Origin of the sequence: Streptomyces sp. SID13666, from assembly GCF_010548325.1 — a bacterium.
Lineage (GTDB): Bacteria > Actinomycetota > Actinomycetes > Streptomycetales > Streptomycetaceae > Actinacidiphila > Actinacidiphila fildesensis.
In genome coordinates this window covers 1-57,671 of sequence record NZ_JAAGLX010000047.1, presented here as the reverse complement: position 1 = coordinate 57,671, position 57,671 = coordinate 1, and the positions used below count along the sequence as shown (strand labels likewise).

Sequence of the window (57,671 nt, the reverse complement as noted above, 5' to 3'; positions counted from 1 at the left end):
GTGGAAGGCGGCGGCGAAGGCGGTCGCCGAAGGGGTCGGCGCCACCGGCGAGGTCGGGACCGTACAGGCGGCGCTGCCGTCCCAGGACGGCCGTTCCGCGCTGATCCGCTTCGAGATGAAGGGCAAGCAGGAGGACGCGGGCGACCGCGTGCAGCCGGTGCTCGACGCCGTGCAGAAGGTCCGCGACGGCCATCAGGACGTCCTGATCGACGAGTTCGGGGACGCCAGCGCCGGCAAGTGGCTCGGCGACGTCATCACCAAGGACTTCGCGAAGGCCGAGTGGACGGCCGTCCCGCTCGCGCTCGGCATCCTGCTGGTCGCCTTCGGCGCCCTGGTCGCCGCGCTGCTGCCGGTCGGGCTCGCGGTCACCGCGTTCATCGGGGCCGGCGGGCTGCTGGCGCTCGGCAGCCACAAGCTGCACATCTTCGAGTCCACCAGCTCCGTGATGCTGCTGATGGGCCTGGCCGTCGGCGTCGACTACTGCCTGTTCTACCTGCGCCGCGAGCGGGACGAGCGGGCCGCGGGACACGACGCCGAGACCGCGCTGCGGATCGCCGCGGCCACCAGCGGCCGGGCGGTACTGGTCTCCGGGCTGACGGTCATGGTCGCGATGGCGGGCATGTTCCTGTCCGGCCTGCTGCTCTTCAAGGGCTTCGCGATGGCGACGATCCTCGTCGTGTTCACCGCGATGCTCGGCTCGGTGACGGTACTGCCCGCCCTGCTGTCACTGCTCGGCGACCGGGTCGAGCGGGGCCGGCTGCCGCGCTTCGGCCGCGCGTCCCGGGCCCGCCGTGCCCACAGGAGCCGGCATCCCGCGGGCCGTATCTCCGGCGCCGTGCTGCGGCCCGTCATCGCCCGGCCCAAGATCTTCGCGGTGCTGGGCGCCGGAGTGCTGCTGGCGCTGGCCGTCCCCGCGCTGGGGATGCACACCGAGTCGCTGGGCATGGACAAGCAACTGCCGGCCGACGCCCCGCTGCGCACCGCCTTCGAGCAGATCACCACGGCCTTCCCCGGCGGTCCCGCACCGGCCAGGATCGTCGTGCAGGCCCAGGACATCGAGGCGCCCGGCGTCAAGGCCGCGATCGCCGGCTTCACGGCGAAGGCCGCCGCGTCGGACGAGTTCGGCAAGGGCGTCACCACCGCGGTCCACGCGGAGCAGGACATCGCGGTGATCGAGGTGCCGCTCGCGGGGAACGGCAGCGACGCCGTCTCCGAGCACGCCCTGGCCACCCTCCGCGACGACCTGGTGCCGCACACCCTGGGCCCGGTCGCCGAGCACGCCTACGTCACGGGTGATCTGGCCGGTTCCGTCGACTTCAACGGCCAGCTGAAGAGCGGCATCGTCCCGGTCTTCGTCTTCATCATGGGCGTGACGTTCCTGCTGATGCTGTTCAGCTTCCGCTCGGTGACGGTGGCGGTCACCTCCATCCTCCTCAACCTGCTGTCGGTGGGCGCCGCGTTCGGTGTCATGACCGCGGTCTTCCAGCACGGCTGGGGCGCGTCCCTGGTCGGCACGGAATCGGTGGGCGCGATCGAGGGCTGGATGCCGCTGTTCGTCCTGGTGGTCCTGTTCGGCCTGTCGATGGACTACCACGTGTTCGTCGTGTCCCGGATCCGCGAGGCCCGCGACCGGGGGATGAGCACCACCGAGGCGGTCCGCGACGGGGTGCGCTCCACGGCGGGCGCGGTCACCAGCGCCGCCGCGATCATGGTCGCGATCTTCGCGGTCTTCGCCACGCTGTCGATGCAGGACATGAAGCAGATGGGCGTCGGCCTGGCCGTGGCGGTGTTCCTGGACGCCACCGTGGTGCGGGTGCTGCTGCTCCCGTCGGTGATGGTCCTGCTCGGCGAGCGCAACTGGTACCTGCCGCGGTGGCTGGGCCGGCTGCCGAAGATGTCCCACGGCGAGGAGGCCGTCCCGGCCCCGCCCGCCCGGGACGCGTACGCCGCGGGCGCGCCCACCGGCGTCCGCTGAGCACCACCGGCGACAGCACAACGGCTGAGGGGCCCGTCGACTCGACGGGCCCCTCAGCCGTTGTCATGCAGCGGTGCAAGCTCAGACCTGGCCGGCCTTCTCCAGCGCGGTGCAGCAGGTCTCGACGATGAGGCGGGTCACGACGTACGGGTCGACGTTCGCGTTCGGACGCCGGTCCTCGATGTAGCCCTTCTGCTCGACCTCGACCTGCCACGGGATGCGGACCGAGGCGCCGCGGTCGGAGACGCCGTAGCTGTACTCGTTCCACGGGGCGGTCTCGTGCAGACCGGTCAGGCGCTCGTCGATGCCGGCGCCGTAGTTCTTGACGTGGTCGAGCGGCTTGCTGCCCTCACCGAGGGACTCGCAGGCGGTGATGATCGCCTCGTAGCCCTCGCGCATGGCCTTGGTGGAGAAGTTGGTGTGCGCGCCCGCGCCGTTCCAGTCGCCCTTGACCGGCTTCGGGTCGAGGGTGGCGGAGACGTTGAAGTCCTCGGCGGTGCGGTACAGCAGCCAGCGCGCGATCCACAGCTGGTCGGAGACCTCCAGCGGCGAGACCGGGCCGACCTGGAACTCCCACTGGCCGGGCATGACCTCGGCGTTGATGCCGGAGATCGCCAGGCCCGCGGTGAGACAGTTCTCCAGGTGCTTCTCGACGATGTCGCGGCCGAAGATCTCGTCGGAGCCGACACCGCAGTAGTAGCCGCCCTGCGCGGCGGGGAAGCCGGCGACGGGGAAGCCGAGCGGCCGGGCGCCGTCGAAGAAGGTGTACTCCTGCTCGATGCCGAAGATCGGCTCCTGGCCGGCGAACTGCTCGGCGATCGGGGTGAGCAGCGCACGGGTGTTGCTCTCGTGCGGCGTCATGTCGGTGTTGAGCACCTCGCACATGACGAGGACGTCGGCGCCGCCGCGGATCGGGTCCGGGCAGGAGAACACCGGCTTGAGCACGCGGTCCGATGCGTGACCCACGGCCTGGTTGGTGCTGGAACCGTCGAAGCCCCAGGTCGGGAGCTCGGCGCCGTCGGCCAGGATCCTCGTCTTGGAGCGAAGCTTGGCGGTCGGCGAGGTGCCGTCGATCCAGATGTACTCAGCCTTGTAGGTCACGGGGCGCCATCCTTTAACAAGCCACTGTCTTCGCGGGTGCAGTAGTGCACTGAAACGAGGGGTGTCGGCCGAGCGCCGTTGATCGAGCCGGTGGCAGCATGGCAAGAACGTTTTTCCCGGCTGTGTCCCTTGTGTTAACCCCGTGTGAACGCACCCTTGTGACCTGCGCCCAGACCGAGCAGCAGTGCTGCCAGATGCCCGGCGTCGGTGAACGTGCGCCCCTCCCGCACCAGGGGTCGCACGACGAGCCCCAGGACGCCGGCCGCCGCCACCGCCCGTGCGGCGCGGTGCGGGAGCGAGGCGGCGGCGGCCCCGAGCACCGCGTTCAGGCCGTAGCTGGCTCCGACGTCCACCGCCGACCGCGTCTCCTTCGAGGCGTCCGTGGCGCGGAGGCCGCCGTATACCAACAGGCTCGCCCCGAGGTGGCCGAACGCGAACACCGCGGCCGTCCGGCGCGATCCCCAGACGGTCTCGGCCCCGCCGAGAATGCCCAGCAGTATTGCCCCGTGCGCCGGATCGAGGGGCTCTTCCACGAGAAAAGCGCTGGTCAGAAGGGTGTGCCAGCGACCGGCCCGCAGGTTGTCGACATTGGTGGAGTGCGCGCGCAGCACCGCCTCGCGGTCCGCCTCCGGCAACGGGCGCAGCACGTACGCCCCGGACTGCACGGCGGCCACATAGGCCGAGGCCGCCCAGGGCGCCCTGCGGGCGAGGGCGAGCGGCCGGGCGCCGGGGCGGCCTCCAGAGGTTCCGAGGCGGCGTCCGGGGAGATCAAAGGTGGGCATCGGTCCATCATCACTGAGTACGCTGCCGACATGCCGCACATAGCCGTGGACTACTCCGCCACCCTCACCGACACCTTCGACCGCCAGGGCTTCGCACAGGCCCTGCACCCGCTGGTCGCCAAGATCGCGGACGCGCAGGTGTCCGGCTGCAAGACCCGCTTCCGCCCGCTGGACGAGATCGTCATCTCGGACGGCGGGACCGCCGAGGCGATGATCCACATCCAGGTCGCGCTGCTGGACGGCCGCACCCCCGAGACGAAGCTGGAGCTGAGCACCGCGGTGCTCGCCCTCGCCCGCGAGCACACCGCCGCGACGCCCGGCCTGACCGTCCACAGCTCCGTCGAGATCCGTGACCTCGACCGCGCCAGCTACCAGCGGCACTCCTCATGACGTTCCGCGTCGGCCTGCTCGGCACCGGCCCCTGGGCGGAGATCGCCCACGCGCCCGCCCTGAGCGGCCACCCCGGGGTCGAGTTCACCGGCGTATGGGGCCGCAGGCCCGAGGCCGCGGCTGACCTGGCGGCGCGCTTCGACACCCGCGCCTATGACGACGTGGACGCCCTGATCGCGGACGTGGACGCCGTCGCGATCGCGCTGCCCCCGGACGTCCAGGCCCCGCTGGCCGCCCGCGCCGCCGCGGCCGGCCGCCATCTGCTGCTCGACAAGCCGCTCGCGGCGACCGTCGCTGAAGCACGCGCGGTCGTCGAGGCCGCCGAGGCGTCCGGCGTCGCGTCCGTCGTCTTCTTCACCGTCCGCTTCGACCGGACGACGGGGGAGTGGGTCGACGAGCAGGCCGCCGCGGGCGGCTGGTTCACCGGCCGCGCCGACTGGCTCGGCTCGGTCTTCGCCGGCGGCGACAGCCCGTTCGCGGCCTCCCCGTGGCGCCGCGAGAAGGGTGCGCTGTGGGACGTCGGACCGCATGCCCTGTCCGTGCTCCTGCCGGTGTTCGGCGACGTCACCGATGTCGCGGCCGTCAGCGGCAGCGGCGACACCGTCCATCTGGCGCTGCGCCACGCGGGCGGGGCGGCCAGCACCGCCACCCTCAGCCTGACCGCACCGGAACCGGCCGCCGGAGTCACCGTCGAACTGCGCGGTGAGCGCGGTGTGCTCACGCTCCCCGAACTCGGCGAGGGAGCGGTGGAGGCGCTGCACCACGCCATCGACGCCCTGATCACCGCCGCCCGCACCGGACAACCGCACCCCTGCGACGCGCGCTTCGCGCTGCGCGTCACCGAGACGCTCGCCGCGGTGGAGGAAGCCCTCGCCAAGCGCTGACGGACCGGAAGCCGGGCGGGTCGGAGCAACCCGCCCGGCACCGACCTTCGGCCTACGCCCTAGCCGTCCGCCGCCCGCGTGTCTATCGTCGAAGACATGGCTGCGGACTGGTGGTCGATCGAGATCCTCAACGCCAGGACCTCCGCCGCACAGTGGCGCGACGCCCATGCGGAGTCGCTCATTGAATCGGCGGTCACCAACGGCGCGTTGAGCTGGGAGTGGCATGCCCACTCCTGGGGCGTCGTGCTCGAGGTCCGTTTCCGCGAGGAATGGCAGTGGGAGGCCTGGCGCCAACTGCCCGGCACGCTGGCCGCGCTCGACGCCGCGCCCGACCCGGTCAACGGCCTCCTGGTGCACCGCGGACACGGCGGTGCGTCCGGCGACCGCTCGCCGCGCCGGCCCCGCATCACCCCGAGCGCCGGAGCCGTCGTACTGCCGGAACCCGAGGCCGCCGACCTCGCCCCGGAACCGCTGTACAACGCCGCCCAGCCCGCCGGCGGACTCTTCGTGGCGGCGTCCCGGTCCTAGGTTCTGCCGGCCGCGGCTAGGGCGTGTTGCGAAAGGAGCGCCGTTCGCCCGGAGGGCGTGGCCCACGGCGTCCGGTGCGTGCGCTCGCAAGGCGGAGGGTCGTCCTCGTACTGGACGTACGTGGACGAGCCCGACAACGCAGCGAGGGCGCGTGCCAGGCGTCGTGGGCCAGGCGGGACCTTCGCAACACGGCCTAGTGCTTCTTCAGGCCGTCCCAGCCCCACTGCGGCACCGGACCCGGGTTGCCCGGTTCGACGCCCGGCTGCGAGACCGACCGCGCGATCCGCGTCCCCCACTCGATGTACTCGGCGAAGCGCTGCTGCAGCAGCTCGTCGTCGGGCAGTTCCTTCGCGGCCGTGGCGATCATCAACTCGGCCCAACGGGCGCGCTGTTCCTCCGTGATGGACAGCCCCAGGTGGTTGCGGATCAGACCGGGGTGGCCGCCCAGCTCGGCGGTGTAGCCGGCCGGGCCGCCGAAGACCTCGGACATCCACACCGCGACATGCTCGACGTGCGTCGGGGTGAAGTGCGCGAAGACCGGGGCGAGCAGCGGATCGGCGCGTACCACCACGTAGAAGGACTCGGTCAGCCTGCGCAGGCCGTCGATACCGCCCAGCGCCTCGTAGAAACTGCCGCGCTCCGCGCCCTCGCCGCCGGTCGCGGCCGGCTGGGCGCTCATGCCCGGTCCCCGGAGACCACGGAGGTGCGCTCGTAGTGCTTCATCTCCTCGATGTCGCCGATGTACGGGCGGATCGCGGCCAGGAACGGCGGGAACTGCGGCCCACCGCGAAAGCCCTGCTCATGGGCGTCCACCGAGGTCCATTCGATCCGGAGGATGTAGCGGTCGGGCTCCTCGACGCCGTGCGAGAGCTCGTAGCCCAGACACTGCGGCGCGAGGTCCAGCTGCTCGGCGGCGGTCGCGTAGGCCTTCTCGAATTCGGGACGGCGGCCCGGGTCGGTGATGCGGTAGCGGATGTATTCGACGGTCATCGTGCATCCTTCTTCGCTCAGGATCGGGGATCCCGCGACGGGATCTCGGCGGGATCTTCGGCCAGGATCACCCGCCGGGCCCCGGAAACCACGGTCTTTCGCGGTCGGCGGATCAAGCGGATGGCGGGAATCCGCCCTATGGAGCCCCTAGGGCGCCGGACCGCGGGAAGAAGCCGCGGGCTCCGGGCCTTGTAACCGGGTATGACGGCTATGAAGGCAATCGTTCACACCAGCACCGGCGGACCGGACGTACTGTCCCTGACCGAGCGGCCGATTCCGGCGCCGGGACCGGGGGAGGTCCGGGTCAGGGTCCATGTCTCGGGCGTCAATCCCACGGACTGGAAGTCGCGCCAGGGTGCGACGGGCGGGCCGGACGACGGCGCCGAGCAGGTCCCGAACCAGGACGGCGCCGGCGTGATCGACGCCGTGGGCAAGGGCGTGGCGCCCGAGCGCGTCGGGCAGCGGGTGTGGATCTGGGAGGCGGCCTGGCAGCGCAGCGAGGGCACCGCGCAGGAGTACGTGGTGCTCCCGGACCGGCAGGCCGTGTTCCTGCCCGACGAGGCGTCCTTCGACCTCGGCGCGAGCCTCGGCATCCCGGCGCTGACCGCGCACCGCACCCTCACGCTCGCGGACGGCGGACCCGACCGCCTCGCCCCCGGCACGCTCGACGGCCGCACCGTACTGGTCGCGGGTGGCGCGGGCGCGGTCGGCAACGCGGCGATCCAGCTGGCGCGCTGGGCCGGGGCCACGGTGGTGACGACGGTCAGCAGCACGCGGAAGGCCGAACTCGCCCGCGCCGCCGGTGCCCACCACGTCATCGACTACCGCACCCAGGACGCCGCCGCGACGATCCGGCTCCTGGTGCCCGACGGCGTCGACATCATCGTCGAGGTCGCCCCCGCCGTGAACGCCGTCATCGACCACGCCGTCGCCGCGCCGAACGCGGTCATCGCGTTCTACGCCAACAACGGCGGTGACGAGATCACCGTCCCGGTCCGGCAGGCGATGGTGCCCAACCTGCGCTGGCAGGGCGTCCTCGTCTACACCGTCCCCGAGCGGGCGAAGGCCGACGCCGTCGCCGATGTGTCGGCCGCCGTCGCGGACGGCGCGCTGCGCGTCGGCGAGGACGCCGGGCTGCCGCTGCACCGCTTCCCGCTGGAGAAGACGGGCGACGCGCATGCCGCCGTCGAGAACAACGCGGTCGGCAAGGTCCTCATCGATGTGGCCGCCGGATGAGTGGCCGCCGGATGAGCGGCATGGCCCGGGCACGACTCGGAGTGGCACGGCTCGGAGCGGCATGGCTCAGTAGCCGACCGTGATACGCCGGGCGGGTCCGTCGACGCGGATCCGCCCGCCGTACGGGATGACGACCTGCGGGTCGGTGTGCCCGAGGTCCACGTCGAAGACCGCCATCGTCTCCGGTGCGTACTCGGCCAGCGCCCGGAAGACCGCGGCCCGTTGATCGGCGCGGTACCGCTCCCGGCCCGCCGTGTCGAGCTGGGCCGGCCGGCCGATGTCCCAGGCCTTGGCCCGTCCCATCAGCAGTGCGGGGAACTGCCGCAGCAGCCCGCGCTCGCCCATGTTCCGCAGGATCCGGTAGACCTCCTCCGCCGGCGGCATCTCCTCCGACGTCTCCAGGAAGAGCACCTCGCCCCGGTGGCTCCCGGCCGGCGCCGTCTCCCGGCCCGCCATCAGCAGCCACGACAGGATCTCCAGGTTCCCGCCCCAGCCCGTGCCGTCCACGACGCGGTCCGGCCGGTGCCAGGTCCAGCCCTCGCACGGTGTCATCCGCGGTGCCTCGTCGAAGGTCTCCGGATCGTCCCAGGACCGGTTGACCTCGTTGAACTCGCCGCCCGGCGTGAGCTCGTACTCGCCCGCCGTGAACAGCGCGGCCCGCAGCGAGTCCGCCGTCACCGGGTGCAGCGCCCCGGGCCGCCCGAGCTCCACCATCACCGAGCCGCCGTGGTAGCCGACGATGCCGAGCCCGTACAGATGGTGCAGCAGGCAGGTGTTGTCGCTGTATCCGAAGAACGGCTTGGGGTTGGCGCGGATCAACTCGTCGTCCAGATGCGGCAGTACGGTGATCTGGTCGTCGCCGCCGATGCTCGCGATCACGGCCGTGATCTCCGGATCGGCGAACGCGGCATGCAGATCGGCGGCCCGCTCCCGTGCGGTGGAGCCCATCTTCCGGGTCGCCGGATACTCCACGACCCGCAGGCCGAACTCCTTCTCCAGCCGGTCCAGGCCGAGTTCGAACGGCAGCGGCAGCAGGCCCGGCAGGCCGGACGACGGGGAGAGCACCGCGACGCGGTCGCCGGGACGTGGTTTGGCGGGGTACCGGGGGCTGGTCATCGGCCGAGCGTAGTAGCGGCGGCCCGGGCCGGTCGAGGCGTTTCCGGGGCGGCGCGGACCCCTGGGGCCGCGCTCCCGTTCCCCGCGCGCCGCCGTCCGACGGCGACGCCCAGCAGCACGACGAGCGCCCCCACCGGCTGGTTCCACGTCATGCCCTCGCCCAGCACCACCGCCCCGGCCACCACCGCGACCAGCGGCATCAGATACGTGACGGTGGACGCGGCCACGGCTCCCGCGCGGCGGATGATCCGGTAGTTCAGCAGATACGCCACCCCGGTGCCGAGCACGCCGAGCAGCAGCAGGGCGACGACGGCGGACGGCGTCCAGCCGTCGGGGCCGGTGGCCGGCAGCCCGCCGGAGACGAGCGGCGCCAGGACGGCGGCCTCCACCGTCGCCACCACGACCTGGGCGGCGGAGAGCGAGACGGTGGACTCGGGGCGCCCGGCCAGGAAGCGCTGCGCGTACGGGAAGCCCACCGCGTAACAGCCGGCCGCCGCGAGGCAGGCCAGCTGCCCCGCCAGGTCCGAGCCGTCGGCGCCGCGCCACACCCCGAGGACCACCAGGACGCCCGCGAAGCCGATCGGCATCCCGAGCAGCCGGCGCGCTCCCGGCCGCTCCCCGGGCAGGACGACGGTCACCACCAGCATCGTCAGCAGCGGCGTCGCGGCGTTGAAGATCCCGGCGACGACCGAGGAGACCCGCTGCTCCCCCCAGGCGAACAGGGTGAACGGCGCGACGTTCACCAGCGCCCCGGTCACCGCCAGATGCCCCCACACCCTGGCGCCGCGCGGCAGCCGGCCGCCGGTGGCCCGCAGCCACACCAGCAGCGTCACCGCGCCGACGACCAGCCGCACCAGCGTCACGTAGGCGGGCGGCAGGACGCCCACCCCCACCTTCATCAGCAGGAAGCTGCTGCCCCAGATCACCGCGAGCAGCACGAGCGCGTCCCACCAGCGCTCCCGGCCCCGACCTTGTCCGCCACGCGTTCTCATGAAGTCCATGCCGGAAAACTAGGGGCCGGACGTTTCGGCGGGTGCCGAAGTATCGGGGGGCGATGATGGGCGGCATGACCGGTCCGCGCACACCCACCACCCTGGCCGCCCTGGCGGCGCTGCTCGCCGACGAGACCCGCGCCTCCGTCTGTCTGGCCCTGCTCGACCGCCGCGCCTGGACGTCCGGCGAACTGGCCCGGCACTGCGGGGTCGCGCCGTCCACCATCAGCGAGCACCTCACCCGGCTCGTCGACGGCGGCCTGCTGGTCCAGGAACGGCAGGGCAGACACCGTTACGTCCGGCTCGCCGACCCCGACACCGCCCGCATGATCGAGGACCTGGCCGCACACGTCAGCCCGCCTAAAGCGGCGGCCGGCGGCGGGCTGCGCGCCCATTCGGCGGGCCAGGCCCTGGCCAGGGGCCGCACCTGCTACGACCATCTGGCCGGCCGGCTCGGGGTCGCGATCACCGACGCGATGACCGGGCGCGGCCTGCTGAGCCAGGACGCCGGCTTCTCCCTCACCGGGCCGGGACTGGTCTGGCTCACCGGCCTCGGCGCCGACCTGTCCGCGTACGACAGCCCCGCCCCGCCGTCCCGCCGGCCGCTCGCCCGGCCCTGCCTGGACTGGACGGAACGCCGCCCCCATCTGGCCGGCACGGCCGGCGCCGAGCTGTGCCGCCTCGTCCTCGACCGGGGCTGGGCCACCCGTATCGGCACCCGCCGCGCCGTCCGGGTCACCCCGCTGGGCCTGGGAGAACTGCACCGGACGCTGGGCATCGAGCCGGATCTGCTGGAGGTGGCGTGACCACCGGCACACGTCATTCGCTGGAGGTGGCGTGACCACCGGCACACGTCATCCGCTGGAGGTGGCGTGACCACCGGCACACCTCCGCGCCGGGCCCGCGGCACGAGGCTGTCGGACAATAGAGCTGGATCATCACGATGCACGCACCGATCCGCGTCCCGATCCACGCCCGGATCAGCGCACCGATCCGCGTCCCGATCCGCCCACGCCCCCGACCGCCGCAGGGAGAGACTTGTCCGCCGTCCGCACCGTGCTCGCCCTGCTGGGGACGGGCGCCGCCGTGCTGATGACCGGGTGCTCCGCGACGAATGACGCCGAGAGTGCCGGGCCGACGCCCGTCGCGTCCGCCCCCGCCAAGCTGTGGCCGAACCGGCCGCCGGCCACGGAGCCGCCCGGGGAGTCGGAGAACGAACGGCCCGTTCCGGTGCCCGGCATACCCAAGGTGACCTCTGGGGACATCAGGAGCGTGGACCCTGTCGCCGTGATCCAGGCCGAGATGGCCGTCGCTCCGGACGCGCTCTCCGGGGCGGACGCGCTCGACGAGGAGACCGCGGCGAAGGCCGACGCCTGCGAGGAGGGCTCCGCGGGGCGCAAAGGATGCCCGATCCGCAGCCCCGAGTACTACGACCTGACGGGCGACGGGAAGGCCGATGCCGTCCTCGGTATCGACATGGTCGACGGCTTCCTCGCACTGCGCTGCTACACGCTCCACAACGGCGTGCTCACCCGCATCCTCGCCACCGTGACGAAGCCGATGTCCGTCCAGGTCGCCGGCGGGGACCTCATCGTGCAGGAGCCCACTCCCTCCGAGGGGTACGAGCAGCGCACGGTCTACGCCTGGGACCCGCAGGCGCGGGCCATGGCCATCCAGAGCGACGACTACCGGCGCGCCACCCCGCCCCGCCACGGCCGCCGTGACTACGCACCGGACAGCGGCGACACCGACTCCTCGTGGAAGCGGTCCCGATGAGGCTGCGCGAGCGCCCGGCGAGGCTTCGCGAACGCCCGGCGAGGCTTCGCGAACGCCCGATGAGGCTGCGCGGGCGGCTGCCGGCCTGGACCGCGACCCTCTATTGGAAGGCCGCCGTCTTCATCACCGCGATGTGCTGCGTCGTCGCGGTGGTCCTCGGCATGCTCGTGCACGTCATGGTCACCCGGCAGACCGTCCACCAGGCCCGCACCGCCGCCCTGAGCCGGCTCGACACCGCCACCCAGGCGTACATAGCGGGCGACCCGCTGCGCCGCGGCACCGCGCTGAACCCGCCGGACCTGCCCGACAAGCTCCGGGACCTCGCGCTGCGCGGCGAGCGCGGCACCATGTTCGGCGACGTCGACGGCCGCCGCACGATGTGGGCGGCGGGTCCGGCCGGCGGAAAGGCGCTGGCCGTACCGCTCGACTACACGCGCAGCGCGGAGAGCATCCGCGGGCTGGACCGGGCGATCATCCTGTCGTCCGTGCTGGCCATCGGCGGCACCCTGCTGATCGGGATCTTCGCCGTCTCGCGGGTGACCCGACGGCTGCACCGGACCGCCGCCGTCGCCCGCCGGATCAGCGCGGGCGACCTCGACGCCCGGGTGGCCGATCCCCGCACCGCCGGTCCCGCCAACGCCCAGGACGAGGTCGCCGCCGTCTCCGCGGCCCTGGACGCGATGGCCGCCTCGCTGCAGCTCAGGCTGCAGAGCGAGCAGCGCTTCACCGCCGACGTGGCTCATGAACTGCGCACGCCGCTGGCCGGTCTGCACGCCTCTGCCGAACTGCTGCCGCCCGGCCGGCCCACCGAGCTGGTCCAGGACCGGGTCCAGGCGCTGCGCCGGCTCACCGAGGATCTGCTGGAGATCTCCCGGCTCGACTCCCGTACCGAGAAGGTCGAACCGGACGCCCACTACCTGGGGCTTCTCGCCGAACGCGCCGTAGCCGCCTCGGGGCTGTCCGCCGAGGTGCGCGTCGTCCGCGACATCTGCCTCATCACCGACCAGCGGCGGCTGGAACGGGTCCTCGGCAACCTGATCGGCAACGCCTACCGGCACGGCCGTCCGCCGGTGGTGATCACCGTCGACGGCCCCGTCGTCTCCGTCCGGGACCACGGCGACGGTTATCCCGGCTATCTGATCGACCACGGCCCGCAGCGCTTCCGTACCGAGCCCACCAGCAACGGCAACAAGGGGCACGGCCTGGGTCTGACGATCGCCGTCGGCCAGGCCCGCACCATCGGGGCCGAGCTGCGCTTCGCCAACGCGCCCGACGGCGGCGCCGTCTCCACCCTCACCCTCCCCACCCCGGAGGAGAGCACGGACCCGGGGGCAGGCTCGGGCGCGGGCCCGCTGTCATGACGCCACCACCCGTGCAGATCCCACCCGGTGGGGCCTCATCCAGTCCCGCCCGGTCGTGTCCCATCCGGTCCCGCCCGGTAGTGCCTCATCCGGTCCCGGCGGTGGTCTCCGCAGGACTCAGCCGGGCGCCGCGGGACTCCCGGGCCAGATAGCCGGCCATGGCCAGCGACGCGATTCCGGCGAGCGAGATGGCGGCCCCCACGGACACCACCTCGGCGGCCGCCCCGAAGACCGCGGGCCCCACCCCCTGCACGGTCATCATGCCGGAGCTGAGCAGCCCGAACGCCTGCCCGCGGCTGTCCTCCGGGAGCGCGTCGAGGAACGAGCGCTGGAGCCCCAGGCTGTACGCGAACCCGGTACCGGTGACCAGCAGCAGGACCGCGCAGACCGGCCACGGCGGACCGAAGGCGAAGCCGGCCAGCGGCAGACCGATGACCGCGACCAGCACGGCGACCAGGCGTTCGCGGGTCGCGGGCAGCACGAAGCGGCCGACCACAAGATTGCCGAGAAGCATGCCGACCGGCAGGCACGCCAGCAGGAACCCGGCGGTTCCGTCCGGGAATCCGCGCCGCCCCGCGAACGGGACGACGAGGCTCTCGGCGCTGGCCGCGAAGGCGGACGGCAGCCACTGCGCGAGCAGCAGCTTCCGCACCCGGGGGTTCGCGAACAGCGCCCGGTTGCCCGACCAGCTGTGCCGCACCAGGGAGCCGGACCCGGAGCGGGACCCGGATCCGGACCCCTTGTCGGGGGCCGGCAGGTCGGGCAGCCGCAGCCGTACGGCGACCGACGCGACGAGATACGCGCCCGCGCTCAGCAGCAGCGCGTGCCGCGAGCCCAGGAACGTCACGGCGATCCCGCCGCCCGCGAGCCCGAGCAACTGGGCTCCGGACGACGACATGCTGGACAGCGACCGCCCCAGCACGTACGCGTCACCGGTCAGCGTGTCGGCGACGAGGCGGTTGGACGCGCCCTGGAAGACCGGCGTCAGGAAGGCCACGACGGCGACGAGCAGCAGGATGAACACCACCGGCAGATGGGCCAGCGCCATCGCGACGGCGGCGGCGAACTCCAGCAGATAACCCGCGGCGATCAGCCGCCGCGGCCGGACCCGGTCGGCGAGCGAACCGAGCAGCATCGAGCCGGCGAGCTGCGGGAGGAAACCGATGCCGAACGTCAGGGCGCCCATGAGCGGTGAGCCGGTGGTCGCGAAGATCAGCACCGAGAGGGTCAGGATCCGCAGCGCGTCGGCGGTGATCGTCACCGTCCTGGTGACGAAGAGCAGCCGGAAGCGCTGGTCGGCCAGCACTTCCCGGTAGGTGGTCCGCCGGGGCGGGGCAGGGGTGAACGTCATACGGGCAGCCTGTTCCCGGCGCCCCCGCCGGGGCGATTCTTACGCCACGGGACGTAAGCCCGCCCGCCCGCCGACGTAGGCTCGGGGCATGCGGCGATTCGAGTTCGGTACCGACGATCTGCTGCGCAGCAGGTTCGCGCTGTCGCCGGCCTTCGAGCTGTGCAACCTCCTGCGGTATCTGGAGGGCCGGACCCGGCAGCGGCTGCCGGCCGCCTGGTCGGCCCGGCTGATGCCGGTCTTCCAGCAGCTGCGCCGCGACACCGACATCGACGCGGCGCTCGCGCTCCACACCCGCACCTTCGGCGCCAACTTCGTCGCCCTGCCGCCCCGCGGCCTCGCCCAGACCTGGGACGACGACCTCGCCGCGATCCGCGCCACGAGCCTGTCCCAGGCCCACGAGGAAGCCGAACTGTGCCTCGCCGCGCGCCCGTCCCGCGATCCGCGGGTGCTGGCGACCCTGCGCGGCGACGCGGTCGTCGAGCGGGTCGCCGACGCCCTGGACCAGGCCTGGCACGGTCTGCTGGCCCGCGACTGGCCGCAGCTGCGCGCCATCTGCGAGCGCGATGTCGTCCACCGGGTCGGCCAGCTCGGCCGCTCGGGCTGGGCGGCCGCCCTCGACGGCTTCCACCCCGACATGCGCTGGCGCGACGGCGGTATCGACATCCTGCGGACGTCGTCGTCACCGGCCAGCGTCACCACCCTCGCGGGGGAGGGGCTGCTGCTCATCCCGTCGGTCTTCGTCTGGCCCCACCTGGCCACCTACGTCGACGACCCCTGGCCGAAGGCGATCATCTACCCCGCCCGGGGCACGGCCGCGCTGTGGGAGACACCCGACTCCGTCGAACCGGACGCCCTCGCCGGACTCCTCGGCCGCTCGCGCTCCCGGCTGCTGTCCGCCCTGGACCAGCCCGCGAGCACCACACAACTCGCCCAGACCCTGCGCCTCGCCCCCGGCGCGGTCGGCGACCACCTGACCGTCCTTCGCAAAGCCGGCCTCCTCCACCGCGCCCGCTCCGGCCGCTCCGTCCTCTACTACCGAACCCCCCTGGGCGACGCCCTCGCCGCAGGCACCGACCAGGGCCCGTCCGACGGGGCCTGACGCCCAGGGAAACGGTGGGGGGCGCCCCGCGACCGATCTGAACTGGTCGGTAACAGAGCGGAAAAGGTGCTGCAGCTACCTAGCGGTAACCCCGTTGGACGTGTCACATTCCTCGCGCCACCGGCCGGCGGCCCACCCTCACCCAGAGCCTCCCGACCCCACCATGCGGGAGGCCGTCCGCAGGAGTTCCGCCGTGCCCGAACGCCGTCACAGAACCAGCAGAACAACGCGACTGCTCGCCGCAGTCCTCGCGCTACCCCTCGTCGCCGCCGGCCTGCTGGCCGTCGCGGCCCCCGCGCAAGCCGCCACCGGCCCGGTCGTGAGGGTGTCGATGGGCGACAGCTACATCTCCGGAGAGGCCGGTCGCTGGAAGGGCAACAGCGACACCGCCAGTGGCAGCCGCGACGGTACCGACCGTGCCTGGACCGGCGGCAGCACCTACGACCCCACCACGGTCTACGGCAGCACCTACGCGAGCGGGTGCGACCGATCGGACTCCGCCGAGATCAACAGCCTGGCCGGAGCGGTCAACATCGCCTGCTCCGGCGCCACCACCGCCAACGTCTTCCGGGCGGGCAACGGCGGCCAGTCCTTCAAGGGCGAGGCGCCACAGGCCGACCAGCTGGCCTCGATCGCCGCGAACAACACCGTCAAGCTGATCACCCTCTCGATCGGCGGCAACGACCTCGGCTTCTCGGACGTCATCTCGACCTGCGTCAAGGATTACCTGATCTGGTACTCCTACTGCCACACCAGCCAGCAGAGCGCCATCGACTCCAGGATGAGCGCGGCCATGGCGGGCGTCGGCAAGTCGATCGACGAGATCCGCGCCGTGATGACCGCTGACGGCTACGCGTCGGGCGACTACCGCATCGTGCTGCAGTCCTACCCGTCCCCGATCCCGCGCAGCACCGAGATGCGCTACCCGGAGAGCGGCTGGAGCCGGGCCAGCACCGGCGGCTGCCCGTTCTGGAACGGTGACGCCGACTGGGCCCGCGACTCGATGGTCCCGCAGATCTCCAACGCGCTCGCCGGCGTCGCGGCCACCAAGGGCGTGCAGTTCATGGACCTGCGCGACATGCTGCAGGGCCGCGAGGTCTGCGCCAAGACGTCCAGCCTCGCCACCCCGGGCGCGGCGCCGTCCGCCACCACCAGCGAGTGGGCGCGCTTCGTCGACGCCGGCCTGAGCAGCTCCCAGGGAACCGTCCAGGAGTCGATGCACCCGAACTACTACGGCGAGCTCGCCCTCGGCAGCTGCCTGACCCAGTTGAACGCCCACCCCACTGGTAACTACTACTGCCGCAACACGCCGGGCCGGGACTCCACAGGGATGTATCTGAACGCCAAGTGACCTACCGTCTCTGGCGGATGGCGCCGCGCCGCAACTCCCCCTCGGTCGCCAGCGGACCGGTGCGGTGGTCGAACCGCGGCGCCGCCGCGAACATGGTGGACCCTTGTCCGGCGGGGCTGACCAGCAGAAGAAGCGCCGATCTCGCTCGACGGGTACGGAGGCTGGCACGACGGCCCCTTATCCAGATTCCGGAATCCTCATCAGCAACTCGCACTTGTAGCCCATTTCCGCCCAAGTCATCGTGAAACCAACGGAAAATGGCTCCGCAAGACCGCCGACCCGCCCCGTCCGACCCCAACGCCGCCAATCAAGGAACGGCCAAGTCAGGCGAATACTGCAGCGGCCCGGAACGTTCCGATCGTCGCCGTCTACCAGTGAAGGCTGAGCTGGGTGGCCGTCGGCCCCTTCCAGCACAGCACTGAGCCCTGGTGCTCTCCGTGAGGAGAGCACCAGGGCTCAGGTGCGCGCGGCGCCGTTTAGAGGTCGAAGTACAGCTGGGAATCGTCTCTGACCTGGGGGGACGCGGTATGTGAGGGCTGTCGGTGCACGGTGGGTGCACGAGCGGGGACCCGGAGGTCGAGGGACAGCGGGCGGCACCGGCGGTTGCTTCCGGAGCTGCGCTGTAGCGGTTCTTGGCAACAGCTCGCTGCCTAACTGGCCGAATAGGCACCGTTGTCGGCAATTGGTACGTGTCGTCACACTCCGGCCATGGTCTACAGATGCCGTGCGCAAACGGACGACGGGACGCTCTGTAAGAACCGGGTGACTGTTCCTGAGACGCGCTGCCACCACCACCGGGGGCGGCCGGCGGGGCGTGTGGCGACCCCCGCAAGGCGTGCGGCGAAGAGAGCTCCTGCACCGCTTCGCGCGCCTCGCCCCGTTGCTGCGCGGCGACCCAGTCCACCTAGTAGCAGCGGTCGCCGTACGCCGAGCCCTCCCTCTGCTGCGCAGCGGGAGCGCGTTCAACTGGAGGCAGTCGCCAGCTTCTGTGCGGATGCGTTGGAGGGTGGGGGCGCCGCCGCAATCGCCGACCGCGCGGCGACATACGTCTCGGACGAGACGTGGAAGACGCTGGTGAGAAGGCACCGTAGAAGGGGCTGTGACGACCTTGCACAGCTGGCCCGCGACATTCTCAAGGGAAAGGATCAGCTGCACGATGTAGTCGCTCGATCCGCAGGCGGGCTACTCGGCTTCCTGGGACGGCCGCGGATCGAGCGGATCTTCGCTCAGGAACTGGCACGGAGAATCCCGCTGCCCTTCGACGCGCAGCTCTCAGCTGCCGCGCGTGGTCTGCAGATCGCAGGCATCTACGTATGCCTTACCGGCAATCGGGATCTCGCCGACTGTGCGTGCTTACGAGATGTCTTCAAGACCGAGGGCAAGGAGCGCATCGCGCAACTCATGCAGGGCGCGGTCGAAGACTGGAGGGAGTTGCCTGTGAGAGTGCGGGGCGTTGGGTCGGGCGGGCGGCCGTAATGTCGTCGACCGGTAAAGATCAGGCTGGCAAGATCTGCACGATGCATGCGGAGCCAGGTCCGTGTGCCCTCACCTTTCCCCCGAACCCTGGACCTGTCCTTGCCCTACGCACCTCGGAGACAAGCACCTGACGCCGACCGAAGCCATCAGCCAGATCCGCATCTGTGCGGCTGATCGCACCTACAGCCACCTGCAAATCGGCGCGCCGCATTACATTCAGGCCGCGCTGGACGCTCTTCTCGCGGGAGTCGACTCCCCATCCCTCTGCCTCTTGGCCGGGCTGGGGCACAACGAACACGTCGAGGCCGCTGACCTCTTCGATAGCATGTTGGAGGAGCTCCGACTGCTGCCGCTGACAGCGGAACGATTGGCCGAGGCGCGTTGGGACATGGCGCGTTGGTGGGCCGGTCAGATCATTGAGGGAAAGCTCGATCCGGTTCTGGGCGCCCGCCTGATCTTCGAGGACGCCGTGTGCGAGCTCGGCCAATCCACTGAACTCGCGCCCTTCGGCCGAGTTGTGCTGGCCCTACTGGACGATGCTCTAACTCTACGTGTCAGTAATTTTGCGCTGCTTGCGATCTTCCAGGCGTTCATACCAGAGCCGACCTTTCGTTCCGCAATTGTCGCGAATATGATTGCGTAGTCTCCGTGTCCGGTCGTTGTGTTCCTCCACAATGAGAGCTCCCCTGTCGATTTCTCGGCCCAGCCCGGCTAGGACGTTTTCTAGCTCAGCGAGAATGCTCTGCCTTGATTTCACATTCGGCTGGTTTTTCCCGAGTCGCCTTAATCCAGCGGAGATTGTGTTACGGGTCTCGATAGCACTGCGCTTGAGTGAGTGCCAGCTATCCGCGAGACGCATACTCTCATAGTGTCGTTGTCGGTAAAGGTCAAAATTTATTTCGTCGCGTGCGGTAAGGCGCAGGTGTTCAAAGGTACGCGATTCGCGTAATAGCGATTCGCGGACTTCGGCGAGGGCGTTCTCTGCTCGACGAGCGTTAGTGAGAAGCGATTGCGTCTCTGAGGTGACTCTTGTCTTGCGAATTCGCCGGTCCCGGTACCAGGCGACGAGAATTATAACGCCGATTAATAGCGATGCTACGACGTACGGCAGCTCATTTTGAACTAGCCAAGCGACCCCCCACCCGAGGAACCCAATAGCACACAAAATCAGAAAGAAGATAATCAGCACCTCGCCGATTTCCATGTCGTTCAACTCCTATCTGATGTGAACAATTGGTGCGAGAGTCGGATTTAACGCAAATCATGATTGCATAGCTCGCCAAGCGACAACGCTAGCTTCCGCGTCAGCTAGACGTAGTGAATCGCTTAGTCGAACAAGCTGGTCACCTGCTGCAACGTAGTGCTGGAGAGCAGCACCACTGAGAAGAGTTGCAGATTGCAAGGCCAGTGTTCTCCCCTCTTCGGAAAGGCTATTATTGACAGCCATATTCATCATTCGATCAATGACGGTCGAGTGGTACCTCAGTTGATATTGTGCCCCAGTGGACTGACGTCTCTCTTCTTCGAAGATCTGCACGATGGTCGATTGTCTCATCGTTATGATGTCCGAAACGACACCGCGCTGAAGCTTGAATCGACGAAACTCTATGGTGCAGGCTGCGATGGTTGCCGTGATCCTAGCGGCTGCTCCAAGCGGGCTTAGTGAGCTAGTGATATGACCAACGGCTGAATCGTATGTGACCTGTCGATTGCCATTGACGTGAATGAGTTCCCCGGTCATGATTTTTTGATGCCCCTTGATCAATTTTGACGGTTGGTTTGACGCTGCATCATCTCTTCCCAGGTGTCTGACCCTATGCCCCCGACTGGCGCGTCGTCGGTGCTTTGAGATAATCCATTGGTATGGACTAGTCCGACTGTGTTGAGGTGGCGTTGGCAACAGAAGATCAATTTCGTTTCCGGTCCGGCAGGCAAGCCCGTGGGCGACGAGATGATGCTCTTCTGAATTTTCGCCAAGAGGCTTCCTTGGCTCGATGGCAGTCGGCTGGAAGTCCTCCCGGCGAGCCAACCGGCGTCTCGGCCTGGTGGCACTAGGGCCGCGCCACTCGGTGAAGGCGAGTACAAGACCGTGGCTATGGAGGTCCAGGCGTTCAATGGGTTGGCGGCAAACACCCCGATCCCCTCGAGGGAAGTCGGAGCTTGAAGTCCTTCCCGCGTGGAGTCGGTCGATGGGCAGCCGACTGCTTCAGTGGAATCCCTCGACCTTCCGGAGGCGGTCTGCGCCCGGACGGAAGATCCGCCAAACCACGTACTTCGAAGGCCAATACGGCGCATAGCACCCGGGCGGGCGGACCACTGCCTTGCCGCAGCTGATGTCAGCAAGATCTGTGCCCGGTGCTCCGGGCCGTGCGAAGTCCTGGGGTCTGTGCTTCACGGCTCTGGTGATTCGCCGAGGTTCGTGGCGGCCAGATTTCCGAGATCACGCTCGACCAGCACCCAATGCCCTTGGTCGGATTGAGGTCGGGTGCGTAGGCCGGCAGTTGGAACACGGTGAGCCACTCGGCGTTCGCGCCGACGAACTCCCACATGTCGGCGGTCAGGTGGAGCCGAACGTTGTCCCAGATCAGCACGATCGGGCCGCCGAGCTGGATGCGGGCGCGGACAATGCGGTCGCGGAAGTCCGGCCAGCCGTACCCCTTCGGTTCGTTCCCCGGCTCAGGGACAGAATTCCAGTGCCGGGCCTCTTCGTCGTCTAGATCGATTCAGTCATCACGCACCACCTCCGCACCACTTGGCTTCTCCATTGGGCCGGTCAGCGCGCCTCTCCCGGTCGGTTCGGATCACCGTGTCCAGTCCCTTGGCCACGTCCTGCTGTCGTTCGAGGTCCGAGTGCTGGTAGATCAGCGGCGTCTTTTCCGAGGACTGCCCCGCCCGAACCATCGTGTCCCTGAGCGCGTAGACAGTGTGTGCCCGGTGTGCCGGAGGTCGTAGAGCCGGAAGCAGACCGCAGTCCGCGCTTTGCACTCTCGGGGCGCCCGAGCGCGGGGTCGATTGCGGCCCACCTTCTTTTAGCCTGAGTCTTGCTCGACATCGCCAGTCGGAGCCTAGGATCCAGACGGTTCCACATACCTCGTACCGGCACTCTCGCTCTTGCTGCCCACCTCCAACGAGGCGAAGCTGCGCCGCTGGAGCTGAACCCGTTCGTCGTCCGGAATGTTCATCGACTCGGCCAGCACGGCGGCGAGCCCGGCCACATCGGTGTTGTCGATGTCGGAGTCGAAGAGCCACTGGATGGTGTCCTCGGGCGTGATGAGGTCGATCGCCGAGCGCCCGCTTCCGTCCCGTGTGGCCGGGGCTCGGACGTATCGCACTCGGTCAATCGAGATATCCTGAGCGATCTCGCCCTGCCCGAGGAATGCGTTCGTCTTGGCCGTGATGATGCGGCGATCCGTGACGACGACCAGATTCCTTGCTGCCGCTTTGTCCATCGCCGGCGCTACCTTCCCCTTTGCTCCATCGAGGATCGCACCCATTCGAGCGGGGGCATCGAGGCCGAGGACGCGGAGGGTCTCACCGTCCTCGATGAACCATCGCAAGATGCGAAGGTACCGCTCGAGATCCAGTGACTTGGGCGCGCAGACGACGGCGGGAGCTCGGAGCGGCGGGGTTGGTGGATGGAGAGCGTCGGCAAGAGGCTGGATCGCCTCCAGGAGTTGGGCACTGGTGAGGCGGGCCTTCTTTGCTTCCTTCCGCTTCCCTATCAGAGGCATTGTTGAGCGTCCGGGGAGCTCGGCGATGATTCGTAGCTCCCGCGTCAGCGAGCCGACGAGGCTCGTCGCCTCGGCCAAGGCGGAGTTGAGCTCCTCGCCGGTCTCACGCTCAATGATCTCGACGAGCCGCGCCTCGTCAGCCTCTTCACATCCAGCGGCCCTCGCACGCGCGGCGTGGAGCGTCTGATATCCGGTCCATGCCTGGAGTGAGGACAGGAGGGCGTAGGCGTCGAAGATGATTGCCCTGGCGTTCGTCTCGAGATACTGACGTCGGCCAGGTGCGTCGAGCTGACCGAGTTGCCGGACGTGTTCCCCGACATTCAGCCGGTACGTCTCACGCTGCTTACGCAGGTCGTCGTCTTTGGCCGCGACTTTCTCCCACTCCGTGGTCGTGACCGATCCGAGCTCACGCGCGCGGCCAACGGCGCGGTCGACGGTATCGACGAGCGCCGTCAGGTCGGCCCACTGACCGTGGCGCATCGTCGTGAGGACTTCGCTTGTCAGCGCGATGTTGGTTCTGACGAGGCCCGCGACCTGGCTCAGCATCATCTGGAGCGCGACCATGGCCAGCGCCGGCCCGATCGCGACGGCGACCTCCGCCGCGCTCACCGCAGTCACAGGGATCCAGCGGGCCTGATGGACTATCCGGCCGTTGGCGATCACCGCTCCGAGATTCGCGCCGTCCTTGGCTGCGAGGGCCCCGCCGGCGCTCAGATATGCCCGCGTCGCGTCGCTGAGCTGGTAGATCCCTTCCATGCCGGCGAATGCGTTTGCGAGGTTTCCGCCCACGGTCGCCGTGTTGCCGATCGAGGCGAGGGCTGTCGAGATCCGGGTGCGGTCGTCGACCGACACGAGCCCCAAGTCGATCGGATGGAGCTTGAGCTCCGCTATGAGCTCCGCAGGGATCTCCCCGAAGGCGACGGCAATCCCAGGCCGCACCTCCACCAGGACCGTCGATGCCGCTGCCGAGTTGCTGCCCGAGGGGGGTGCCGGACAGTCCGCAGCACGTGAGCCGGCGGTATCGCTCCGGCCCTCCACCTCAGGGCCGGCGGCCACTATCGAGTCCGAAGGGTCCTGCATGCGATCTCCTCCCCGCGAGAGCGTGCAACGGCCCGAGGTCGTCGGCGTTGACTGCCGAAGGGTACGTCAGGCCACCGCGCGGCGAGTGACGTTTTCTCAGTGAGGGTCACTTCCATATTCCGTGGTGGCGCGGGCGATGTCACCGATGCGGCTGGCGGAGATCGTTTCGCTGAAGAAACATTCAATGAGCATTTTCAGCGTTGTCTCTCCAGGGTGAGGACTGCCTTGGCGATTGACGTCATTCGATTTGGGCTGCATCGCGATCTTCGGAAGATCCGCCAGGATTTGAGTAGTGCCATCCCGCGTTCGACGGGAGCCCGGGACGTGGACAGTGCCCGGTTGACCGTCCGTTCTGTTGGGGTCAGCCGGCCGCCGGGCGGGCGTCTTCGCCCGGTGGTGACCCAAGGTCCGGTGCCCGTATAGGCGCGGTCGGCCAGGATGGGGACGCCCTGGCGTTCGCAGATCCGGATGATCCGGTGAGTGCGGGCTGCGGTCAGGTCGTGGCACCGGCCCGGCAGGGCCGGAGAGATCCACAGCACCTGCCCGGCCGTGTCGGTCACGACCTGCACGTTCACACCGTGGCGACGGTGCTTGTGCGAGTAGTCGGTCCGGCCGTCGCCCACCCGGTCGCACTCGGCGAGCGTCCCGTCGAGCAGGACGTACTCGGGCTCGTGGTCGCGCAGAACTTTCAGCAGGCCGGGTGCCCGGGCGGCCAGCAGGTCGATCACCGCGGTGGTGTAGGCGTGGGCGGTGCCGACCGAGATGCCAAAGCCGGCCGCTATCTGGGCCAGGGTGTCGTGCTTGCGCAGGTACACCAGAGCGACGAGCGCGCGTCGGTTCGGCGGAAGCTTGCAGCGGCGGTCACCCTCGCGGGTGACGATGAGCATGGTGACCCACTCGACCAGCGCATGAGGCAGGTCGAGTGCGGCAGGATAGGGAACCAACGAGGCACCTGCGCTGATGAGTCGAGACGTCGAACACCTCCCTCAACGGCACGGGTGCCTCGTGCGTTGCGGCCAATCTGGCCGTCACCCCATCGGTGGCCAATCTGAAAACGCTCACTGATCACTTGGGATCAACTCGTCTAGGGACAGCTATTCATCTGACCATAATCGGTCCCCACTCCCATTCAGGAGTTCGGGGCGAGAGGGTGGTAGACCCGCTGTCGTTCTACGGGAGCGGAGCCGAAATCGCCTGCCCCGTTGATGACTTCTCCGACACCGAGCCGGATGTCCTGGGCCCGGCCGAACCCTTTGAGGACGGCCCCGCGTCGGTCGGGGTTGGGATGAGCGTGCGTTGCGCCATCAGCCAGGGATACCGACCGGGCCGAGATTGGCCCGAGGATCTGGCAGCCCGTGCCGACCCGGCTGCGACCGAGGAGCTCAGCGCCGTTGGCGATCCGGACACCGTCACCGATCGAGACCTCGGAGTCTGCGGTCGTTGACTTGATCTGGGCGCCACCTTCCCCGATCACGGACCTGTCTCCGATCGTGATGCTTCCGCCCGCGCTCGCAGCGATGCGTGTCCCGCCGTGGAATACGTTGTCGCCACCGATGACGCAATGACTTTCGTCGTCGCATTCGATGACCACGCCCGGATAGAAGAGATTGCCGGGGCCGATGGTGACGTGCTTGGACAGGATCACCGAAAACGGGTCTAGTACGACAGATCCGCTGTCGGCGAGCTCAAGCAGTTCGGCAGGTGTCAAGAAGCCCGACGCGCCTCTCATCCGGTCGAATTTGTCCCATAGCGATGCCGCTCCCGTGATCATCCGATCAATGATTGGTCCCTCGCGGCGCCGTGTCCAGTCATCGCGGCCGGGCTGGGGCACAACGAACATGGCGAGGCTGCCGAGCTCTTCGACAGCAAGTTGGAGGAGCTCCGACTGCTGTCGCTGACAACCGAGGACCTGGAGGAGGCCCGTTCGGAGGGTTGCCGGCCAGGGGGAGCTGGACGAGATCGCTGAGGCAGCTCGACGCTTTCTCGCGCAAAGCCCGGCACAGCTTCCGGACGGCGCTGGAGACGCAGCCTCACAGCCGTGCCCCGCTACGCGGTCAATCGGTACCTCTGCCCAATGGCCTTGCGTGCCTTCGACACGGCGCCCGCGACGCGGTGCACGTACCTGCGCAGTGTGAAGGCCGGATCTTCATGGCCGAGTAGATCGGCGAGCGTGTAGACATCCACGCCGGCATTGATGGCTTCGGACGCGAACAGGTGCCGAAGGGCGTGCATCATCTTGTCCCGGCACTTCCCCCACTTCCGGCCCTTGCCCACAGGCTTGTCGTTGATCGCGTCTATGACCCCGATCGCCTCAAGGGCCGCCTTCCACAGGTAGTTGAAGTAGTTGCCGTTGAGTGGCTTGCGCTCGCGCGTGGTGAACATCAGCCGCACGGTGACTGGCGGCCCGCCCTTCGTCATCCAAGGCAGCGTGACGGCGACCGCCGGGAACCTCCGTATGTGCTCGGCGAGGATGACGGCCAGCTCGTCGGTGACGGGTACGTGCCGGTCCTTGAGATCGTCGTCGTCCCCGCCCTTCAACGGAGCGAAGACGAGGGCGCCGTGGTCGTGCGTGATCTGTCGACGGATGTGGACGGTCTTCTCGACGCAGAGCCAGTCCACGTCGTCGGGGCTGAAGCCGAAGATCTCGCCCTGGCGCATGCCGAGACCGCGCCCGCAGTCGACGACCGCCTGGTATCGCTCCAGCAGGTGCTTCTGCAGCAGGTCCGTCTGCTCCCAGGTGAGGGGAACGTCCTTCGCGGCCTTCTTGGACCGCCGCGGTTTGACGCGCTTGACCGACCCCGTCTCGCAGGGGTTCTTGGGGATCATCTCGTCGTCCACGGCCATGGCCAGGATGGACGCCAAGTGCGTGAAGACGAGGCCGACCGTCGTCTCGTCCAGAACTTCAAGCCGCCGCTTGATCCAGGTCTGGATGGTGGACGCCTTGATCTGGTTCAGCATGAGCTTCCCCAACGGCCCGACGATGTGGTTGCGGACGCAGGACTCGTACTGCGCGTAGGTGCGCGGGTTCGGCAGCGACTGGTTCTCCAGCCACTGCTCGGCAACCGTCTTGAGGAGCGTCTCGCCCTTTTTCGGGGCGATGTACGTCCCGTCATCGACGGAGCCCATCATCTGCGTCAGACGCTGACGGGCGTCCTCCTGCCGGACGAAGCTCTCGCTCTGCTGCTCCCCATCCGGGTCGCGCCACCGCGCCAGCCAGCGCTTGCCGCGCCCGTGTTCCCTGGACGGCACCTTGCCGTGCGCCTTGCAGCGCTCGTCGTTCAGGCCGGGTCGCTTCAGGTGCCAGCGGTCGTACGGCTCGGCCATGGATGAGAAGCCCCTTCGGATTGCCGGTGGAGGTGGCCGCGCCCGTCCGCAGGCGTTCGAGGTCGCGTGCGGGTCTGACTCCGATCGGTCCGGAATCGAGGGGTCGGTCGGTCGTGAAGGAGATTTGTAGCATCGATTTCCGGTTCGGAGAAATGGTGCCGCCGAAGAAGTTGTTTCGTGCTGCCCAGTCCAGAATCGTGAGCCGATCTGCGCGAGCGGATAAGGGCATCCACTGCGCGGCCGGGGAAATCTGATATACGCGTGGGTGGCGGCGCCATCCACGCGGATCATTGGGGCGCATCGCTACAAGTAAACATGGATCCCCGGGCGGCTGGGTCAACCTGCCAGTCGTGAGTGGGTCGGTAGCCCAGGGCCCAGATGGCCTCCTGACCAGTGCAGACGGTGGATCGAGAGTCGGCGGGAGGCGGGGGAGTGGAGCGGGGACAAGCGAAGCACCCACGCCTGCCCCGCCCCTTCGAAGGGGCGGGGCACCGTACCTCGCTATTCGCCTCTGCACCAGATCTTCCGCCCACGAGAATCGGTGTGTTCCGCCCGTATGGAGTTCGCCGACCGGCGCCCGTGAGCGCTATTTGGCGCGGCCGTGATTTGCCACCACAATGTCGCTGGATGGAACGCGATCGATGTGGCTACGTTGGTCGTGATCACCGGGATTCGCATCACGATGGAGAACCCTATGCCGCCAATTCACCGCACCGCCTCGAACGGGGAGCGACGTCCCCTGGCCACGCCGGAGGAACTGTCCGCCTACCTGGGCGTGCCGCTCGCGACCCTCTACGCCTGGAACCACCGGAGGGTCGGACCGAAGGCCACCAAGGTCGGCCGCCACCTGCGCTACCGCTGGCAGGAGGTGGAGGTATGGCTGGACGCCCAGTCCATAGAGCGCGCGGCCTGAGCCCGCGCCCCGAACGCAATACGGCCCTCGGCGCTGTGAACGCCGAGGGCCGAACGAAGTCCCCAGAACCGAGATTCAAACGATCAACCGTGGTCAACGGGCCTGGCAGCCCAAGAGACCAGCGGGAGGAGCTTCACCATGCACCCTACGACCCCACCCGCCCAGCGCGCATCCCCCAAGATCCTCTGGCCGCCGGTGGCGATCCCCGGTCAGCCCGGCATACACCGGTCCAGTGACCCGGCCACCGACGATGTGCCGGTGACTGACCGGCTGACCGGAATCACTGACCGAGTGACCGGAGGGAGTGACCGGCCGCCGGTCAGTGACCCCGGTCAGCCGACCGGACCGACCGAGGTGCCCGATGCCCCGGTCACTGAAGGCGCGGCCCTGCTGGACGAGTTGCGGACAGCCATCACCCGGTACGTGGTCATGCCCAGCCAGGAGGCCCTGAACGCCACGACCTTGTGGGTGGCGGCGACCCATCTCCAGCCCGCGTGGCAGCACGCCCCGCGCCTGGCGGTGGTCGGACCGGTCAAGCGGTGCGGTAAGTCCCGTCTTCTGGACGTCCTGCACGACACCGTCCACGCCCCCTTCATCACGATCAACTCCACCCCGGCGGCGATCTTCCGCTCCATCACCAAGGAGCCGCCCACCCTGCTGGTCGACGAGGCGGACACCCTGTTCGGCAACGTGAAGGTGGCGGAGAAGAACGAGGAGATGCGCGGCCTGCTGAACGCCGGTCACCAGCGCAACCGCCCCACCACCCGGGTGTCCGGCCCGGAGCACAAGCCGACCAAGTTCCTGACCTTCGCCATGGCGGCCCTGGCCGGGATCGGCGACCTCCCCGACACGATCATGGATCGCGCGGTCGTCGTCCGGATGCGCCGTCGAGCGGTGCACGAGAAGGTCCAGCCCTTCCGCTCCCGCCGGGACATCCCCGTCCTCAACGATCTCCGTGACCGGATTGCCGCATGGACCGCAACTCTGGCCGCGACCGCCGCCGAAATGGAGCCGCCGCTGCCGGTCGATGATCGTGCGGCGGACACCTGGGAGCCCCTGGTGATCGTCGCCGACCTCGCCGGAGGCCACTGGCCCGCCACCGCCCGCGCCGCCTGCCGGACCATGACCGACCACGAGACCGGACAGGACGAGGAGAACGGCCTCAAGAGCCGCATCCTCGCCGACATCCGCACCGCGTTCGCCGGCTTCGGCAACCCCCACGCCCTCGGCACCGCAGACCTGCTCTGCCGCCTGCGCGCCGACGCCGAGGCCCCATGGGCCGAGTACGGCAACGGAGGGCTGAGCCCACGGGGGCTGCAGGTCCTGCTGAAGGACTACGGCATCAACTCCTGCACCGTCCGCTTCCGGGACGGCCAGCGAAAGGGCTTCTACCGCGCCCAGTTCGCCGATGCCTGGACCCGCTACTGCCCCGAGCCCACTACGCCCGGTCCCACCCGCCCGTAACCCGGCACGACTCGTACCACCCGTCCCTGCGCAGGTCAGCGCGGGGACGGGTCGTTTCCCCGAAGAGAGTCAACCCGTACCAGCCACCTGCCGTCGCCACCCCATGGCCCACAGCCGGAGCACGTTGGGACGAGTCGACCCGTACCAGCGTGACCACTCGTACCTGTGCTGACCAGGCATGGGACGGGTGGGACGAGTGAAATCGCATGGTGCCCAGAACCGCGCCGGAACCGAGGAGCAGTACCACCATGAGCAAGCGCGGACTACGTCAACGAATCATTCGCAGTTGGGTTCGTGGACTGGCCCCGGAAGAGATGACAGGGGCAGAGATACGGGCAGCAAGTTGTCCTCAAAGGACTCCTACCGGACCCATCTCCGCCCCGGGGGTGGCGGAGCGGGCAGGCGCCGACCGCGGGCGGTCGACTTCGGAGGCGCTCGGCCCAGGGGTGCCGACCACCAACGCTGCACCAGTGCCGTCCGAACCGGCCGCCGACCACGCCTCCATCGCCGACGTTGTGGCCCGCTACCGTCTGCGTCTTCCAGAACCGCGTATGCACCGCGTCGCCCTCCGCTTCGACAGCGAGGAGTGGAACGACGTCGTACGTGCCGCAAGCGACTGTGAGCGCAAGCGCGGCGGCTTCGTTGCTGCAGCTGCCGTCGCCGCATCCGGAGCGGACTGCCCTGCTGATCACGTCACCGACCAGCTCATGGAGCGCAACATCACCGCCGCCCGCATCGGCGGCACCTTCAACCAGCTGGTGCACCGCCTCAACTCCGGTGGTGCCCTGACCGATCACGCCGATGCGTTGCTGCGACGTTTCGCGGAGGCTGTCGCCCAGGTCGACGACGCCGTCACCAATCTCGGCGCCACGAACACCGTCGATATCCCCACGCCTGTGGATATCGGCGTTTGTCACCGCCATCGCCCGCAGGGGCCCCGCGAGCACCGGGTCAGCCCCCGCTTCAGCGACCACGAATGGGCCGGCATCACCACCACCGCCCAGCACTTCGGCATCGAGCCAGGCGCCTACGTCGCGACCACGGCCCTGCTCGCCGCCCGCTCGGACAACCCCCGTGCTGCCATCGCGGACACCCGCGCGCAGCTCGAAGAGCTGATGGAAGCCAACCGGCTGCTGGCTGCCCTCGCCAATAACGCCGCCCAGCTCCAGCGCCACCTCCCACCCCGCCACCCCCTCAACGGCCAGGCCCGGAAGCTGCTGGAGCACCTGGGCGAGGCCCTGAACCGCATCGATGCCACCGCCGCCGCGCTGGCAGGAGGCGAGCGCCCGTGATTCCCAAAATCACCACCGGCAATGGCGGCAGCAGGCGCGTCGTCCACTACCTCTTCGGGCCGGGCAAGCACAACGAGCACACCGACCAGCACCTGGTCGCCTCCTGGAACGGCTTCGCCCCCGACCCCGGGCCCCACCCCGACCCGGCCACCGAGGCCAAGCTCGCCGCTCAGCTCGACCTGCCCGTCACCGCCCTGCCCGCCGACCAGCGCCCCGCCATCACGAACTGGCACTGCTCGCTGCGGACCGCGCCCACCGACCGGCTCCTGACCGACGACGAATGGGCCGAGATCGCCCGCCGCGTCCTGAACGCCGCCGGCATCGCCACGACCGGTGACACCAAAGCCTGCCGCTGGATCGCGGTGCGCCACGCCCCCGATCACATTCACATCGCCGCCACCCTCGTGCGCCAGGACGGCCGGGTCGCCCGCCGCGATTTCGACCGCAAAGCCGTCCATGCCGCCTGTCGCACCATCGAAACCGACTACGGCCTGCGCCAGCTCAACCGCGGGGACGGCACCGCCCCCAAACGCGCCACCAGCAAAGAGCACTTCAAGGCCGAACGCCTCGGCCGCACCCGGCCCGCACGCGAGGAGCTACGGGAAGCCGTCCGCCGGGCCAAGGCCGCCGCCCGCACCGAGCCCGAATTCTTCGCCGTCCTGACCAGCACGGGCATGAAGGTCAAACTGCGCCAGGCGCCATCCCGCGACATCACCGGCTACAGCGTTGCCCACCCCAAGGACACCAATGCGGCAGGCGAGCCGATCTACTTCTCCGGCTCCAAGCTCTCCCCGGACCTGTCCCTGCCCGAGATCCGCAAACACCTCGGCGCCCAGGACCCCGAACTCCGCACAGGCAACCCCTGGTACATGGCGGCAGACGCCGCCCGCCACACCCTGGCCGCCCTCGAAGGGGACGACGACGCCGGAGCCCAAGCCCACCTGGCCGCCTTCGGCGACCTCCTCGACAACGCCACCCTGGCCGCACCCACCGCCAACCAGACCGAACTACGAGCAGCAGCCGCCACGTTCCACCGCGCCACCCGCTCCAAGGTCCGCGCCGAAGACCACCAGGCGGCCAGCCTGCGCAGCGCGGCAAAGCAGCTCCTCTACACCGCCACCAGCAACCAGGACGGCACCGGCACCGCCGTCCTGCTCTCCATCGCCATCCTGGTCACCACCGCCGCCATCCGCTGGCGCGAAGTCCGAGGCCACCAGCAGCAACAGGCAGCAGCCCAAGCAACCCTCACCCACCTTCGTACCGCCTACGAACAAACCGCCCGCCCAACCCTGACCACCCTCGCTCACCAAGCACCGACCCCAGCCACCATCGATCGCTACGAAACCGCTGTGCGCCAGGCCATCCCCGCCCACGCCGACCGCATCCTGACCGACCCCGCCTGGGCCGCCTTGACCACCACCCTCGCCGCAGCAGAGAAGGCCGCCGGCAACCCCCGCAGGGTCCTCGCCGAGGCCGCCGAACAACGCGAACTGGCCAGCTCCGAATCCCCCGCCGAAGTCCTCCACTGGCGCATCACCAGCACCACCAGCAAACGCGAGCAAGCAGCCATTGCCAGCAGCAGCGTCGCCAAGGTCGCCACAGCGCATGAGGTAGTACCCGGCACACCGGACCAGCACCGCGATCGAACCTTCAAGCAGCAGCGTCACCGCCGTTGAGACGCAAGGTGCCACGGGCATCTAGTACCAAATGTGGTGAGACAGGCCAGGGGATGGTTCCTGCCAAGGGTCGGGGATGCCGGCACGGCGCAACGCAACTACAGAGAGACTGTTTTGTACTGACTGGTCGAACTATCCAGTAACATAAGCCTAGTTGCCACCCGTGCCTGAGCGGTCGGTACCTGCGCGCCGTGCGGGCAGACTCCCGCCCGCCTTCCGGCCCTGGGGCTATCCGGGCCCTGCCTGCCACCACGGCTCTGCCTACGCCGTACAGATGGGCAGCTCAGTTGCCGACAGCGCTGCAGCGCGCTCACGCCACGGTTCGGCATACCGACCTTGGGACCCACGATGAACACGAGGAGATTGCTGTTGCCTACTACCGTTCGAATACGGGCGAGAATTGTCGCCGCACTAGCCTTGACCCTTGCAGTCCTGCTGGGATCGGCCGGATCGGCCCTCGCCGCACCGCTCGCCGGTCCCACCGCCCCCTCCGCAGCGGGGGATCCGCATTCCCGCTGTGCTGCCCTCCCACTGCTGCAGCGCGTGGTCTGCGACCGGGAGGTGACCGAGCACCAAGTCGGCATCATTGTGGCCTTCCTGGTTCACACGGACATGGTCCTCCAGACCTCCCATGGCGCCCCGGGGGAGAAGGACAAGCCCTACGACATCACCCAGGCCATGGACGCATGGTCCAAGGGCACGTTGAAGGCCGAAGACGTCAGATCGATCTTCTACAAGAGGCTGGAAACCCTCGCAACGATCGAACTCAAGTCGCTCCAAACCATCAGCACCATCGTTGATGTCCTGCCGGGAATCACCGCCATAACCATGGCCTCGGCAACCGTCGCCAAGGATCTCCCCAAGGTCAACGCGGCACTGGAAACAGCGAACAAGGGCATGGACGTCGAGCTTCGGGGCCTGAAGCAGATACAAAGCGGCCTGAACCAGGCGAACAAAGGCATCGGCGAAGCAAAAGCTGCCATGGCACAGACCAACGCCGGTATCGCCGAGGCCAATACCGCCATCCAAAAGGTCAACGCCGCGCTCGACGCCACCACGAAGTCCGTCGCCTCCGTGGACAAGGGACTGCGCGACGCGTTCGCCGGCTTCAAGCCCCTTGCCTCCGAGGGTCTGCTCCATCTTGATCTGTCGCAGCTGGAGAAGGACTTCCCTCAGGCTGGCAACTCACTGTTCGCCGACGCCATTCAGGGGCAGGTGGTTTCCTCTCTGCTGGACTTCCTGCCCGGCATAGGAAGTGTCAAAGGCTTCTACGAGGGGATCACCGGTTACGACAAGGTCACCGGGCTGCCCCTCGATACGACCACCCGGGTCATGGCTGGCATTCCGATCATCGGTGCCATCGGCAAGGACATCAGGTCCGGTAAGCATTTTGAAGAGCTGCTCAAGCTCCGCGAGTTCTATGACACATGGGAGAAAGCGGGACCACTGATCAATTCCCTGCGAAAGTCCGGAAAACTTCCCGTCGGTTACATCACACAGGACGAAGCCATGAAACTCGGCTGGGACAAGGGAAAGGCTCTCGCCAATAGCGCTCCTGGGAAGTCGCTCGGCGGAGACGTATACAGAAACGAAACGAATCTCTTGCCGCCGGAGCCAGGACGCACCTGGTATGAAGCTGATGTCGGCCAGGACTACAAGCTGAAGCGGAAGAACAACCCCGGCACTAGACTGGTGTATTCCAGCGATGGGCTCATGTACATCACTGTCGACCACTACGCAAATTTCCATAACATTGGACGTTGGAAGAAGTAGGACCTCCGGGGTGGGGGCCGCACCGGCCCCCACCCCGTCAGCGCGACTGGGAGAAAACGTCACATGAGCAACGCCTACCTCCGAGAGTTGACCGACCCTGAAAGAGGCGCCGCATGGACGGCCGTCGACGCGGTCCTGCGCTTCAACATCCAGCAGCGCCCGGCGATCGCAGAGCCCATCCCCTCGGCAACGTGGTCGCTGGACGCCCTCGACACGCCTGACGGCTACCCGATCGACGATCTCACCGACGCCCTGTACGACGTGATGAGCGATGCCCTGCTGGCCTGCACACCTGCCGACGGGGAACTACTTCTGTTGGACTGGCAGCATTCGTGCCGACGCGTCCTACCACATCAGGCCCCCCGTACCTCGTGGCAGGACGCCTTTTTCCCCGACGGCGATTGGATCTTCGAAGTCGCACCGGACGTCAGCTACGGATCGTTCGGGGACCCCAGGGAAGGGTCCCTCTGCCTCTTCGGCGAGCAACTCCTCGACCTGGCCGCGCCAAGACTCAACACGCTCCTCGGCCAACCGCTACGGGCAACTCCAAGACCCTCCTGAGCGCTGCCACACCGCGTCTGTCCAGGCGATGGATGTGCCGTTCGGGCAGGCAGCCGCCCCGGCGCCCGTCCAGGAGCAGGAGTAAAGCTCCTGGACGGGAGGCGGACCTCTCAGGGGCCGGCGACGAGCCTGACGGCTCCGCGGTTGGGCGGTATACCGTCGCGGGGAACGGTTGGGCCACAGCTTCTCGCGGAGCCTGAGTTTTGCCCCAGCTCTGCACGGGCAGCTCGGCACATATGGCCTCGGTGGCTACGATCGGCGCATGGGTGATCGCGAGACGGCGTTTCGGTCCTTGGATGGCACGGCTCTATCCGGAACGGTGTCTGACGCCGTTTCACCGCAGCGCGGAGCAGCTGTGCTGGTGCACGGAGCGGGGGTCACCCGGGAGGAGGGTGGCTTCTTCGCTCGCCTGGCGACTGGTCTGGCGAGCGCGGGGGTTGGGTGCCTACGCTTCGATCTGCGGGCACACGGAGCCAGTGGTGGTCGGGCTGAGGAGTTGACCATCGCCGGAGTCACCAACGACATCCGCGCCGCCGGCGATCACCTGCGCGCCGAAGCCGGGCACGCCGGGCCGGTGCACGTGATCGCCGCATCGTTTTCCGGAGGTGCCGCCGCGTTGCACGCAGCGCATCAGCCGGCCGAAGTGGGGCGTGTGGTGCTGCTCAACCCGCGGTTGGACTACCGCGAGCGGTACATCACCCGCAAGCCGTACTGGGCGGGGGACTGCCTCTCCCCGGAATTCGCCCGGTCATTGGACGAGCAGGGCTTCACCGAGAAGGACCCGTTCGAGCTGGGCCGAGCGCTGCTCAATGAGGTCTTCTACCTCGATGCGGCGGCCATTGTCTCGGCGGTCCGGGCACCCGTGCTGATCGTTCACGGCACGGCGGACACCTTCGTCTCTGTTGAGTCCTCGCGCCACTATCGGCCGCTGTTCGGCGGCCCGACCGAACTCATGGAGCTCGATGGGGCCCAGCATGGTTTCGCCGTCCACGAGGACCCGCAGTATCTGGACCCGCAGTCCCAGGCATGGCAGGCCGAAGTGATCGAGCGCGTCACCGGGTTCCTGACCAACTAGGACTTCTCCGGCTGATCATGAATGAGGGAGTGGCCCTATCCTGAGCGCCTAAAGGGTGGGGGTGGCATGGAGCCAGGTGTTCAGCTGGTGCGGGGTTTGGTAGCGGCTGTGCCCGGTTTCGAGGACTTGTTTGAGGCCCACCTCTACAACCTGGAAGGGGTCCTGCCGCACCTGTTCTTCTGGGAGGTCGTTCAGGAGACGGTCGCCTCGTTCCTCGGAGGAGACGAGACGGACTGGCGAGTCACGCTGCGGTTCCTGGAGGAGCAGCATCGACTCGATGTCCTCGAAGTGGTGCAGGTGATCACCACCTCGTTCCTCTACAGCCTGCCCTGGCCGGATCAGCCCGGATACGGCCTTGTCGACCACCTTGGTCCCACCATGAGTGTCCGGTTCGCTGCGATCCGGCCGTCCGGCTAGGGCTCGGCAGCTGGTCGGCCGGACAAGTCCTAAACGGCTGCAGGTATGGCCGCGAGGGCGTCGCGCAGGTCCCGTACCGCTGGTCGCCGCGCGTGCGGCGCCAGGGCCTTGGAGGTGCGCCGCAGTTCCTCGATGGCCTGCCCGAACCGTGCGGGTGCCGCGATATCGAGGGAGAGTATGGCGGTGGACGCGGCCTCGTCCGCTTCTCCGGCTGCGGCCAGGGCTCCGGCCCAGTGGGCGGTGAAGAAGGCTCGGTCACGGGGCGCGAACGGTGCGGCAGGCAGGTACTGCTGGAACAGGTCCACGGCGCGTTCGCTCTCGCCGGCCTCACGGTGGCAGATGGCGCTTTGGACCATCAGCCGCTGCTCGGTGTAGCCCTCGCACAGCGGGCCGGTGCAGCTCGCCGCCCCGGCCGGTGGTGCGCTGGCCAGCGCTTCGTGTGCTTGGTCCAGAGTGCGGGCGACGTCGTCGGCGGTGGCGCCGGTCAGGGCAAGGGCGCGGGCTTCTTGCTGGAGGGCTTCGGCGCGGGCGCGCGCGGGTAGCGCCCACGGCCCGTGAACGGCGGCGTGCGCCAGATCGCGCATCCGGGCCGGATCATCACGGTCGGCGGCCTGGGCTTTGCGGAGCAGGACGTAGGCGTGCATCGCGTCGTCGCCGCTCACGGTGGCCCATTCGATGGCGCGGTCGTGCCAGTAGGTGGTGGTCTGGGGCGTGGATCCGCCGTCGCGGTGCAGCCAGGCGGTGAATTCGGCAGCTCTCGCGCCGAGCGCAAGCAGGTCACGGCGCACGGCAGGTTGAGCGGTGCGCGCGGTGGTGTCGATGGCCGCGAGGATGCCCAACGCGGCAGGCAGGGCTCGGTGGGGTCCGAGGTGACTGTCGGCGCGGGCGGACTCGTCCAGGGCAGAGCGCAGGTGCGCCACCAAGTGGTGATCGCCGTAGCGCCGGGCGTCGCCCAGGGCGGAGGCCAGATGCTCCAGGCCGGTCAAGTCCAGCAGCGGGACCACGCCCGCCGCGACGCCCAAGAAGGAGCGTCGGCGCACCAATTCCTCCTGAGGCTGCTCAGGGCCTAAGCCCTCCGGTTCCCGTCCCGGTCGGGACGGGCGGACGAAGCCGAGGTCCTCCAGCGCGGTGCCGTACATGTGCGTCAGGACACGCCGAGCATCGCGGTTCGGCCAGGTGGGGCGGACTGACTCCCACCGCCGTACCTGCCGCACGGAGATCAACGCCTGTTCACCCAGTTCACGGGCATGACGCTCATAGGCGTCGACGAAGTCCTGCTGGGTGTGCCAGCCGTGCCGTACCCGGGCAGCGACCAGAGCTTCGTTCCCCATGGCGTGTTCGGACATGTGCACCCCCCGGGTCCTGCGCTCAACACCGTAGCCAGACGCGGCTGCCTGTCGCGACCAGACCGTACTGCTTGCTCAAGGTGTCCGGTGGGATGTCCGGTGATGCGACCTCGCCTGCCTTGTGTGGCAGCGGTGAACTGGTCCTACCTACCGCACGGCACCCGCGTCGAGCGGTTGGGCACGACAGGAGAATCCCACGATGACCCGGACACCCACGTACCTCGACCTTCCGCAGGAGCCACGGAGAGCACTGAGCGGATAGCGCCCGGCGGCGAAGCGAATGCCCGACGCAGCGGTTGCGAGGCTGGCCGGCCACCTCAGAGCCCGTACGGATGTTCCGCCCGATCGCTCCTTGAACGCCGAGCAGCGCAATGGGATGCGCTGCTGTTACTGCCACGTCTGGCTGCCGGACGGCACCCGCCGGTTCATCGGCTCCGGCCACACAACACCGAAGAACGCCGGGCTCCTGGACATTTCCTTGATCTACGCCTGTTCACCCAACTGTCTGACCCCAACGGAAGGTCCCCAGATGACCACTCCTCGCCCCCGCCCGCCGGACCCCAGCCCCATCCCCGCGAGTGGCAGCAAGACCCCACGACCCACCGACAAAAGGAGCTGATCGGCCATGGCCAAGCACGGAGACAACAAGGGCGGCGCCGACGGCGACAAGAAGCAGTCGCCGAAGGAGAGCGACGGCCAGTGGACCAAGCCCGTCGAGAAGAAGTGACCGCCATGACCGACCGCAAGCGCCTCGTCGAGATCCTGACCAACAAGCACGCCTTACCGTCCGGGTGGCGTGAGACCGTCGCAGACGTCGACCGGTCGTTCTTCGTCCCGCGGCGCTTTACCTACGGAGCGTCCGAGACCGTGGACCGGGCGAAGAACCTGGAGCGCTGGAGCACCCTGGTCTACGGCGACACCGTCATCGTCACCCAGGTCAACGACGGCCGGACCCTCCCCGACGAGCACGAACTGCCGACATCGTCCACGTCGATGCCCTCTCTGATGCTGGAGATGCTGGACCTTCTGGATGTGGAAGACACCCACACCGTGCTGGAGGTGGGCACCGGTACCGGCTACAACGCCGCGTGGCTCGCCTACCGGCTCGGTGACAGCAACGTCACCACCGTCGAGATCGACAGCTCCCTGGCCGCCCGCGCCGAGGCGAACCTGCACGCCGCTGGCCACCACCCCACCGTCCTCGTCGGCGACGGCCTGGCCCCGGATCCCGACGGACCCACCAAGGACCGGCTGATCTGTACCTGCACGGTGCGCGACATCCCCTACGCCTGGATCGAGAAAGTCCCGGACGGCAAGATCGTCACCCCGTTTGGAAACGGCTTCTTCTCGGGCTCCTACGCTGCCCTCACGGTCACCAAGGGCGTCGGCCGAGGCCGCTTTCACGGAGACCCGGCCTTCATGTGGGCCCGCCAACAACGCCCTGGACGCGGATATCTGCAGGACTACCTCCACCACCGCGACGAGACCGAGACTGGCGTCACTACCGTCAGCCCACTCGACGTCTACCACGACGCCGACGCCCGCTTCGCGATCGCCTCCCGCATCAGCGGAATGTGGCCGATGCTGGTCTCCGCCGACGACGGCAGCGAAGAACACACCCTGTGGCTGCTGGCCGACGACGCCCGCTCCTGGGCCAGCATCGACTACGTACCGAACGCCGACGTCTATGAGGTCGAGCAGTACGGTCCGCGCCGCTTCTGGACCGAAGTGGAAGCTGCCTACCAGTGGTGGGACGGCGTTGGCCGCCCATCACGCGACCGCTTCGGCATCACGGTGGACGGCGCCGGCCAGCGGATCTGGCTCGACACCCCCGACAACGTCCCCGACGAGGGAGACCCTCGGTGAGTGACGATGCCGCGCCGCTGACCGTTCGCATCCCCGGGGCAACCTGGAAGCAGATTGCCACCGACCCTGAGGTCACGCACGCCGCCTGCCTTTCAGCCGACGCCGACGATCAAACGCATGCGAGCATGCGGACTTCGCCGGTCGGCGGAACCTCGCCCCCGTCCGCGTCGTCCGCCCGCACTCGGCGACGGTTCACCCGAACCGGTTCCCGGATCAGCCGCCGGCCTCCTGACCGGCCCTACCAACCCCCGCCCGGTGTCCCTGCACCGGGCGGGCCGCTATGGGCGGACCGACGAGGGTGCCCTGCCCCTTCAATCACAACCTCTTCTCCGAACCTCCCGCCTGGGATCTTTCGCGTCTCCCTGCGCTCCCGGCCCGGAGCGACTCGCGGACCTCCACTCGATCGAGGCGGCCACCTCCCCCCGCTTAACTGCTGTCTACAAGGAGCCGAGCGCATGTCTCCCGCACCTCACGAAGGGTGACGTGAACGACGACGTTCGGTTCTGCCATGTCGACGTCGTGCAGCTCGACATTCCCCTGCCTCGGCGGTTGGCTCAAGACATCCACGACGAACTCACTCACGCCTAGTCCTTTGGCCCGCCTTGGACATCGATCTTGCGGCGTACCCACCGCTCAGAGCACCGGACCCGCCCGATCTCGGGCCACCATCCCGGCCTGAGATCCTTGCTGGGGGCAGGTTCGCCCCGCTCACTCGTCGGATCGAATCGGAAGGCGAGGTAGGGACGATTGCCCAAACTCTGGAAACCGCCGGAGAGGCACTCGGCTCGGAAACCTTCAAACGTGTGCCACGGTCCGCCTTGTCCCCGAAGATCGTCCTTGCGCGGACAGTGACTGACTTGCCCCACAGGCTAGCCAGGTTCGCTACATGAGCGGCCTGCAACAGGGTCCATCAGCACAATGCCATCCGCCGTTGGCTAGCAAGATCGGATCAGCGGTGTCCCGTCGGGTTGCACCGGCATTCACGACCTTGGCAGCCGCCGCCAAATCGCGGAACACATACCCCGTGCTCTTCTAGGCCGTTCAACCACCCGCGTGTACTTGGAACGACGCGGTGAGCCTGCCCTGCCGTGCCCGACATCGCGGCCTTCGTACTCATCCTGATAGACATTTTCCATGATCGTTTTGTGATTTCTTGTGGATACTTTGGTCCTTCCTGCCGATGAAGCGCTAAAGTTAGCTGACTCGCCAAGGGTGAGTAGGCTGGCCCGGGTTTGTAGAACCGTGTGTCCACTTTGTGGTACCGCGGCTCTGAGTAGTTGAGCTCGGTCACGAGCGAAACCGCATGAAAGGTAATTTCCTGCCCGGGCTGGCCGCATACTTTGAGCGGAGTTGGCTATGCCTTTCGAAGATGACTTGCTGGCTGAGTGTCGAAAGCTCATATTGCGACATGAGCGCCACGCTCAAGAAATTCGAGATGACGATGTTCGTCGCTCTCGACGGACGGGTTCCGCACATAGAGGTGACGTGAAGCGCCCCGATTATTGGCTCGCCAATCGGGCATTTAATCCCTATGCGGTAAGGTCGTCGGCAAGTTCAATTTCTTACGCAATAAAGAAATCTCTTAGGATGGAAACATACTCTCCCTATAATCCCCTATCGTACGACGTTCCGAAGTCGGATGGCACGAGTCGCACGGTCAGCGTTTTTTCCGTGGCAGATTCTGCGGTTTCTCGACGAGTTTATAAGAGCTTGCTGGAGAAAAATCAGTCACGCTTCAGCTCCTATTCCTACGCTTACCGGAGTGACCTTTCGGCCCACGATGCTATTCGGCATATTTCTTCAGAGCTGACAGGGCGCGATAGGATATTCTTGGCAGAGTATGATTTTACCAAATTTTTCGATTCAATCTCCCATGACTACGTTTGGCGCATAATTGCGGATCAGGGATTCTTGATCTCTCCGCTTGAAAAGCATGTCCTGAACTCGTTTCTGGATACGACACTGCAGAGTCGAGACGCCTACTGTCACAGGACTCCGCCCGATGCGCGGGGGGCTGGTCTTCCTCAGGGAACATCCATTTCCCTGTTTCTGGCCAATGTTGCTGCGTGGGAACTGGATAGGACCTTGGAAAGGCTCGGTGTGGGCTTTGCTCGCTATGCGGACGACACGCTCATTTGGTCGAATGACTACTCTTTGATCTGCAAGTCCGTTGATACCCTGTCTAATCTTAGCCAAAAAATTGGCGCAGATTTGAACTTTAAGAAATCTCACGGAATTAGCATATTTGCGCCTGAGGGAACGCCGGTAGAGCTCAAATCAAAACCGCGTGTTGAGTTCGTGGGATACAAGTTCGATAACACTGGAACGGGAATGCGCGCATCTGTTGTATCCCGCATCAAGCGTCGCATAAGTTTTCTCATTTGGGCAAACCTCCTGGAGCCCCTAGCTAAAGGTCAAATCGTTCCTGGCCGGGTGGCTCCGTCTGTAGATCGCGACTATCTAGTAATGCTGCTTCAAATCCGACGTTATCTATACGGCAACCTAAGCGAAAGTAAGCTCAGGCGTCTAAATAGCGGTCGCGCTAGAAGGATTCATTTTCCTGGAGTAATGTCGTATTTTCCGCTCGTAACGGATTTGGCACAACTCAAAGAGCTCGATGGGTGGCTTCTCCATACCATCTCCACCTCATTGAATAAGCGCGGAAGAATTCTGAAATCCAAGGGTATCGTAGATCTGCCAGTCCCGCATGGGCTTGATGGCGACCAGCTCCTCAAGGCATTTGCAAGGACTAGTCGTGGAATGAGAATCGACCTTAGAATTCCGTCATTCGTTCGCATTGGAACGTGTATAAATGCAGCTGCAAATGCACATGGACCAAATGCTGTTGGGCGCGCTGGCGGGCCTCTTCATTATGACTATGGGATGTAGCGTCGTTTCCCATTATTGGCTATCTACCTAAGGAGAGGTTGGCTTTTTGTCCGGGGTCAATATTTCGGGTTTGCGCGCGTTTGGAGATTTCGACGAAATTAGTCGTTCTTGGTAGAAGGATTGCAAGGGCATATTCGCTCCTGCAAATTCTCTTCTGGGGCGATCAGAGAGCTCCTCGCGCCTTGGTAGCCTAGAAATTCGGCTGGACAGCGCTGAGCAACTTCGCTTCTGAGGATAAGGCTGCTCTGGGTTCCATGGTGACCGGCTATCACTTCATTGCGCAGTCGCGAGGAGCGCGGCGGGCACGGCTGATGCCTCGGAGATCGAGCCATCACCTGATGGCATCACTTGCACGGATACCGCACCGGAGCCCGCGCCCAGGCCGCTACCGTTCGAGCAGCCTGATCTGCCATCACCTCGCGAGCCGCTGCTTGGAGATCACACACTCGTGCCCACGATCACTCCCGCCCTGCCAGGCGACCCTGAACGCATCGCGTCCTACCGCGTCCTGGGGCGGCTCGGTGTCGGGGGGATGGGCACCGTCTACGCTGCGACAGGTCGTGACGGCCGCCGCATAGCGCTGAAGGTTGTTCATGCGCAGCAAGCGGCTGATCCGCAGTTCCGGGCCCGGTTTCACCGGGAGGTTCAGGTACTGCGGCGAGTAGGGGGTCCGTGTCTGGTGCCGCTGCTGGATGCCGACCCAACCGCATCCGTGCCGTGGCTGGCCACCGACTACATTCCCGGTCCGACGCTCGACCAGCACCTGGCTGCCCACGGTCCGTTGGCGGATGGGCAGCTCGTCCTCTTCGCGGCGGGCACGGCCAGCGCTCTGGCAGCGATCCACGCGGCGGGAGTCGTCCATCGTGACCTCAAGCCCGCCAACGTCATCCTGTCTCCGCAAGGGCCGCGGGTACTGGACTTCGGTATCGCCCATGTATCTGACGGGACAGCGGTCACCCGCACAGGGATCCTGACGGGAACGCCGGGCTGGATCAGCCCTGAGTACTACCGCGACGGGATTGCCGGGGCACCAGGCGACGTGTTCGCGTGGGGCGCGCTCATCGCCTACGCGGCCTCGGGCCGGCTTCCGTTCGGGATCGGCGCCCCGGATGTCGTGGCGTACCGCGTGATGTCCGGTAAGCCGGACCTGACGATGGTGCCCGAGGACCTCCGTGGGCCGCTCGAAGCGTGTCTTGCCAAGGACCCAGCCCTGCGCCCACCGGCTCGGGCATTGGCTGAGATCACAGCCGAACTGCTGGGCTGCCAGGCCACCCAGGCCCAAACGGTCAGCCCCGATCAGCCCACGGTCGTGCAGGGGCTGATCGCGGACCAGTGGCACCTGCCGACCCTTGACGACCCCACCTGGTCGACTGCGGCAACCCAAGTTCGCCGCAGGCGGTTCGCTTGGGTTGCGGTCGCCGGCATAGCTGCCTTCGCTCTCGCCGCCTCCGGCACATGGTTGGTGGCCAACATCGGCAAGCCCGCTGCCCAGACCACTGAGACCAGCCCAACCACTGGTACCAGCAGCAAGGGCGGCCCTAGCTCCAGCCCTGCCACGGTCGTACCCGCGGTCGGCACCCCTTCGCCGAGTAAGGCAGCCCCGGCGTCGACCGAGCCTCCGCAGGCGCCGAAACGGACTCAGGTGCGTGATATCCGTCCCTGGACGGCCGACGGGATGCCGGCTGACGGCATCAACGTGACAGGCGAGACCATCGGAACGTGCTGGGGCTCGTCCGAAGCCACCATGCGCGTTGAAGCATGGCGCTGCTCCGCCGAGAACGAGATTCTCGACCCTTGCTTCGCTCCTGCACCTGGGCCCGAGTACACCGTTCTGCTGTGCATGGGCACCACGCCGGACCGGATGGTCCGTCTCACGGTGACCGAGCCATTGCCGGGGAACAACAACCACATGCCCGGTGGACCGGTCATCGACCCCATCATCATCGACCTTGCCGACGGAATCAGCTGCCGGATGATGACCGGAGCCACCACTGTCCAGGCCGGAGAGCGCCAGAACTACGGATGCACCGATGGTGGGTCGCTTTACGGCGTGCCGGACAAGACCGGTTCGGTGTGGACCATCGTTTACCGGCGGGCGAATACTGCAGCGGCCCGGAACGTTCCGATCGTCGCCGTCTACCAGTGAAGGCTGAGCTGGGTGGCCGTCGGCCCCTTCCAGCCCAGCACTGAGCCCTGGTGCTCTCCTCGCGGAGAGCGCCAGGGCTCAGTCAATGCTTCTGACTCTTCGTCAGGCGTTCCGCCCTTCGGTGCACCGCTGGTGCACCTGAGGGTGGAAAGAGGTCGTGATCAGTGGAAACTGATGGGGACTGTTTCCGCAGGTCGGGGGGCCTCTGGGGGGATCGCGCCTGGTCGGCCGACCGCAGGGCTTAGAGGTCGAAGTACATCTCGAACTCGTGCGGGTGCGGGCGGAGGGCGATGGGGGCGATTTCCTGGGTGCGCTTGTAGTCGATCCAGGTCTCGATCAGGTCGCTGGTGAAGACACCGCCGGCCTGCAGGTACTCGTGGTCGTTCTCGAGGGCTTCGAGGACGGCCGGGAGCGAGGTCGGGACCTGGGGGACGCCCGCGTGCTCTTCGGGGGCGAGCTCGTAGAGGTCCTTGTCGACCGGCTCGGCCGGCTCGATCTTGTTCTTGATGCCGTCGAGGCCGGCCATCAGGAGCGCCGAGAAGGCCAGGTACGGGTTGGACGACGGGTCCGGCGCGCGGAACTCGATGCGCTTGGCCTTCGGGTTCGCGCCCGTGATCGGGATGCGGATCGCGGCGGACCGGTTGCGCTGGGAGTAGACCAGGTTGACCGGGGCCTCGAAGCCGGGCACCAGACGGTGGTACGAGTTCACCGTCGGGTTGGTGAAGGCGAGGAGCGACGGGGCGTGCTTGAGGATGCCGCCGATGTAGTAGCGGGCGGTGTCCGAGAGGCCCGCGTAGCCCTGCTCGTCGTAGAACAGCGGCACGCCGTCGGTCCACAGCGACTGGTGGACGTGCATGCCCGAGCCGTTGTCGCCGAAGATCGGCTTCGGCATGAAGGTCGCGGTCTTGTTGTTGCGCCAGGCGACGTTCTTCACGATGTACTTGAAGAGCATGAGGTCGTCGGCCGCTGCGAGCAGCGTGTTGAACTTGTAGTTGATCTCGGCCTGGCCGGCAGTGCCCACCTCGTGGTGCTGACGCTCGACCTGCAGGCCGGACTTCTCCAGCTCCAGGGAGATCTCGGCACGGAGGTCGGCGAAGTGGTCGACCGGCGGGATCGGGAAGTACCCGCCCTTGTAGCGGACCTTGTAGCCGCGGTTGTTGTCCTCGGAGCCCGTGTTCCAGGCGCCGGCCTCGGAGTCGATGTGGTAGTACGACTCGTTGGCGTTGGTCGCGAAACGCACGCTGTCGAACACGTAGAACTCGGCCTCGGGGCCGAAGTACGCGGTGTCGGCGATGCCGGACGACGCGAGGTAGGCCTCGGCCTTCTTCGCCACGTTCCGCGGGTCACGGCTGTACTGCTCGCCGGTGATCGGGTCGTGGATGAAGAAGTTGATGTTGAGCGTCTTGTCCTTGCGGAACGAGTCCAGGCGCGACGTGGTGAGGTCAGGAACGAGCGCCATGTCGGACTCGTGGATGGCCTGGAAGCCGCGGATCGACGACCCGTCGAACATCAGCGTCTCGGTCGGGTCGAAGGTACTGACCGGGACCGTGAAGTGCTGCATGACTCCGGGCAGGTCACAGAAGCGGACGTCTACGAACTTGACGTCCTCGTCCGCGATGAACTTCTTGACGTCGTCGGCGTTCTGGAACATCCAACTCCTCCTAGACCCGGCTCGAAGAGTCCGGGATGGCAACACGAGGCGCGGCCAGTGCGATGGCGCACGCTGGCCCCGACCATAGGGATCGAGGATTTCCCAAGCATGACCCATTTGTTTCGACGAGGTTAACCGCTAGGTCGTAGGTGGCGCGCGCGGGCGGTGAAGGCACCGTACGGGTGACCCGGGGCGGCACAGTACGGTGGACGGGTGGACAACAGGGAAGCACTCGGGTCGTGGCTCTCGGGACCGCGCGCGGCCGCCGAGCAGATGGGCACGGATTTCGGCTACCGGGGTGAACGGCTGGGACTGCCGAAGGACGGGCCGGGTTCGCTGGCCACCGTCGGCCGGCGGTTCGCGGCGGTGTTCATCGACTGGATGCTGTGTCTGGTGATCGCATACGGCTTGATCGCGCATCGTGACGTCCAGGGGTCCAATCCCTGGACGCTGGCACTCTTCGGCGCCCTGAGCGTCGTGACCCTCGGTACCGTCGGCAGCACGCCCGGTAAGCGGCTGCTCGGCCTGCGGGTGGTCCGTGTCGACGGCGGGCGGCTCCGCATCGGCCCGGTGGTGCTCCGTACGGTCCTCCTGCTGCTGGTGATCCCCGCGCTGGTGTGGGACCGCGACGGCCGCGGCCTGCACGACAAGGCCGCGCAGGCCGTTCAGGTCCGGATCTAGGCGAGCGCGACAAGCGTCGGCGAGCCCCCCGCCAACGTGAACGCCCTCGTGGGCCTGGCCGAGCCGCCTACGGCTCGCCCGGCCCACGAGGGCGTTGTGGTCGGTGTTCCGGGGTTCAGCGGCCCTTCGGCATCCGCATGCCCTTCGGCATCGGACCCTTCGGGATCGGCATGTTGCTCATGAGGGTGCCGAGCGATCGCAGACGGTCGTTGACCTCGGTGACCTTCGGTCCTGCCAGCACGCGCGGCAGCTTGAGCAGCGTCGTACGCACCTTCTTGAGCGGGACCTGGCCCTCTTCGTTGCCGACGATGATGTCGGTGATCGGCACGTCGAACACGACGCGCGCCACCTTCTTCTTCTCGGCGGCCAGCAGGGCCTTCACCCGGTTCGGGTTGCCCTCGCCGACCAGCACCACGCCGGCCTTGCCGACCGCACGGTGCACCACGTCCTGGCTCTTGTTCATCGCGACCGCCGGGGTCACGGTCCAGCCGCGGCCCACGTTGTCCAGCACCGCCGCGGCGGCACCCGGCTGGCCCTCGAGCTGCCCGAAGGCGGCCTTCTCGGCCCGGCGGCCGAAGACGATGGCCATCGCGAGGAACGCGAACAGCAAGCCCAGGATGCCCGCGTAGATGGGGTGGTCGATCAAGAAGCCGAGGGCGAGGACGACACCGAAGGTGACGATTCCCACAGCCGCTACGACGAGCCCGACCTTGGAGTCGGCCCGCCTGGTCATCTTGTAGGTCTGAGCGATCTGCTGAAGCCGCCCAGGGTTCTCGGATGTTTCCTTCCTCGCCATGCGGCACAGGATACGTGGCCCGCGCGCCGGTGGGCGCATCGGTGGCCCTCAAGGGACCGGCCGGCCCGTCAGGGGGAAGCCGGTGCTGTGCCCGGAAGGAACGGAGCCCGGTGCTCAGCCTGTGCCCGGAAGGGATCGGGACCAGCGCTCAGAAGGAATCCGGCCCCGTGTTACGGACGGCGGCGGGCGCGTTCAGCGCCTCGATCACGTGCTGCACCTCACGCCGGTCCTTGGCCCGGCGGCGGTCCTCGACCACGGCCGACCAGGCGTTGCGACGGGCGGTCTGCTGGCCCCCGCCCAGCAGCAGTGCCTCCATGGCGCGCAGGGCTCCGGTGACGGTGACTGTGGGGTGGAGGGTGCTCTGGCGGAGTTGTGCGGACTCGACCTGCATGGGGGTCCCCCTCAGGACGCCTCGGAATCGCAATCGCATGGGTGTGCGTGAACCAGGCTCGCCACATTGTGTTACCAGCCCGTGACCGCACGGTCAATCTCGCATGAAACCTTGCCGCGTGCCTGATTCCGCTTCGCCGCGCCGCATGCCTGGCGGGGATGGTGACGCGGTGCGTGGCCGCACCGCGTCACCGTGAGGGGTCTCACACGGGACCTCAGACGGACTGGGCCGCCACCGACTGCTCGCCCGTCTCCCGGCGGCGGTCCATCGCCTGCTGGAAGAGCCGGCCCGCACGATACGAAGAACGGACCAGCGGCCCGGACATGACGCCGGCGTAGCCGATCTGGTCGGCCTCGTCCTTGAGCTCCACGAACTCGTGCGGCTTCACCCAGCGCTCGACGGGGTGGTGCCGCGGCGAGGGCCGCAGGTACTGCGTGATGGTGATCAGCTCGCAGCCGGCATCGTGCAGGTCCCGCAGCGCCTGGCTGACCTCTTCGCGCTCCTCGCCCATGCCCAGGATCAGGTTGGACTTGGTGACCAGCCCGGCCTCGCGGGCCCTGGTGATCACTTCGAGGGAGCGCTCGTAACGGAAGCCGGGACGGATCCGCTTGAAGATGCGCGGCACGGTCTCGACGTTGTGCGCGAGCACCTCGGGCCGGGACGAGAAGACCTCGGCGAGCTGCTCGGGGACCGCGTTGAAGTCCGGGATCAGCAGCTCGACCTTGGTGAAGCCCTCGGCCCGCTCGGCGGTCTGAGCGTGGATCTGGCGGACGGTCTCCGCGTAGAGCCAGGCGCCGCCGTCCTCCAGGTCGTCGCGGGCGACGCCGGTGATCGTGGCGTAGTTCAGGTTCATGGTCACGACGGACTCGCCGACGCGGCGCGGCTCGTCGAGGTCCAGCGCGGCCGGCTTGCCGGTGTCGATCTGGCAGAAGTCACAGCGCCGGGTGCACTGGTCGCCGCCGATGAGGAAGGTGGCCTCGCGGTCCTCCCAGCATTCGTAGATGTTGGGGCAGCCGGCCTCCTGGCACACGGTGTGCAGGCCTTCGCTCTTCACCAGCGCCTGCATCTTGGTGTACTCGGGGCCCATCTTCGCCCGGGTCTTGATCCACTCGGGTTTGCGCTCGATGGGGGTCTGAGCGTTCCGGACTTCCAGGCGCAGCATCTTGCGTCCGTCGGGTGCGACAGCGGACATCGTCCGGTACTCCCCTTCCACCAGCGTGTCTTCGAATCTTCGGCGAACCCCAGGGTACGCCCGTTGTTTGTACCTATACGAACAGAGCCAACCAACAGGCTCATGGGGGCATTCCCCCAAGGGAGTGAGGGCCGGGGTGAAGGCCAGGAGTGGTCCCGCACGGTCCCCCGGGAGGACGTCGTGCCCGGCACACCCGCGAGCCCGCGAACGGCCCCTGGTGCCCTGCCCCCGCCCTACACGGCGCGCGGGAGCGGCGCCGCGGTCTCCAGCACCGCCCGCAGGTGCTTCTCGATCACCGGCACGACGTCGGTGACGGAGATGTCGCGGCCCAGCTCGTTGGAGAGCGAGGTGACTCCGGCGTCGCGGATGCCGCACGGCACGATCCGGTCGAACCAGGTGTTGTCCGGGTCGCAGTTGATCGCGAAGCCGTGCATCGTCACGCCCTTGGCGACCCGGATGCCGATGGCCGCGAGCTTGCGGTCCTCGCGGCGCTGGCCGGCGTTGGACGGGGCGTACTCCGGGCCGTTCAGCCGCGGGTCGAACTCGTCGTCGGCCAGACGGGGGTCGAAGTCCAGCGTCAGGCCGCCCGCCGGGCGCTGCTCGACGGGGTCGCCCAGCACCCAGACGCCGCTGCGGCCCTCGATGCGGGTGGTCTCCAGGCCGAACTCGGCGCAGGTCAGGATCAGCGCGTCCTCGAGCCGCCGGACGTGCGCGACGACGTCGACCGGACGCGGCAGCTTGAGGATCGGGTAGCCGACGAGCTGGCCGGGACCGTGCCAGGTGATCTTGCCGCCGCGGTCCACGTCGACGACCGGCGTGCCGTCCAGCGGGCGCTCGTTGTCGGCGGTGCGACGGCCCGCGGTGTAGACCGGCGGGTGTTCGAGCAGGAGGCAGGTGTCGGGGATCTCGTCCTCGAAGCGCGCGGCGTGCACCCTGCGCTGCTCCTGCCATGCCTCCTGGTATTCGACGGCGTCCGCCCCGAAGCCCAGGTGGACAAAGTGCAGGTCAGTCACGTCAGCTCCTCGTAGTCGCCTCGTTAGCGCCCCTGCAACTGTACGACCGGGCCGAAGGCCGCCTTCAAGGGGCCGGGGGAGGGGCCGGGGAAGCTGGGGTGGGGGGCGGGCCGGAGATGTTCGGGTGGGCGTCGTTACCACGGTCAGTGACCGGAAGATACGGCTTTGCAAGTCAATGGGCTGGGCTATCACCCATTCGGGGGAATCTGAGGCTCTGGTGGTGAGTGCGGCACTACAGGCCGTTACATTCACGCCGTTCCGGAGTCCTTCGAAGGAAGTGGACCGCGCAGCCGATGACGGACCGATCCCCGCAGCGTTCGCCCAACCGCCAGCTCGCCACCCTGATCACCGAGGCCGGCTTCTCCAACGCGGGGCTCGCCCGCCGGGTCGACCAGCTCGGGATCGAGCACGGCCTGGACCTGCGCTACGACAAGACCTCCGTGACGCGCTGGCTGCGCGGCCAGCAGCCGCGCGGCACCACCCCTGCGCTCATCGCGGAGGTCTTCACGCGACGGCTCGGGCGGCGGCTGTCCGCGCAGGATCTCGGGCTCGACGCGTGCGCGCCGGTCTACGCGGGCCTGGAGTTCGCCGCAGGACCGGAAGAAGCCATCGACATCATCAGCGGACTGTGGCGGAAAGACACCGGTGGCCAGGCCGAGCTGCGCAAGATCGCCTTCACTCCGGCCGGGCTGGTGGTGCCGAGCCGCGACTGGCTCATCGGGCGGGCGGACGAGCATGTGGCGCACGGGGTGAGCAGTGGCGCCAGTAGTGGTGCTGGTGGTGCGGGTGGTGCGGTCGGTGGTGGTTCCGGGGGGTCGGAGGCGGAGCGCACCGGCCGGGCCCGGATCCCCGCGCAGACGCGCGGCGGCCACGGGCCGGCCCGCGCCGCCGTCTCCCGCCAGCGCGTCACCATGGGCGACATCGCCGCGCTGCGCTCCGTCGGCGACCTCTTCCGGACCCTCGACAACACCTACGGCGGCGGCCACGCCCGTCAGGCGCTCGTCCGCTACCTCGAACACGAGGCCGAGCCGATGCTGCGCGGCACGTACGGCGAGGCGCTCGGACGGCGGCTGTTCGGCGCGGTCGCCGACCTGACGCGGCTGGCCGGCTGGACCTCCTACGACATCGGCGCCCACGGCCTCGCGCAGCGCTACTTCGTCCAGGCCCTGCGCCTCGCCCAGGCGTCCGGCGACCGCGTCTACGGCGGCTACGTCCTCGTCACGATGAGCCGTCAGGCGGTCTACCTCGGGCACGGGCGCGAGGCGGTCCAGCTCGCGCGGGTGGCGCAGCAGGGGGTCGGCACGAGCGCGCCCGCCGTCGTACAGGCCCTTCTGCACGCGGCGGAGGCACGCGGGCACGGGCTGCTGGGCGAGGTGCGAGCCTGCTCGGCCGCGCTGGCGCGCGCGGAGCGCTCGCTGGAGGCGGCCCGGGCGGGGGACGAAGTCCCTTACTGGGCACGGTTCTTCGACGAGGCGCAGCTCGCGGACGAGTTCGGCCACTGCCACCGGGATCTGCAGCAGTACCGGGCGTCGGCCCAGTACGCGGAGCGCTCGCTGCAGTTGCGGGGGCCGGCGTACGCGCGGAGCCGGGTGTTCTGCCGGACGGTGCTGGCTTCTGCGCGGTTGGGGTTGGGGGAGGTGGATCTGGCGTGTGCGCTCGGGGGAGAGGCGATGCAGCAGGCGACCGAGATGCGGTCGACCCGGGCGGTGGAGTATGTGCGGGACTTCGGGCGGCGGTTGGAGCCGTTTCGGGAGACGGGGGCGGCGCGGGGGTTCTACGAGCGGGCGGCGGCGCTGGGGTTGGCCGTGGGCTGAGGTTCCTTCGGGCCGGTTGGGGGTGCGGTGACCGGGTCCTGCGGTGCGGTGCTTCGAAATTGACTGTTCACGGTCCCCCAGCCTTCGGCCGGGGGTGCCCCCAGCGGCCCACCAACAGCTCGGCAGCATGTCGAAGCCCCACCCCTCCGGCCCCGGTCACCTCACGCCCGCTCCAGCCGGCGGGAAGGGGTGGGTGCTGGTGTCCGTGTCCTCACGTCGGAGGCGCGTGGCTTTACGCCGCCTCCTCCGCCGGTTGGGGGGACGTCACCAGGGCCGGGTGGAGGCCGAAGTCCGCCAGGAGGTGGGTGGCGGCGCGGTGGCCGGAGAGGAGGGCGCCTTGGACGGTGCTGGTGTCGCGGTGGTCGCCGCAGACGTAGAGGCCGCACAGGAGCCGGACGGGGCGTCGGAGGTCGTGGGGGGCGGTCATCACGGGGACGGCCTCGGGGTCGTGGTGGGTGGCGAGGGGTTCCCAGTCGTCCGTCGAGGTTTCGTACAGCTCGGCCAGGTGCTTGCGGACGGCGATGTCGTCGGTGCGGCCGTCCTCCTGGGGGCCGAGGAGGACGGAGGTGACGAGGGCGCGTCCTGACGGGGCGCGGGAGGGGTCGAGTTCGCTGGCCGGGAGGGTGTGCGAGACGGGACCGTGCCGGTCGGCGTCGAGGACCAGCAGGGGCTCGCGCAGCGGGGAACGGGGCGCGGCGTGGTGGACGACGGTTACGGCGTGGAAGCCGGGTACCCGGAGGCCGGGGAGGAGTTCGCCGGCGGCGCGGGCGCCGGTGGCCACCACCACGGCTCGGCAGGGCAGTTCGCAGGATCCGCGGCCGTCGGTGGCGACGGCGTTGACGGAGACGGCGGTGGCCCGGACGCCGAGGCGCACCGTGCCCGGCGGCAGGGCGGCGGCGAGGCGGTGCGGGACGGCGGCCGCGCCGGAGGCGGGCAGGCACGTTCCGCCGCGGGCGAAGCCGCGCAGCACGAGGTCGGCGCACCGGCTGGACGTGGTGAGGTCCGGGTCGCAGAGCAGGGCGTTGAGCAGGGGGCGGACGAAGCCGTCGAGGAGCCGGGGGGCGAAGCCACGGGCGGCGAGTGCGGCGGCCGTGGTGGTCTCGGGCCGGGCGAGGAGCCGGGCGGTGGAGGTGGCGGCCAGCCGGTTGAGCGCGGTGCCGAGCCCCGCCCGGTCGAGGGTGTCGCCGAGCGGGGTCCTGGCGGCGGAGAGCACGGCCCGGGCCCGGGTGCCGCGGGTGTCGCCGACGCGGTAGCCGCGGCCGCCGGCCCGCACCAGGGCGCCGGGGGCGAACGGGCGCAGCCGCAGCCCCTGGAGCCCCGGGGTGCGCCGGAGTTCGGAGTACGACGTGTTGAGCAGCTGTGGACCGTGGTCGAGCCGGAAACCGTCCACGGTGTCGGTGGCCATCCGGCCGCCGACCCGGGATCCCGCTTCCAGCACGGTGACGGTCAGCCCCGCACTGATCAGATGGTGCGCCGCTGCGAGGCCCGCGAGCCCGGCCCCGATCACGACGACGTCCGCTTGCCGTGCTGTTGAGAGCACGATGCCCCTCCCGGAGGTTGGCTTCGTTCCCCGCTCGCGTCAGCTGGCGCTGGTAGGGGTCATGCCCTCATCACACGTGGCTGATGCACCAGGTGCACGGTGCGATTCAGCCTTTCGGCACTCAGTGCCCGAACGCGGCCCGGATGCTCTCCTCGATGCCCGGGAACGCGAAGGAGAAGCCCGAGTCGAGCAGCCGCCGCGGCACCACCCGCTGGCTCATCAGGACGTCCTGGGAGAACTCGCCGAGCGCGATGCGCAGGGCGAACGCGGGGACGGTGGCGAGGGTGGGCCGGTGCATGACGCGGCCCATCGCGGCGGTCACCTCGCGGTTGGTGAGGGGTTCAGGCGCCGTCAGGTTCACCGGTCCCGAGAGGCTCGCGGTGTCGATGATGTGGTGGAACGCGGCGATCTCGTCGTGCAGGGAGATGAAGCTCCAGTACTGGCGCCCGTCGCCGAGCCGGCCGCCGAGACCGGCGTTGAAGAGCGGGAACAGCCGTCCCCAGGCGCCGCCCCGGCGGGACACGACGAGGCCGGTGCGGGCGAAGACGGTCCGGATGCCGGCCGCGGCCGCGGGTTCCGCGGCGGCCTCCCAGTCCTGGACGACGCCGGCGAGGAAGCCCGCGCCGGCCGGGCCGTCCTCGTCCGTGCGGCGGTCGCCGGTGTCGCCGTAGTAGCCGAGCGCGGTGCCGCAGACGAAGACCTTGGGCGGGGTGTCGAGGGACGCGACGGCCCGGGCGATGGCGGTGGTGCCGAGGACCCGGCTGTCGTGGATCTCCTTCTTGTACGCGGCGGTCCAGCGGTGGTCGCCGACGCCCGCGCCGGCGAGGTGGACGACCGCGTCGCAGCCCGTCAGCCCCTTGGTGTCCACGGACTGGCGGGCGGGGTCCCAGCGGACCTCGTCGGGGCCGGCGGGTTCGCGCCGGACCAGGCGGACGACCACGTGCCCGTCGGTGCCGAGGGAGCGGACGAGGGCGGAACCGATCAGGCCTGACGCGCCGGTGACTGCGATACGCATGGGGCCATTCTGCCCCGCGACGGGACCCGGCGGGGCGCTCTGGGGGCCGGGAGCCGCACGTGGCAGAGTTGCCGGCATGTCAGATGTGATGGTCCGTTCGGCGACCTACGCCGACGAGGCCGACCTCGTCGGGATCGATGTCCGCACGTGGTCCTCGCTGCACGCGGTGCAGCCGCCTCCCGACCCCGGCAAGCCGTTCTACGACGAGCGCCATACGCCGGAGGAGATCCTCGTCGCGCAGGTCGACGGGCGGGTGGCCGGTTATGTGCGGATCGTGCCGCCCACCCCGCTGCCGTGCAACGCGCACGTCCGCCAGATACAGGGGCTCGCGGTGGACACCTGGGCCCGCGGCCGGGGCATCGCCCGCAGGCTGATGGCCGCGGCGCTGCACGAGGCGGGCCGGCAGGGCGCGACCCGGATGACCCTGCGGGTGCTGGGCCACAACGCTCCGGCGCGGCGGCTCTACGAGTCGATGGGGTTCGCGGTCGAGGGCGTGCTACCGGGCGAGTTCCTGCTGGAAGGCGCGTACGTGGACGACGTGCTGATGGGCCGGCCGCTGGACTTCGCCGCTGCGTAGGCGGGCCGGTCGGCCTGCTCAGGCGGTCCGGTCAGCGGCTCCTCCGGTCAGCGGCTCCTCCGGCCGGGCGGTCCGGTCAGCCGGGCGGTCCGGTCAGCCGAAGCGGGCCCACAACTTGGGGAACCGGTCCGCCATGAGGTCCGTGTCGTCCATGTCCAGCTGCTCGCCCTCCGGGTCACCGGGCGGCGGCAGCTCCAGGTCGGGCAGCCGCACCCCGGTCAGCTGCTCGTACGCCTCGTCCGCCGCGTAACCCAGCTCCTCGGCGTCGCCGTCGACCTCCGGGTCGAACTCCGCGACGAGGAAGGCCAGGTCGTCGGGGCTGTGCAGGGCACCCTCGAAGACGTGCCGGCCCTGTCCGATCAGCCAGCAGCGGAAGAAGTCGAACGCCTCGTCGTCGGCGCCGCCCAGCATGATGTCGGCGGCGCCCCACACGTCCCAGCGGAAGGCCCGCGCGAAGCGCGTCTCGAAGTGCCGCGCGAAGTCCGTGACCGAGTCCGGATCGAGCAGCGCGAGCCGCTCGATCAGCAGATCGGCCTGTTCCTCCGGATCACCGTCCGCGGCCGCGCGCGTACTGTCGATGATCTCCCAGAACTCCGTCTCGTCCATCACGCGTCCAGCTTCCCGGTTGCCGGGGCCGGACGCACGCGGAGTGCCCCGTATGCGCCCGTGTCGTTACGCACGTTTGGGCTCAATGGCCGGATGACGTCGCAGGGCGCTCCCCGGCGGTCGTGGGACGGATCGGAGGAAATCATTCCGCCAGGCGCAGCTGGTACTCCACCGTCTGCCGGACGGGCACGAAGCCGAGCCCCGTGTTGATCGCCACCATGTGCCGGTTGTCGTCGGCGTTGTCGGTCTCGATCTCCGTCACTCCGGGCAGCTCGGACGTGATCCGCTGGATCATCGACGCCTTCATCCAGCGCCCGAGCCCGTGCCCGCGATGGCCGGGGACGACGGCCGTATCGTACTGCAGCGCGCGGCCGGAGCCGTCGGCCGGTACGACCAGCTCGGTGTACCCGGCCACCGAGCCGTCCGCCTCACTGATCGCGGCCACGGTGATCAGCTGCTCGCCGCGCTTGGCGAAGATCTCGGAGGCGGACCGGACCCGCTCGGCGTTCCACGGCACATGGCCGGGGGGGATCCCGCCGGCCGGCCCGGCGCCCACGCCCATGGCCCGCTTGGCGAGCGCGAAGCCGTCGATCAGAGCTTCCGGGGCGACGCCCTCCCAGGTCTCCAGCCGGTAGCCGGGGTGCTGCTCGCCGGCGAACGCGCCGATCGCGGCGGTGTCCATGCTGTCGAACCGCAGCCGCCGCCAGGTGAGCTTCAGCGCCGGGGTGAACGCGCGGGTGGCCAGGAACCGGTCGCCGGGGGTCCCGACCGTGGTTCTGGTGACGAGGCTGCGCCGCCCGTTGTCGCGGGCCGCGCCCACGGCGGTGTCCAGCAGCAGGGAACCGGCGCCGAGCCGCCGGTGGGCGGGGTGCGAGTACAGCTCCAGCGCTGCGAGATGGGAGCGCCCCGGCTCGTCGAACAGCCGCAGTGCGGCGGTTCCCACCGGCGCCCCCGCGGTGTTCCGCGCCAGCCACAGCAGCTTGCGGCTGTGGGCGCTCGGCGTCGTGAGCTGAGCGGACACATCGTCCGACGAGGGGACCGGATCACCGGGCAGGTCATGGCCGAGGGCGGCGGTGAGCACCTGGTGCCAGTCGTGGAGCTGCGCGCCGGTGGGGTCGGTCAGCAGATCTATGTGAAGCGGCAAGATGCCTCCGGAGGAAACCTGGCACAGGGTGCCGGGTATGGCTGCGACGGTCATGCAGTACGTACCACTACAGGAGGTGCGGCGTGGCCGACAAGGCGAATGACGAGCCCGAGGGCAAGGTGGTCCGCTCTGCCGGACCGTCCTCACCGCCGGAACGCCGACGCCCCCGGCCGCCGCAACGCCGACGCCCCCGGCCCGGCGTACCGGGTCGGGGGCGTCGCACTGCGATCACCTCGCCGCGTCAGGGACGCGGCATGAGTGTCAGAGACCGATCTCGGTCTCGAACTCGGCGGCTTCCAGGATCTCCTTGACGGCCGTCAGGTAACGGGCCGCATCGGCACCGTCCACCAGGCGGTGGTCGTAGGAGAGCGCCAGGTACGTCATATCGCGGACGCCGATGACGGTGCCCTCGGCGGTCTCGATGACCACCGGACGCTTGACGGTCGCGCCGATGCCCAGGATGGCGGCCTGGTTCGGGGGCACGATCACCGTGTCGAACAGCGCACCGCGCGAGCCGGTGTTGCTGATCGTGAAGGTGGCGCCGGACAGCTCGTCCGGGCTGATCTTGCTCGCCCGGACCTTGCCGGCCAGCTCCGCGGTCCGCTTGGAGATACCCGCGATGTTGAGGTCGCCCGCACCCTTGATGACCGGAGTCATCAGACCCTTTTCGGAGTCCACCGCGATACCGATGTTCTCGGAGTCGAAGTAGGTGATGGTGCCCTCGTCGTCGTTGATCCGGGCGTTGACGACCGGGTGGGCCTTCAGCGCCTGGGCCGCGGCCTTGACGAAGAACGGCATCGGCGAGAGCTTGACGCCCTCGCGCTGCGCGAACGCGTCCTTGGCCTTGTTGCGCATCTGCATGATCTTGGTGATGTCCACCTCGACCACGCTGGTGAGCTGCGCCTGGCTGTGCAGCGCCTTCATCATGTTGTCGCCGATGACCTTGCGCATGCGGGTCATCTTGACCGTCTGGCCGCGCAGCGGGGACGCCACGAGGGCGGCTTTCGGAGCGGGCGCGGACGCGGCCGGGGCCGCGGTGGCCGCGGCCTTGGCGGCCTCGGCGGCGGCGAGGACGTCCTGCTTGCGGATACGGCCACCGACGCCGGTGCCCTTGACCGAGGACAGGTTCACGCCGTTCTCGGAGGCGAGCTTACGGACCAGGGGGGTCACGTAGGCGCCGTCGTCACCCGAGGTGGCCGGTGCCGGAGCGGCGGCCGGGGCCTGGGCGGGGGCGGCGGGTGCCGGAGCCGGGGCGGCGGGCGCGACCGGTGCCTGTGCCGGGGCCTGCGG

Annotated in this window: 49 protein-coding genes and 2 pseudogenes (1 of these 51 running past the window's edge); 26 read left to right on the top strand and 25 right to left on the bottom strand. The window is 68.5% G+C overall.

Annotation, left to right across the window (positions count from 1 at the left end; translation table 11 throughout):
* Positions 1–1,975: the 3' portion of an MMPL family transporter gene (locus G3I60_RS36825; protein ID WP_164294744.1), read on the top strand. It extends 245 nt beyond the left edge of the window; 1,975 of the gene's 2,220 nt are visible here — the last part of the coding sequence; its start codon lies beyond the left edge, outside the window; it ends in the stop codon at positions 1,973–1,975.
* An 81-nt stretch (positions 1,976–2,056) separates the two neighbouring features.
* Here the strand turns inward: G3I60_RS36825 and glnII are convergent, their stop codons facing one another.
* Together glnII and G3I60_RS36815 are read right to left on the bottom strand one after the other, a co-directional pair.
* Entirely contained in the window at positions 2,057–3,076 is a 1,020-nt protein-coding gene (gene glnII / locus G3I60_RS36820) for a glutamine synthetase (protein WP_138353743.1), read from the bottom strand.
* Positions 3,077–3,210: 134 nt separating this feature from the next.
* Positions 3,211–3,858: a rhomboid family intramembrane serine protease gene (locus tag G3I60_RS36815; RefSeq protein WP_164294745.1), complete on the bottom strand. Its 648-nt coding sequence runs from the start codon at positions 3,856–3,858 to the stop codon at positions 3,211–3,213.
* Between the two features lie 30 nt (positions 3,859–3,888).
* Here G3I60_RS36815 and G3I60_RS36810 point away from each other — a divergent pair, with 30 nt between their 5' ends.
* The 3 genes from G3I60_RS36810 (at position 3,889) to G3I60_RS36800 (ending at position 5,660) form a co-directional block, all read left to right on the top strand.
* On the top strand, positions 3,889–4,248 hold the full coding sequence (locus tag G3I60_RS36810; RefSeq protein WP_138353741.1) for a 5-carboxymethyl-2-hydroxymuconate Delta-isomerase: 360 nt from the start codon (positions 3,889–3,891) through the stop codon (positions 4,246–4,248).
* On the top strand, positions 4,245–5,132 hold the full coding sequence (locus G3I60_RS36805) for a Gfo/Idh/MocA family protein (protein ID WP_164294746.1): 888 nt from the start codon (positions 4,245–4,247) through the stop codon (positions 5,130–5,132). Before G3I60_RS36810 ends, G3I60_RS36805 begins: the two co-directional genes overlap by 4 nt.
* 96 nt (positions 5,133–5,228) lie before the next feature.
* Positions 5,229–5,660, top strand: a complete 432-nt coding sequence (locus G3I60_RS36800) for a hypothetical protein (RefSeq protein ID WP_187144841.1) — start codon at positions 5,229–5,231, stop codon at positions 5,658–5,660.
* A gap of 193 nt (positions 5,661–5,853) precedes the next feature.
* On the opposite strand, the gene G3I60_RS36795 is transcribed toward G3I60_RS36800, so the two are convergent.
* Together G3I60_RS36795 and G3I60_RS36790 are read right to left on the bottom strand one after the other, a co-directional pair.
* A complete protein-coding gene (locus tag G3I60_RS36795) occupies positions 5,854–6,339 on the bottom strand; it encodes a group II truncated hemoglobin (RefSeq protein ID WP_138353739.1) in 486 nt (161 codons plus the stop codon).
* Entirely contained in the window at positions 6,336–6,650 is a 315-nt protein-coding gene (locus G3I60_RS36790) for an antibiotic biosynthesis monooxygenase (RefSeq protein WP_164294748.1), read from the bottom strand. Before G3I60_RS36790 ends, G3I60_RS36795 begins: the two co-directional genes overlap by 4 nt.
* A gap of 210 nt (positions 6,651–6,860) precedes the next feature.
* Between G3I60_RS36790 and G3I60_RS36785 the strand changes: the two genes are divergently transcribed.
* The gene (locus tag G3I60_RS36785) at positions 6,861–7,886 is read left to right on the top strand and encodes an NADPH:quinone reductase (protein ID WP_164294749.1); all 1,026 of its coding nucleotides are present in this window, start codon (positions 6,861–6,863) and stop codon (positions 7,884–7,886) included.
* Positions 7,887–7,952: 66 nt separating this feature from the next.
* Here G3I60_RS36785 and G3I60_RS36780 read toward each other — a convergent pair whose 3' ends face one another.
* Together G3I60_RS36780 and G3I60_RS36775 are read right to left on the bottom strand one after the other, a co-directional pair.
* Positions 7,953–9,002 carry a S66 peptidase family protein gene (locus G3I60_RS36780; protein WP_164608302.1) on the bottom strand — a complete coding sequence of 350 codons (1,050 nt, stop codon included), beginning with the start codon at positions 9,000–9,002 and terminating at the stop codon, positions 7,953–7,955.
* Positions 8,999–10,003, bottom strand: a complete 1,005-nt coding sequence (locus tag G3I60_RS36775; protein ID WP_198357137.1) for a DMT family transporter — start codon at positions 10,001–10,003, stop codon at positions 8,999–9,001. The genes G3I60_RS36780 and G3I60_RS36775 overlap by 4 nt, the downstream gene beginning before the upstream one ends.
* A 65-nt stretch (positions 10,004–10,068) precedes the next feature.
* Between G3I60_RS36775 and G3I60_RS36770 the strand changes: the two genes are divergently transcribed.
* From G3I60_RS36770 to G3I60_RS36760, 3 genes are all read left to right on the top strand, one after another.
* Positions 10,069–10,800 (top strand): helix-turn-helix transcriptional regulator, encoded by a 732-nt coding sequence (locus tag G3I60_RS36770; protein WP_239070714.1) that lies wholly within the window; start codon positions 10,069–10,071, stop codon positions 10,798–10,800.
* A 232-nt stretch (positions 10,801–11,032) separates the two neighbouring features.
* Complete coding sequence (locus G3I60_RS36765; RefSeq protein WP_138353735.1) at positions 11,033–11,770, top strand: hypothetical protein; 738 nt, start codon at positions 11,033–11,035, stop codon at positions 11,768–11,770.
* 59 nt (positions 11,771–11,829) lie between these two features.
* Positions 11,830–13,131, top strand: coding sequence for a HAMP domain-containing sensor histidine kinase (locus G3I60_RS36760; protein ID WP_164294750.1), 1,302 nt, complete (start codon positions 11,830–11,832; stop codon positions 13,129–13,131).
* Between the two features lie 85 nt (positions 13,132–13,216).
* On the opposite strand, the gene G3I60_RS36755 is transcribed toward G3I60_RS36760, so the two are convergent.
* Positions 13,217–14,482: an MFS transporter gene (locus tag G3I60_RS36755; protein ID WP_164294751.1), complete on the bottom strand. Its 1,266-nt coding sequence runs from the start codon at positions 14,480–14,482 to the stop codon at positions 13,217–13,219.
* A gap of 88 nt (positions 14,483–14,570) precedes the next feature.
* Between G3I60_RS36755 and G3I60_RS36750 the strand changes: the two genes are divergently transcribed.
* The 4 genes from G3I60_RS36750 (at position 14,571) to G3I60_RS36735 (ending at position 19,051) form a co-directional block, all read left to right on the top strand.
* Positions 14,571–15,581 carry a DUF5937 family protein gene (locus tag G3I60_RS36750; RefSeq protein ID WP_164294752.1) on the top strand — a complete coding sequence of 337 codons (1,011 nt, stop codon included), beginning with the start codon at positions 14,571–14,573 and terminating at the stop codon, positions 15,579–15,581.
* Positions 15,582–15,774: 193 nt separating this feature from the next.
* On the top strand, positions 15,775–16,932 hold the full coding sequence (locus G3I60_RS36745; RefSeq protein ID WP_343241208.1) for a GDSL-type esterase/lipase family protein: 1,158 nt from the start codon (positions 15,775–15,777) through the stop codon (positions 16,930–16,932).
* Between the two features lie 999 nt (positions 16,933–17,931).
* Positions 17,932–18,408, top strand: coding sequence for a hypothetical protein (locus tag G3I60_RS36740; RefSeq protein ID WP_164294754.1), 477 nt, complete (start codon positions 17,932–17,934; stop codon positions 18,406–18,408).
* 61 nt (positions 18,409–18,469) lie between these two features.
* Positions 18,470–19,051, top strand: coding sequence for a hypothetical protein (locus tag G3I60_RS36735; protein WP_164294755.1), 582 nt, complete (start codon positions 18,470–18,472; stop codon positions 19,049–19,051).
* 618 nt (positions 19,052–19,669) lie between these two features.
* On the opposite strand, the gene G3I60_RS36730 is transcribed toward G3I60_RS36735, so the two are convergent.
* The 7 genes and pseudogenes from G3I60_RS36730 to G3I60_RS36700 form a co-directional block, all read right to left on the bottom strand.
* Complete coding sequence (locus G3I60_RS36730; RefSeq protein WP_164294756.1) at positions 19,670–20,149, bottom strand: hypothetical protein; 480 nt, start codon at positions 20,147–20,149, stop codon at positions 19,670–19,672.
* Positions 20,150–20,744: 595 nt separating this feature from the next.
* Positions 20,745–20,999 (bottom strand): transposase, encoded by a 255-nt coding sequence (locus G3I60_RS44780; RefSeq protein ID WP_343241212.1) that lies wholly within the window; start codon positions 20,997–20,999, stop codon positions 20,745–20,747.
* 132 nt (positions 21,000–21,131) lie between these two features.
* Positions 21,132–21,368 (bottom strand): annotated as a pseudogene (locus tag G3I60_RS45975) (site-specific integrase); the annotation flags it as partial.
* Positions 21,369–21,473: 105 nt separating this feature from the next.
* Entirely contained in the window at positions 21,474–23,219 is a 1,746-nt protein-coding gene (locus tag G3I60_RS36715) for a hypothetical protein (protein WP_164294757.1), read from the bottom strand.
* A gap of 194 nt (positions 23,220–23,413) precedes the next feature.
* Complete coding sequence (locus G3I60_RS36710) at positions 23,414–24,163, bottom strand: transposase family protein (RefSeq protein WP_164294758.1); 750 nt, start codon at positions 24,161–24,163, stop codon at positions 23,414–23,416.
* A 185-nt stretch (positions 24,164–24,348) separates the two neighbouring features.
* Positions 24,349–24,990 (bottom strand): hypothetical protein, encoded by a 642-nt coding sequence (locus tag G3I60_RS36705; RefSeq protein WP_239070713.1) that lies wholly within the window; start codon positions 24,988–24,990, stop codon positions 24,349–24,351.
* A gap of 275 nt (positions 24,991–25,265) precedes the next feature.
* Positions 25,266–26,543 (bottom strand): tyrosine-type recombinase/integrase, encoded by a 1,278-nt coding sequence (locus G3I60_RS36700; protein WP_164294759.1) that lies wholly within the window; start codon positions 26,541–26,543, stop codon positions 25,266–25,268.
* A gap of 694 nt (positions 26,544–27,237) precedes the next feature.
* Between G3I60_RS36700 and G3I60_RS36695 the strand changes: the two genes are divergently transcribed.
* From G3I60_RS36695 to G3I60_RS36660, 8 genes are all read left to right on the top strand, one after another.
* Positions 27,238–27,456 (top strand): AlpA family transcriptional regulator, encoded by a 219-nt coding sequence (locus G3I60_RS36695; RefSeq protein WP_239070712.1) that lies wholly within the window; start codon positions 27,238–27,240, stop codon positions 27,454–27,456.
* 138 nt (positions 27,457–27,594) lie between these two features.
* Entirely contained in the window at positions 27,595–28,920 is a 1,326-nt protein-coding gene (locus G3I60_RS36690) for a DUF3631 domain-containing protein (protein WP_164294760.1), read from the top strand.
* 470 nt (positions 28,921–29,390) lie between these two features.
* Positions 29,391–30,212, top strand: coding sequence for a hypothetical protein (locus G3I60_RS36685; protein WP_164294761.1), 822 nt, complete (start codon positions 29,391–29,393; stop codon positions 30,210–30,212).
* On the top strand, positions 30,209–31,888 hold the full coding sequence (locus G3I60_RS36680) for a relaxase/mobilization nuclease domain-containing protein (RefSeq protein WP_203674788.1): 1,680 nt from the start codon (positions 30,209–30,211) through the stop codon (positions 31,886–31,888). The genes G3I60_RS36685 and G3I60_RS36680 overlap by 4 nt, the downstream gene beginning before the upstream one ends.
* 417 nt (positions 31,889–32,305) lie before the next feature.
* Positions 32,306–33,661, top strand: coding sequence for a ribonuclease domain-containing protein (locus G3I60_RS36675; RefSeq protein ID WP_164294762.1), 1,356 nt, complete (start codon positions 32,306–32,308; stop codon positions 33,659–33,661).
* A 63-nt stretch (positions 33,662–33,724) separates the two neighbouring features.
* On the top strand, positions 33,725–34,222 hold the full coding sequence (locus G3I60_RS36670) for a DUF2716 domain-containing protein (protein ID WP_164294763.1): 498 nt from the start codon (positions 33,725–33,727) through the stop codon (positions 34,220–34,222).
* Positions 34,223–34,484: 262 nt separating this feature from the next.
* Positions 34,485–35,297: an alpha/beta hydrolase gene (locus G3I60_RS36665; protein WP_164294764.1), complete on the top strand. Its 813-nt coding sequence runs from the start codon at positions 34,485–34,487 to the stop codon at positions 35,295–35,297.
* Positions 35,298–35,405: 108 nt separating this feature from the next.
* On the top strand, positions 35,406–35,714 hold the full coding sequence (locus G3I60_RS36660) for a hypothetical protein (protein WP_343241999.1): 309 nt from the start codon (positions 35,406–35,408) through the stop codon (positions 35,712–35,714).
* 29 nt (positions 35,715–35,743) lie between these two features.
* Here G3I60_RS36660 and G3I60_RS36655 read toward each other — a convergent pair whose 3' ends face one another.
* Positions 35,744–37,060, bottom strand: coding sequence for an XRE family transcriptional regulator (locus G3I60_RS36655; RefSeq protein ID WP_164608300.1), 1,317 nt, complete (start codon positions 37,058–37,060; stop codon positions 35,744–35,746).
* Between the two features lie 732 nt (positions 37,061–37,792).
* Between G3I60_RS36655 and G3I60_RS36650 the strand changes: the two genes are divergently transcribed.
* The 3 genes from G3I60_RS36650 (at position 37,793) to G3I60_RS36640 (ending at position 43,961) form a co-directional block, all read left to right on the top strand.
* On the top strand, positions 37,793–38,926 hold the full coding sequence (locus G3I60_RS36650; protein ID WP_164608299.1) for a methyltransferase domain-containing protein: 1,134 nt from the start codon (positions 37,793–37,795) through the stop codon (positions 38,924–38,926).
* Positions 38,927–40,282: 1,356 nt separating this feature from the next.
* Positions 40,283–41,815 (top strand): reverse transcriptase domain-containing protein, encoded by a 1,533-nt coding sequence (locus tag G3I60_RS36645; protein ID WP_343241998.1) that lies wholly within the window; start codon positions 40,283–40,285, stop codon positions 41,813–41,815.
* A gap of 448 nt (positions 41,816–42,263) precedes the next feature.
* The gene (locus G3I60_RS36640) at positions 42,264–43,961 is read left to right on the top strand and encodes a serine/threonine-protein kinase (RefSeq protein WP_343241997.1); all 1,698 of its coding nucleotides are present in this window, start codon (positions 42,264–42,266) and stop codon (positions 43,959–43,961) included.
* A 241-nt stretch (positions 43,962–44,202) separates the two neighbouring features.
* On the opposite strand, the gene glnA is transcribed toward G3I60_RS36640, so the two are convergent.
* The gene (gene glnA / locus G3I60_RS36635) at positions 44,203–45,612 is read right to left on the bottom strand and encodes a type I glutamate--ammonia ligase (protein WP_138353731.1); all 1,410 of its coding nucleotides are present in this window, start codon (positions 45,610–45,612) and stop codon (positions 44,203–44,205) included.
* Between the two features lie 213 nt (positions 45,613–45,825).
* On the opposite strand from glnA, the gene G3I60_RS36630 reads away from it, so the two are divergent.
* Complete coding sequence (locus G3I60_RS36630) at positions 45,826–46,293, top strand: RDD family protein (protein WP_164293304.1); 468 nt, start codon at positions 45,826–45,828, stop codon at positions 46,291–46,293.
* Positions 46,294–46,408: 115 nt separating this feature from the next.
* Here the strand turns inward: G3I60_RS36630 and G3I60_RS36625 are convergent, their stop codons facing one another.
* The 4 genes from G3I60_RS36625 to lipB all read right to left on the bottom strand — a co-directional run bounded on the left by G3I60_RS36625 (position 46,409) and on the right by lipB (position 49,685).
* On the bottom strand, positions 46,409–47,089 hold the full coding sequence (locus tag G3I60_RS36625) for a DUF4191 domain-containing protein (RefSeq protein WP_138353729.1): 681 nt from the start codon (positions 47,087–47,089) through the stop codon (positions 46,409–46,411).
* A gap of 148 nt (positions 47,090–47,237) precedes the next feature.
* The gene (locus tag G3I60_RS36620; RefSeq protein ID WP_138353728.1) at positions 47,238–47,480 is read right to left on the bottom strand and encodes a hypothetical protein; all 243 of its coding nucleotides are present in this window, start codon (positions 47,478–47,480) and stop codon (positions 47,238–47,240) included.
* Positions 47,481–47,694: 214 nt separating this feature from the next.
* A complete protein-coding gene (gene lipA, locus G3I60_RS36615; RefSeq protein ID WP_164293305.1) occupies positions 47,695–48,672 on the bottom strand; it encodes a lipoyl synthase in 978 nt (325 codons plus the stop codon).
* A gap of 233 nt (positions 48,673–48,905) precedes the next feature.
* Entirely contained in the window at positions 48,906–49,685 is a 780-nt protein-coding gene (gene lipB, locus G3I60_RS36610) for a lipoyl(octanoyl) transferase LipB (protein ID WP_164293306.1), read from the bottom strand.
* Between the two features lie 293 nt (positions 49,686–49,978).
* Here lipB and G3I60_RS36605 point away from each other — a divergent pair, with 293 nt between their 5' ends.
* Positions 49,979–51,499: a regulator gene (locus G3I60_RS36605; protein ID WP_164293307.1), complete on the top strand. Its 1,521-nt coding sequence runs from the start codon at positions 49,979–49,981 to the stop codon at positions 51,497–51,499.
* Between the two features lie 232 nt (positions 51,500–51,731).
* On the opposite strand, the pseudogene G3I60_RS36600 reads toward G3I60_RS36605, so the two are convergent.
* Together G3I60_RS36600 and G3I60_RS36595 are read right to left on the bottom strand one after the other, a co-directional pair.
* Positions 51,732–53,051, bottom strand: a pseudogene (locus G3I60_RS36600) (NAD(P)/FAD-dependent oxidoreductase); the annotation flags it as partial.
* Between the two features lie 109 nt (positions 53,052–53,160).
* On the bottom strand, positions 53,161–54,054 hold the full coding sequence (locus tag G3I60_RS36595) for a TIGR01777 family oxidoreductase (RefSeq protein WP_164293309.1): 894 nt from the start codon (positions 54,052–54,054) through the stop codon (positions 53,161–53,163).
* 76 nt (positions 54,055–54,130) lie between these two features.
* Between G3I60_RS36595 and G3I60_RS36590 the strand changes: the two genes are divergently transcribed.
* On the top strand, positions 54,131–54,631 hold the full coding sequence (locus G3I60_RS36590; protein WP_138353722.1) for a GNAT family N-acetyltransferase: 501 nt from the start codon (positions 54,131–54,133) through the stop codon (positions 54,629–54,631).
* Positions 54,632–54,724: 93 nt separating this feature from the next.
* Here G3I60_RS36590 and G3I60_RS36585 read toward each other — a convergent pair whose 3' ends face one another.
* The 3 genes from G3I60_RS36585 to sucB all read right to left on the bottom strand — a co-directional run.
* Positions 54,725–55,237, bottom strand: coding sequence for a DUF4240 domain-containing protein (locus G3I60_RS36585; protein ID WP_138353809.1), 513 nt, complete (start codon positions 55,235–55,237; stop codon positions 54,725–54,727).
* 142 nt (positions 55,238–55,379) lie between these two features.
* A complete protein-coding gene (locus tag G3I60_RS36580; protein ID WP_198357141.1) occupies positions 55,380–56,381 on the bottom strand; it encodes a GNAT family N-acetyltransferase in 1,002 nt (333 codons plus the stop codon).
* Positions 56,382–56,642: 261 nt separating this feature from the next.
* Positions 56,643–57,671: 2-oxoglutarate dehydrogenase, E2 component, dihydrolipoamide succinyltransferase (gene sucB / locus G3I60_RS36575; RefSeq protein WP_164608297.1), on the bottom strand; the 1,029-nt coding region annotated here is incomplete at its 5' end.

Bases quoted from the DNA above. Each gene is read 5' to 3' on its own strand.
- lipA (WP_164293305.1), bottom strand. From the start codon at position 48,672: ATGTCCGCTGTCGCACCCGACGGACGCAAGATGCTGCGCCTGGAAGTC.
- G3I60_RS36670 (WP_164294763.1), top strand. From the start codon at position 33,725: ATGAGCAACGCCTACCTCCGAGAGTTGACCGACCCTGAAAGAGGCGCC.
- G3I60_RS36695 (WP_239070712.1), top strand. From the start codon at position 27,238: ATGCCGCCAATTCACCGCACCGCCTCGAACGGGGAGCGACGTCCCCTG.
- G3I60_RS36770 (WP_239070714.1), top strand. From the start codon at position 10,069: ATGACCGGTCCGCGCACACCCACCACCCTGGCCGCCCTGGCGGCGCTG.
- G3I60_RS36715 (WP_164294757.1), bottom strand. From the start codon at position 23,219: ATGCAGGACCCTTCGGACTCGATAGTGGCCGCCGGCCCTGAGGTGGAG.
- G3I60_RS36815 (WP_164294745.1), bottom strand. From the start codon at position 3,858: ATGCCCACCTTTGATCTCCCCGGACGCCGCCTCGGAACCTCTGGAGGC.
- glnA (WP_138353731.1), bottom strand. From the start codon at position 45,612: ATGTTCCAGAACGCCGACGACGTCAAGAAGTTCATCGCGGACGAGGAC.
- G3I60_RS36730 (WP_164294756.1), bottom strand. From the start codon at position 20,149: ATGACCGGGGAACTCATTCACGTCAATGGCAATCGACAGGTCACATAC.
- G3I60_RS36755 (WP_164294751.1), bottom strand. From the start codon at position 14,482: ATGACGTTCACCCCTGCCCCGCCCCGGCGGACCACCTACCGGGAAGTG.
- G3I60_RS36800 (WP_187144841.1), top strand. From the start codon at position 5,229: ATGGCTGCGGACTGGTGGTCGATCGAGATCCTCAACGCCAGGACCTCC.
- G3I60_RS36650 (WP_164608299.1), top strand. From the start codon at position 37,793: ATGACCGACCGCAAGCGCCTCGTCGAGATCCTGACCAACAAGCACGCC.
- G3I60_RS36620 (WP_138353728.1), bottom strand. From the start codon at position 47,480: ATGCAGGTCGAGTCCGCACAACTCCGCCAGAGCACCCTCCACCCCACA.
- G3I60_RS36795 (WP_138353739.1), bottom strand. From the start codon at position 6,339: ATGAGCGCCCAGCCGGCCGCGACCGGCGGCGAGGGCGCGGAGCGCGGC.
- G3I60_RS36605 (WP_164293307.1), top strand. From the start codon at position 49,979: ATGACGGACCGATCCCCGCAGCGTTCGCCCAACCGCCAGCTCGCCACC.
- G3I60_RS36585 (WP_138353809.1), bottom strand. From the start codon at position 55,237: ATGGACGAGACGGAGTTCTGGGAGATCATCGACAGTACGCGCGCGGCC.
- G3I60_RS36665 (WP_164294764.1), top strand. From the start codon at position 34,485: ATGGGTGATCGCGAGACGGCGTTTCGGTCCTTGGATGGCACGGCTCTA.
- G3I60_RS36780 (WP_164608302.1), bottom strand. From the start codon at position 9,002: ATGACCAGCCCCCGGTACCCCGCCAAACCACGTCCCGGCGACCGCGTC.
- G3I60_RS36750 (WP_164294752.1), top strand. From the start codon at position 14,571: ATGCGGCGATTCGAGTTCGGTACCGACGATCTGCTGCGCAGCAGGTTC.
- G3I60_RS36645 (WP_343241998.1), top strand. From the start codon at position 40,283: ATGCCTTTCGAAGATGACTTGCTGGCTGAGTGTCGAAAGCTCATATTG.
- G3I60_RS36805 (WP_164294746.1), top strand. From the start codon at position 4,245: ATGACGTTCCGCGTCGGCCTGCTCGGCACCGGCCCCTGGGCGGAGATC.
- G3I60_RS36625 (WP_138353729.1), bottom strand. From the start codon at position 47,089: ATGGCGAGGAAGGAAACATCCGAGAACCCTGGGCGGCTTCAGCAGATC.
- G3I60_RS36705 (WP_239070713.1), bottom strand. From the start codon at position 24,990: ATGATCACGGGAGCGGCATCGCTATGGGACAAATTCGACCGGATGAGA.
- G3I60_RS36590 (WP_138353722.1), top strand. From the start codon at position 54,131: ATGTCAGATGTGATGGTCCGTTCGGCGACCTACGCCGACGAGGCCGAC.
- G3I60_RS36760 (WP_164294750.1), top strand. From the start codon at position 11,830: ATGAGGCTGCGCGGGCGGCTGCCGGCCTGGACCGCGACCCTCTATTGG.
- G3I60_RS36790 (WP_164294748.1), bottom strand. From the start codon at position 6,650: ATGACCGTCGAATACATCCGCTACCGCATCACCGACCCGGGCCGCCGT.
- G3I60_RS36690 (WP_164294760.1), top strand. From the start codon at position 27,595: ATGCACCCTACGACCCCACCCGCCCAGCGCGCATCCCCCAAGATCCTC.
- G3I60_RS36700 (WP_164294759.1), bottom strand. From the start codon at position 26,543: ATGGCCGAGCCGTACGACCGCTGGCACCTGAAGCGACCCGGCCTGAAC.
- G3I60_RS36785 (WP_164294749.1), top strand. From the start codon at position 6,861: ATGAAGGCAATCGTTCACACCAGCACCGGCGGACCGGACGTACTGTCC.
- G3I60_RS36775 (WP_198357137.1), bottom strand. From the start codon at position 10,003: ATGGACTTCATGAGAACGCGTGGCGGACAAGGTCGGGGCCGGGAGCGC.
- G3I60_RS36810 (WP_138353741.1), top strand. From the start codon at position 3,889: ATGCCGCACATAGCCGTGGACTACTCCGCCACCCTCACCGACACCTTC.
- G3I60_RS36595 (WP_164293309.1), bottom strand. From the start codon at position 54,054: ATGCGTATCGCAGTCACCGGCGCGTCAGGCCTGATCGGTTCCGCCCTC.
- G3I60_RS36655 (WP_164608300.1), bottom strand. From the start codon at position 37,060: ATGTCCGAACACGCCATGGGGAACGAAGCTCTGGTCGCTGCCCGGGTA.